The organism is Burkholderia cepacia GG4 (genome assembly GCF_000292915.1).
Taxonomy (GTDB): domain Bacteria; phylum Pseudomonadota; class Gammaproteobacteria; order Burkholderiales; family Burkholderiaceae; genus Burkholderia; species Burkholderia cepacia_D.
In genome coordinates this window covers 1,878,755-1,936,425 of the sequence record NC_018513.1, presented here as the reverse complement: position 1 = coordinate 1,936,425, position 57,671 = coordinate 1,878,755, and the positions used below count along the sequence as shown (strand labels likewise).

Annotated in this window: 41 protein-coding genes and 3 riboswitches (1 of these 44 cut by a window edge); of the genes, 28 read left to right on the top strand and 13 right to left on the bottom strand. The window is 70.6% G+C overall.

Annotated elements, in window-relative coordinates:
* Nucleotides 1-799, top strand: the 3' portion of a protein-coding gene (locus tag GEM_RS08835) for an ABC transporter substrate-binding protein (RefSeq protein WP_014897070.1). It extends 236 nt beyond the left edge of the window; only the last 799 of its 1,035 coding nucleotides appear in the window; the start codon falls outside the window, past its left edge; it ends in the stop codon at nt 797-799.
* 180 nt (nt 800-979) lie between these two features.
* On the opposite strand, the gene GEM_RS08830 is transcribed toward GEM_RS08835, so the two are convergent.
* Nucleotides 980-2,725, bottom strand: a complete 1,746-nt coding sequence (locus GEM_RS08830; RefSeq protein WP_014897069.1) for a cyclic peptide export ABC transporter — start codon at nt 2,723-2,725, stop codon at nt 980-982.
* A 273-nt stretch (nt 2,726-2,998) separates the two neighbouring features.
* On the opposite strand from GEM_RS08830, the gene GEM_RS08825 reads away from it, so the two are divergent.
* From GEM_RS08825 to GEM_RS08785, 9 genes are all read left to right on the top strand, one after another.
* A complete protein-coding gene (locus GEM_RS08825) occupies nt 2,999-12,697 on the top strand; it encodes a non-ribosomal peptide synthetase (RefSeq protein ID WP_014897068.1) in 9,699 nt (3,232 codons plus the stop codon).
* Nucleotides 12,698-12,706: 9 nt separating this feature from the next.
* A complete protein-coding gene (locus GEM_RS08820) occupies nt 12,707-17,692 on the top strand; it encodes a non-ribosomal peptide synthetase (RefSeq protein ID WP_014897067.1) in 4,986 nt (1,661 codons plus the stop codon).
* Nucleotides 17,682-18,707 (top strand): GNAT family N-acetyltransferase, encoded by a 1,026-nt coding sequence (locus GEM_RS08815; RefSeq protein ID WP_014897066.1) that lies wholly within the window; start codon nt 17,682-17,684, stop codon nt 18,705-18,707. Before GEM_RS08820 ends, GEM_RS08815 begins: the two co-directional genes overlap by 11 nt.
* 34 nt (nt 18,708-18,741) lie before the next feature.
* Nucleotides 18,742-20,118, top strand: a complete 1,377-nt coding sequence (locus GEM_RS08810; protein WP_014897065.1) for a lysine N(6)-hydroxylase/L-ornithine N(5)-oxygenase family protein — start codon at nt 18,742-18,744, stop codon at nt 20,116-20,118.
* Between the two features lie 22 nt (nt 20,119-20,140).
* Nucleotides 20,141-22,438 carry a TonB-dependent siderophore receptor gene (locus GEM_RS08805; protein WP_014897064.1) on the top strand — a complete coding sequence of 766 codons (2,298 nt, stop codon included), beginning with the start codon at nt 20,141-20,143 and terminating at the stop codon, nt 22,436-22,438.
* An 86-nt stretch (nt 22,439-22,524) separates the two neighbouring features.
* The gene (locus GEM_RS08800; protein ID WP_014897063.1) at nt 22,525-23,364 is read left to right on the top strand and encodes a formyltransferase family protein; all 840 of its coding nucleotides are present in this window, start codon (nt 22,525-22,527) and stop codon (nt 23,362-23,364) included.
* Entirely contained in the window at nt 23,364-24,380 is a 1,017-nt protein-coding gene (locus GEM_RS08795; protein ID WP_014897062.1) for a GNAT family N-acetyltransferase, read from the top strand. The genes GEM_RS08800 and GEM_RS08795 overlap by 1 nt, the downstream gene beginning before the upstream one ends.
* Before the next feature lie 271 nt (nt 24,381-24,651).
* Entirely contained in the window at nt 24,652-24,918 is a 267-nt protein-coding gene (gene vapB / locus GEM_RS08790) for a type II toxin-antitoxin system VapB family antitoxin (RefSeq protein WP_014897061.1), read from the top strand.
* On the top strand, nt 24,915-25,337 hold the full coding sequence (locus GEM_RS08785) for a PIN domain-containing protein (protein ID WP_014897060.1): 423 nt from the start codon (nt 24,915-24,917) through the stop codon (nt 25,335-25,337). Before vapB ends, GEM_RS08785 begins: the two co-directional genes overlap by 4 nt.
* On the opposite strand, the gene GEM_RS08780 is transcribed toward GEM_RS08785, so the two are convergent.
* The gene (locus tag GEM_RS08780; RefSeq protein ID WP_014897059.1) at nt 25,334-26,254 is read right to left on the bottom strand and encodes a nucleotidyl transferase AbiEii/AbiGii toxin family protein; all 921 of its coding nucleotides are present in this window, start codon (nt 26,252-26,254) and stop codon (nt 25,334-25,336) included. The genes GEM_RS08785 and GEM_RS08780 overlap by 4 nt on opposite strands.
* Nucleotides 26,223-27,293 (bottom strand): type IV toxin-antitoxin system AbiEi family antitoxin, encoded by a 1,071-nt coding sequence (locus GEM_RS08775; protein ID WP_014897058.1) that lies wholly within the window; start codon nt 27,291-27,293, stop codon nt 26,223-26,225. The genes GEM_RS08780 and GEM_RS08775 overlap by 32 nt, the downstream gene beginning before the upstream one ends.
* Before the next feature lie 356 nt (nt 27,294-27,649).
* On the opposite strand from GEM_RS08775, the gene GEM_RS08770 reads away from it, so the two are divergent.
* Together GEM_RS08770 and bamE are read left to right on the top strand one after the other, a co-directional pair.
* On the top strand, nt 27,650-28,813 hold the full coding sequence (locus GEM_RS08770; protein WP_014897057.1) for a M20 aminoacylase family protein: 1,164 nt from the start codon (nt 27,650-27,652) through the stop codon (nt 28,811-28,813).
* 335 nt (nt 28,814-29,148) lie between these two features.
* Nucleotides 29,149-29,688 carry an outer membrane protein assembly factor BamE domain-containing protein gene (bamE, locus tag GEM_RS08765; RefSeq protein ID WP_014897056.1) on the top strand — a complete coding sequence of 180 codons (540 nt, stop codon included), beginning with the start codon at nt 29,149-29,151 and terminating at the stop codon, nt 29,686-29,688.
* Between the two features lie 39 nt (nt 29,689-29,727).
* Here bamE and GEM_RS08760 read toward each other — a convergent pair whose 3' ends face one another.
* Genes GEM_RS08760 through cobA form a run of 4 tightly spaced genes read right to left on the bottom strand, consistent with a single transcriptional unit; the run spans nt 29,728 to nt 32,856 of the window.
* Entirely contained in the window at nt 29,728-31,032 is a 1,305-nt protein-coding gene (locus GEM_RS08760; protein WP_014897055.1) for a cobyrinate a,c-diamide synthase, read from the bottom strand.
* Between the two features lie 3 nt (nt 31,033-31,035).
* On the bottom strand, nt 31,036-31,638 hold the full coding sequence (gene cobO, locus GEM_RS08755) for a cob(I)yrinic acid a,c-diamide adenosyltransferase (RefSeq protein WP_014897054.1): 603 nt from the start codon (nt 31,636-31,638) through the stop codon (nt 31,036-31,038).
* 34 nt (nt 31,639-31,672) lie between these two features.
* Complete coding sequence (locus GEM_RS08750; protein ID WP_014897053.1) at nt 31,673-32,050, bottom strand: cobalamin biosynthesis protein; 378 nt, start codon at nt 32,048-32,050, stop codon at nt 31,673-31,675.
* A complete protein-coding gene (gene cobA / locus GEM_RS08745) occupies nt 32,047-32,856 on the bottom strand; it encodes a uroporphyrinogen-III C-methyltransferase (protein ID WP_014897052.1) in 810 nt (269 codons plus the stop codon). The genes GEM_RS08750 and cobA overlap by 4 nt, the downstream gene beginning before the upstream one ends.
* Nucleotides 32,857-32,965: 109 nt before the next feature.
* A riboswitch (cobalamin riboswitch) is annotated at nt 32,966-33,201 on the bottom strand.
* A gap of 87 nt (nt 33,202-33,288) precedes the next feature.
* Nucleotides 33,289-33,552, top strand: a riboswitch (cobalamin riboswitch).
* A gap of 187 nt (nt 33,553-33,739) precedes the next feature.
* On the opposite strand from cobA, the gene GEM_RS08740 reads away from it, so the two are divergent.
* The 8 genes from GEM_RS08740 (at nt 33,740) to GEM_RS08705 (ending at nt 43,061) form a co-directional block, all read left to right on the top strand.
* Nucleotides 33,740-34,798 (top strand): HoxN/HupN/NixA family nickel/cobalt transporter, encoded by a 1,059-nt coding sequence (locus GEM_RS08740; RefSeq protein ID WP_014897051.1) that lies wholly within the window; start codon nt 33,740-33,742, stop codon nt 34,796-34,798.
* Between the two features lie 26 nt (nt 34,799-34,824).
* The gene (gene cobW / locus GEM_RS08735; RefSeq protein ID WP_014897050.1) at nt 34,825-35,904 is read left to right on the top strand and encodes a cobalamin biosynthesis protein CobW; all 1,080 of its coding nucleotides are present in this window, start codon (nt 34,825-34,827) and stop codon (nt 35,902-35,904) included.
* Between the two features lie 6 nt (nt 35,905-35,910).
* Entirely contained in the window at nt 35,911-39,729 is a 3,819-nt protein-coding gene (gene cobN, locus GEM_RS08730; RefSeq protein ID WP_014897049.1) for a cobaltochelatase subunit CobN, read from the top strand.
* Nucleotides 39,726-40,802 carry an ATP-binding protein gene (locus tag GEM_RS08725; RefSeq protein WP_014897048.1) on the top strand — a complete coding sequence of 359 codons (1,077 nt, stop codon included), beginning with the start codon at nt 39,726-39,728 and terminating at the stop codon, nt 40,800-40,802. The genes cobN and GEM_RS08725 overlap by 4 nt, the downstream gene beginning before the upstream one ends.
* A 68-nt stretch (nt 40,803-40,870) precedes the next feature.
* Nucleotides 40,871-41,479, top strand: coding sequence for a vWA domain-containing protein (locus tag GEM_RS08720; RefSeq protein WP_041490489.1), 609 nt, complete (start codon nt 40,871-40,873; stop codon nt 41,477-41,479).
* 67 nt (nt 41,480-41,546) lie between these two features.
* Nucleotides 41,547-41,999 (top strand): YaiI/YqxD family protein, encoded by a 453-nt coding sequence (locus GEM_RS08715; RefSeq protein WP_014897046.1) that lies wholly within the window; start codon nt 41,547-41,549, stop codon nt 41,997-41,999.
* Between the two features lie 126 nt (nt 42,000-42,125).
* Nucleotides 42,126-42,698 carry a DUF1993 domain-containing protein gene (locus GEM_RS08710; protein WP_014897045.1) on the top strand — a complete coding sequence of 191 codons (573 nt, stop codon included), beginning with the start codon at nt 42,126-42,128 and terminating at the stop codon, nt 42,696-42,698.
* 36 nt (nt 42,699-42,734) lie between these two features.
* Complete coding sequence (locus GEM_RS08705; RefSeq protein ID WP_014897044.1) at nt 42,735-43,061, top strand: low molecular weight protein tyrosine phosphatase family protein; 327 nt, start codon at nt 42,735-42,737, stop codon at nt 43,059-43,061.
* Nucleotides 43,062-43,076: 15 nt separating this feature from the next.
* Here the strand turns inward: GEM_RS08705 and GEM_RS08700 are convergent, their stop codons facing one another.
* Nucleotides 43,077-43,505, bottom strand: coding sequence for an NUDIX hydrolase (locus tag GEM_RS08700; protein ID WP_014897043.1), 429 nt, complete (start codon nt 43,503-43,505; stop codon nt 43,077-43,079).
* 170 nt (nt 43,506-43,675) lie between these two features.
* Nucleotides 43,676-43,918 (bottom strand): hypothetical protein, encoded by a 243-nt coding sequence (locus GEM_RS08695; RefSeq protein WP_014897042.1) that lies wholly within the window; start codon nt 43,916-43,918, stop codon nt 43,676-43,678.
* A 273-nt stretch (nt 43,919-44,191) separates the two neighbouring features.
* Here GEM_RS08695 and GEM_RS08690 point away from each other — a divergent pair, with 273 nt between their 5' ends.
* The 4 genes from GEM_RS08690 to GEM_RS08675 all read left to right on the top strand — a co-directional run bounded on the left by GEM_RS08690 (nt 44,192) and on the right by GEM_RS08675 (nt 48,860).
* The gene (locus GEM_RS08690; protein WP_014897041.1) at nt 44,192-45,355 is read left to right on the top strand and encodes a CaiB/BaiF CoA transferase family protein; all 1,164 of its coding nucleotides are present in this window, start codon (nt 44,192-44,194) and stop codon (nt 45,353-45,355) included.
* A 130-nt stretch (nt 45,356-45,485) separates the two neighbouring features.
* Nucleotides 45,486-46,787: a CitMHS family transporter gene (locus tag GEM_RS08685; protein ID WP_014897040.1), complete on the top strand. Its 1,302-nt coding sequence runs from the start codon at nt 45,486-45,488 to the stop codon at nt 46,785-46,787.
* A 109-nt stretch (nt 46,788-46,896) separates the two neighbouring features.
* Complete coding sequence (locus tag GEM_RS08680) at nt 46,897-48,063, top strand: acyl-CoA dehydrogenase family protein (protein ID WP_014897039.1); 1,167 nt, start codon at nt 46,897-46,899, stop codon at nt 48,061-48,063.
* Between the two features lie 53 nt (nt 48,064-48,116).
* Nucleotides 48,117-48,860, top strand: a complete 744-nt coding sequence (locus tag GEM_RS08675; RefSeq protein WP_014897038.1) for an IclR family transcriptional regulator — start codon at nt 48,117-48,119, stop codon at nt 48,858-48,860.
* A gap of 43 nt (nt 48,861-48,903) precedes the next feature.
* Here the strand turns inward: GEM_RS08675 and cobJ are convergent, their stop codons facing one another.
* From cobJ to cobG, 4 genes are read right to left on the bottom strand one after another with little or no spacing between them, the layout of a single operon-like run.
* Nucleotides 48,904-50,631, bottom strand: coding sequence for a precorrin-3B C(17)-methyltransferase (gene cobJ / locus GEM_RS08670; protein WP_014897037.1), 1,728 nt, complete (start codon nt 50,629-50,631; stop codon nt 48,904-48,906).
* Nucleotides 50,628-51,362, bottom strand: coding sequence for a precorrin-2 C(20)-methyltransferase (locus tag GEM_RS08665; RefSeq protein WP_014897036.1), 735 nt, complete (start codon nt 51,360-51,362; stop codon nt 50,628-50,630). The genes cobJ and GEM_RS08665 overlap by 4 nt, the downstream gene beginning before the upstream one ends.
* Nucleotides 51,359-51,985: a precorrin-8X methylmutase gene (locus GEM_RS08660; protein ID WP_014897035.1), complete on the bottom strand. Its 627-nt coding sequence runs from the start codon at nt 51,983-51,985 to the stop codon at nt 51,359-51,361. Before GEM_RS08660 ends, GEM_RS08665 begins: the two co-directional genes overlap by 4 nt.
* On the bottom strand, nt 51,978-53,357 hold the full coding sequence (cobG, locus tag GEM_RS08655; protein ID WP_014897034.1) for a precorrin-3B synthase: 1,380 nt from the start codon (nt 53,355-53,357) through the stop codon (nt 51,978-51,980). The genes GEM_RS08660 and cobG overlap by 8 nt, the downstream gene beginning before the upstream one ends.
* A gap of 88 nt (nt 53,358-53,445) precedes the next feature.
* Nucleotides 53,446-53,636, bottom strand: a riboswitch (cobalamin riboswitch).
* Nucleotides 53,637-53,842: 206 nt separating this feature from the next.
* Here cobG and GEM_RS08650 point away from each other — a divergent pair.
* Genes GEM_RS08650 through cobM form a run of 4 tightly spaced genes read left to right on the top strand, consistent with a single transcriptional unit; the run spans nt 53,843 to nt 57,666 of the window.
* Nucleotides 53,843-55,078, top strand: a complete 1,236-nt coding sequence (locus tag GEM_RS08650; RefSeq protein WP_014897033.1) for a bifunctional cobalt-precorrin-7 (C(5))-methyltransferase/cobalt-precorrin-6B (C(15))-methyltransferase — start codon at nt 53,843-53,845, stop codon at nt 55,076-55,078.
* Nucleotides 55,078-56,166, top strand: a complete 1,089-nt coding sequence (locus GEM_RS08645; protein WP_014897032.1) for a cobalt-precorrin-5B (C(1))-methyltransferase — start codon at nt 55,078-55,080, stop codon at nt 56,164-56,166. The genes GEM_RS08650 and GEM_RS08645 overlap by 1 nt, the downstream gene beginning before the upstream one ends.
* Nucleotides 56,163-56,894 (top strand): cobalt-precorrin-6A reductase, encoded by a 732-nt coding sequence (locus tag GEM_RS08640; RefSeq protein ID WP_014897031.1) that lies wholly within the window; start codon nt 56,163-56,165, stop codon nt 56,892-56,894. Before GEM_RS08645 ends, GEM_RS08640 begins: the two co-directional genes overlap by 4 nt.
* A 43-nt stretch (nt 56,895-56,937) precedes the next feature.
* Nucleotides 56,938-57,666 (top strand): precorrin-4 C(11)-methyltransferase, encoded by a 729-nt coding sequence (gene cobM / locus GEM_RS08635; RefSeq protein WP_014897030.1) that lies wholly within the window; start codon nt 56,938-56,940, stop codon nt 57,664-57,666.
* Nucleotides 57,667-57,671: the final 5 nt, after the last annotated feature.

Here is a 57,671-nt window from a genome sequence, read left to right as displayed (position 1 = left end):
AAGCGTGATCGCGCTCGATATCGTGCCGGTCGGGATGGCCGATACCGCGTTCTACCCGGGCTGGCTCGGTTACGAGAGCGATCGGCTCGCGCACGTGACCGACGTCGGCTCGCGGCAGGAGCCGGGGCTCGAGGCGATCGCCGCGGTCAAGCCCGATCTCATCATCGGCGTCGGCTTCCGGCATGCACCGATCTTCGCCGCGCTCGACCGGATCGCGCCGACGATCCTGTTCCAGTTCAGCCCGAACGTGTCGGAAGCCGGCGAGCCCGTCACCCAGCTCGACTGGATGCGCCAGATCTTCCGGACGATCGGTTCCGTAACCGGACGCGCTGCGCGCGCGAAGACGGTCGACGCGCAACTCGACGCCGGGATCGCGCGTAATGCGTCGCGACTCAAGGCGGCCGGACGCGGCGGAGAACGCATCGCACTGCTACAGGATCTCGGGCTTCCCGACCGCTACTGGGCCTATACGGGCAACAGCACGTCGGCGGGCCTCGCGCGCGCGCTCGGGCTCGATCCGTGGCCGAAGCAGCCGACGCGGGAAGGCACGCTTTACGTGACGTCCGCCGATTTGCTCCGGCAACGCGATCTCGCCGTGCTGTTCGTCACCGCGACGGGGATGGCGCTGCCGCTGTCCGCGAAACTCGATTCGCCGGTGTGGCGCTTCGTGCCCGCGATGCGCGAGCGCCGGATCGCGCTCGTCGAGCGCAACATCTGGGGCTTCGGCGGGCCGATGTCAGCGTTGAAGCTGGCCGATGTGATGACCGACACGATGCTGAATCTGCCGGCCGTGCGCTGAACGCGCGGATGATCGTTCGCGGGCAGGGCAGCGTGGTCGGGAAAGGCGCCGTCATGCTCGTGCCGGACGGGCATCCCGCACTATTCGGTTGGCGTCGCGCGTACGCGGAACGACATTCCCTTCCGAACCGCATCCGCCTGCGCGGTGCCATCACGGCGCGCAGGCGGGCGGGGTTCACGCTTACGCGCTCAGCGCATCGACGCCATCCCGTGCACGCGATCGCGCGGGCGTCGTGTCGCTGACGATCTGCCCGTTGTCGAGCTTCAGCAGCCGGTCGGCGAGATCGAAGTAGCGGTCGTCGTGCGTGATCACGATCACGGCCTTGCCGCGCGCACGCAGCTCGGGCAGCAACTGCTCGTAGAACACGGCCTTGAACGACGGGTCCTGGTCGGCCGCCCATTCGTCGAACAGGTAGAACGGCCGGTCTTCCAGATACGCGACGACGAGCGCGAGCCGCTTGCGCTGCCCGGTCGACAGCGCGCGGTTCGAGAACGCGCCGTCGATGACCTTCACCTTGTGGTCGAGCGCGAGCTTCGCGACGAGCGCGTTCGCGCGCGCATCGGCCTGCGCACGCGCCGGATCGTCCGGATCGACGATGCCGAGCAACGCATCGAACAGGTGGAAGTCGTTGTACACCGCACTGAAGCGCTGCCGGTACGCGGCGCGCTCGCGCCAGCCGATGGTCCGGCCGTCGACCTCGATCGTGCCTTCCTCCGGCTCGTAGAGCCCCGTCAGCACCTTTGCGAGCGTCGTCTTGCCGCTGCCGTTGCCGCCGACGATGAACACGAGCTCGCCCGGCCGGATCGTCAGGTTGATCGGCCCGATCCGGAACATCCGCTCGTCACGCTCGTGGAAGTACGCGTGCGTGACGTCGCGCAGCGTGACGGCGCCGGCCGGCGGCACGTCGGGCGCGTCGCTGGCGGGCGGCACCGTGCGCAGCGCGCCGAATTCCGCCATCACGCCTTCGATGCGCGTGAGCGACACGCGCGCCGCATTGACGGTCGGCAGGTTGTTCAGCAGTCCGTCGAGCGGCACCAGCATGAACAGGAACACGACGACGTAGCCGGCTGCCGTACTTGCATCGGCATGCACGCCGAGCTGCGGCCAGAACGCGGCCGCGCCGAGGAACACGTAGAACAGGAAGATGATCCAGCCGACGCCGACCGCATACGCGCTGAACGCGCGGCGGCGGTGGTCGCGCACTTCGCCGATCGCGGTGCCGAGCTGGCCGTCGACGAACTGGCGCGCGCGCGCGTCGTGCAGCTTCAGTTCCTTCGCGCCGGAGAACAGCGAGCCGAGATAACCGAACAGGCGGTCCTGCGCCTGGCCGGCCGCTTCGAGCGACGCGATCGCTCGGCGATCGCCGGTGTGATAGCCGAGCGAGCCGGCGATGATCGCGGTAACCGCGAGCAGACACACGGGCCACGACAGCCACGCGAGATAGCCGAGGCAGCCGAACACGATCGAGCCGTGCATCACCAGGTTCGGCAGCGCGAAGAACAGCATCGACACGTTGGTCGCGTCGTCGGTCAGCACCGACTGCACGGGTGCCGCGCCGATCCGCTCGATGTCGCGCAGCTCCGCCGCGCCGACGCGCCGCGCGAGATGCACGCGCAGCCGCGCCATCGTGTCCTGCGACAGCCGGGCGAACAGCGTGCCCGACACGATCCGCGTGACGAGCGCGATCACCGCGCACAGCGCGAAGCGCCACGCGAGCGACGCATCGGCCGCGCCGGGCTGCGCGAGCGCGCGGTTCAGCGTCGCGACGAGCAGCACGCTCGCGACGCCGTTGAGCACGCAGGCGACGAGCGCCAGTGCGAGCGATGCGCGGCTTTCGCGCAGCAGCGCGAGGATCAGGCGCGCCGCGGGGCGGCCGGGGGAAGCGTCGAGGGACGGCGGGGAAGAAGGCTCGTGGGCGGCTGTCATCGGCAACGTCGGTAAATGAAGGGCAGGCGAAACATGCGGAAACCGCACAACTGACGCGAAAGCAGCGTGCGGGGCGAACCCGGTTGCGGCTTTCCTCCCTGATAGACGAACGGGCCGGACAAATATTTAGCAGCGCATGCAAAAAAATGAGCGCGCGCGCACTTTGCTCGCAAACCGGTAAAAAATCGGCCGCGCCGTTCGTCACACCAGTGAAGCCGCCCCTTGCGGCCCCGAGACTTGGCCGAAGCGGCCGGACCGAAGGACTTCACGCACATGACGAGTTTCCCGACTGCGTTGTATCACCGAATTAGCGAACAGGCGCGACGCGCACCCGATGCGCCCGCGCTCGCCGCACCCTTCCAGAACGACCTGCGCGTATCGCGCGGCGCGCTCGACGCGCGTGCGTCGCACCTTGCCCGGCAGCTGCGTGCGGCCGGCGTCGGCGCGGAAGTGCGGGTCGGCGTCTGCGTCGAACGCTCGTGCGAGCTGTTCGTCGCGCTGCTGGCCGTGCTGAAGGCGGGCGGCGTGTTCGTGCCGCTCGATCCGCGCCATCCGGCCGCACGCCTCGACTGGATCATCCAGGATGCGCAATTGCGCCACGGGATCGTCGATGCGGCCGGCCGCGCGGCGCTCGGCACGCCGTTCGAGCACGCGTTCGACGCGACTGCGTCGATGGACGACTGCGCGGATGCCGGTGCCGATGACGGAGACGTGCCGGTACATCCGCGCTCGGCCGCCTACATGATCTATACATCGGGCTCGACCGGCACGCCGAAAGCGGTGGTCGTCGAGCACGGGCCGCTCGCCGCGCACTGCGATGCGCTCGCGGCCGCGCTGCCGATCGAGGGCGGCGACCGCCTGCTGCATTTCGCGTCGGTCAATTTCGACGCCGCGCACGAATGCTGGCTGGCGCCGCTGGCAGTGGGCGCCAGCGTGACGATTGCGCCGCCGCAGCCGTTCGCGCCGGACGCCGCCCATGCGCTGATGGTGCGCGAATCGGTCAGCATCGCCGCGTTCCCGCCCGCGTACCTGCGCGAATTCGCGGCCATCGCCGCGCGCGACGGCGTGCCGCCGGCCTTGCGCGTGCTCGCGTTCGGCGGCGAAGCGCTACCGCAGCAGGCGTTCGAATTCGTGCGCCGCACGTTCCCGTCGGTACGCCTGATCAACGGCTACGGGCCGACCGAGGCCGTGATCTCGCCGATGCTGTGGCCGGTCGAGCCGGGCGCGACGCCCGTGCTGGCCGCCGACGACGCGTATGCATCGCTGCCGATCGGTCATGCGATCGGCCCGCGTGTCGCGCGCATCGACGGCGACGCCGCGGGCGAAACGGGCGAGGGCGGCGAACTGCTGCTCGGCGGCGTGTGTCTCGCGCGCGGCTATCACGGCCGCCCGGCGCTGACGGCCGAACGCTTCATTCCCGATGCGGACGGCGAGCCCGGTGCCCGCGTGTATCGCACCGGCGATCTTGCGCGCTTGCGTGACGACGGCGCGTTCGATTATCTCGGCCGCCTCGACGACCAGGTCCAGGTGCGAGGCGTGCGCGTGGAGCCCGCGGAGATTGCCGCGTGCCTGCGCACGCATCCGGCGGTGGCGGATGCGGCCGTGGTCGCCGACACCGGCAACGGGCCGACGCGGCTGATCGCATGCGTCGTGCTGCGCGCGGCGGCCGACGACGCAGCGCTGAAGGCGCACGTGGGTGCGCAGTTGCCCGCTGCGTGGCAGCCGCACCGGTTCGTGCGCTGCGATGCGCTGCCGTATACGCTGAACGGCAAGATCGACCGGGCCGCACTGCGCGAGCGCATCGCCGCCGCACGCGACACGGAACAACACGCGGGCGACGCACCGTGCACGCCGACCGAGCAGCATATCGCCGGGCTCTGGCAGAGCCTGCTCGACCTCGACGCGACGCCGTCGCGCGACGACCGCTTCTTCGCACTGGGCGCGGATTCGCTTGCCGCGATGCAACTGCAGGCCGCGCTGCGCGCCGCGTTGCGCGTGAACCTGCGCCTCGACACGCTGTTCGCCGATCCGGCACTGGCCGAGCTGGCCGCGCACGTCGATCGCGCGGAACGCGAGACGGGCGAGCCGCTGGCCGCGATTGCCGCACGCCGTGCACCGGCCGATGCCGTTGCTGCGGGCTCGCCATATGTAGACCGCGCAGCGTCACTCGCTCAGCAACGTTTCTGGGTGCTCGCGAAAACGCGCGACGCCAGCGCTGCGTATCACATCGCCGCGCACTGGACGATCGACGGCGCGCTCGACCGCGACGCGCTGCAACGCGCGCTCGATCATGTGATCGGTCGGCACGACGCATGGCGCACGACGCTCGTCGACAACGACGACGGCATCGTGATGCAGCGTATCCACGCACATCTGCCGGTGTCGATCACCACGCTCGACCTGCGCGGGCAAGCACCGGCTGCACGCGATGCGGAAACCGCGCGCATTGCCGAGCGCGACGCGGGCGCGCCGTTCGATCTGTCGGGCGGGCCACTGCTGCGCGCGACGCTCGTCGTGCTCGACGACGCTCGCCACCGGCTGCTGCTGACCGCGCACCACGCGATCACCGACGGCTGGAGCTCGCGCCGTGCATTCGACGAACTGTCCGCCGCATACCGCGCGTATGCGGAAGGCCGCGAACCGTCGTTGCCGGAACTGCCGATCCAGTACGCCGACTACGCGGACTGGCAGCGCGACATGCTTGCCGGCGGTGAAGGCGAGCGTCAGCTCGAATACTGGCGCGGCGCATTGCGTGACGTGCCGGGCCCGCTCGCGCTGCCGGTCGACCGGCAGCCGGGCGCGACGCGCACGCTGCAAGGCGCACGCGTGTCGGTGCGCCTGCCCGACGCGGTCGCGGCCGACGTGCGGCATCTCGCACGCGACGCGCAGGCCACCGTCTTCACGGTGCTGCTGGCCGCGCTCGACGCATGGCTGTCGCGCCTGACGGGCGAGACCGACGTGGTCGTCGCCGTGCCGGTCGCGCACCGCCAGCGTCCGGAAACCCGCGCGCTGCTCGGCCTGTTCCTGAACACGGTCGCACTGCGCGTGCGCGTGGCGCCGACGCTGCCGTTCGGTGCGCTGGTCGATGCGGCACGCACGGCGGCGCTCGACGCGGTCGCGCACCAGGACGTGCCGTTCGAGCGCGTCGTGGATGCAGTCAAACCGCCCGTCAAGCGCGGCGACGAATGGCTGCGCGTGAAATTCGCGCAGCAGTTCGACGCGCGGCACGACAGCGTGCTGCCGGGCGCAACCGCCGTCGCGACGCCGGGGCCCGATCTCGCCGCACGCTTCGACTTCGCACTGGATTTCACCGACGACGCGAACGGCATCGAACTGGTCGCCGCGTACGCGACCGACTGCATCGATGCCGATACCGCACGCGCATGGCTCGACAGCTATGCGGCGCTCGTCGCGTCCGCCGCACATGAACCGCAAGCCACGACGGCCACGCTGCCGTGCGATGTATCGTCGGTGTCGCGCCAGCCGCGCGACGGCCGCGCGCTGCGCGTCGAGCACGCCGATATCGTCGCCGCGTTCGCGCGGCAGGCAGCCGCGTATCCGCATCGCGTCGCACTCGCCGATGCATCGGCGTCGCTGACGTTCGCCGAACTCGACGACGCGTCGAACCGCATCGCGCACGCGCTCAAACTGCGCGGCGCGACGGGCGAAGCACCCGTCGTCGTCTGCATCGAGCGTTCGGCCCGCTTCGTGGTCGGCCTGCTCGGCACGCTGAAGGCCGGCGCGCTGGCCGTGCTGCTCGACCCGGCCCAGCCGGCCGCACGCCTCGCGGCAGCGGCCGCCGATTGCGGCGCACGCTGGGCACTCGTCGCGCAGGGTCGGGAGGTGGCCGCGTGGCCGGCCGGCAGCGATGCGCAGCCGCTCGACGTCGACGCGCTCACGCAGGACGCGACGCTCGCGCATGCAGCCGGCGTACGCGTTGCACCGCATCCCGAACAGGGCGCCTATCTGATCTATACGTCGGGTTCGACCGGCACGCCGAAGGGCGTCGTCGTATCGCACGGCGCACTGGCCGACTACGTGCAGGGGATGCTCGACGAACTCGCGTTCGCACCGGATGCGTCGTTCGCGATGGTGTCGACCGTCGCCGCCGACCTCGGCCACACGACGCTGTTCGGCGCGCTGTGCGCGGGCCGCACGCTGCACCTGCTGCCGGCCGCGTGCGCGTTCGATCCGGACCTGTTCGCGGACGAGATGCGCCGCCGCGACGTCGGCGTGCTGAAGATCGTACCGAGCCACCTGCAGGCGCTGCTCGACGCACGCGTGCCGGCCGACGTGCTGCCGCGCCACGCGCTCGTGACCGGCGGCGAAACGCTGACGTGGGCGCTCGTCGCGCGCCTGGCCGCGCTCGCGCCGGCCTGCCGCGTGATCAACCATTACGGGCCGACCGAAGCGACCGTCGGCGCGATCGCGTGCGACACCGCGTCGATCGCCGCCGATGCGCGCGATCCCGCGAGCGGCGTGCCGCTCGGCGGGCCGCTGCCGAATGCGCGCGCGCTGGTGCTCGACGCGTTCGGCGCGTGCGTGCCGGCCGGTGCAACGGGTGAGCTGTATCTGGGCGGCCCGGGCGTGGCGCGCGGCTACCTGAACCGGCCGGCGCAGACCGCGGAGCGTTTCGTGCCCGATCCGTTCACGCCCGGTGCGCGCCTGTATCGCACCGGCGACCGCGTGCGCCTGCGCGCGGACGGCCGGCTCGCGTTCCTCGGCCGTATCGACGACCAGGTGAAGATTCGCGGCTATCGCGTCGAACCGGGCGAGGTGAGCGCGGCGGTACGCGCGGCCGGCCCGATCGCGCAGGCCGAGACGCTCGCGATCGAGCACGACGGCCGCCTGCGGCTCGCGACGTTCGTCGTGATGCGCGACGGCGCGGCATTCGACGAGGCTGCCGTGCGCGCGGCGCTCGGCGCGACGCTGCCCGACTACATGGTGCCCGCGCAGTTCGTCGCGCTCGCGCGCCTGCCGGTGACCGCGAACGGCAAGATCGATCGCGCGACGCTGCGCGAAGTGGCCGCCGCGCCGGTGACGGTTGCCGCCGGCGACGCGCCGCAGGGCCCGGTCGAAACGGCACTCGCCGAAGTCTGGCAAGCGGTGCTGAAGGCGCCGCACGTCGGCCGTGACGACAACTTCTTCGAACTCGGCGGCGATTCGATCCTCGTGCTGCAGGTAATCGCACGCGCTCGCAAGCGCGGCGTGCGCTTCACGCCGAAGCAGCTGTTCGACGGCCCGACGGTCGCCGAACTCGCGCGCATCGCGAAAACCGGGGACGTGGCCGCTGAAACGTCGGCAACGACATCCGCAATGCCGGCGCCGGCTCAGTCCGCACCGGCCGCCACGGCGATCCTGACGCCCGCGCAGCAGCGCTTCTTCGCACTCGACGTGCCGCATCCGGGCCACTGGAACCAGTCGGTCGCGTTCGACGTGCGCGGTCCATTCGACGCCGATGCATTCGCCCGTGCGTTCGAGACGGTGCTGACCCATCACGACGCATTCCGCCAGCGCTTCACGCGCGGCGCGGATGGAAAGTGGCACGCGAGCGATGCGGCGAAGCCGTACGACGCGCTGCCGTTCGTCGACGTCGCCGCACGCGACGAAGCCGACGCACTGGCGCGCTTCGACGCGTTGCAGCGCCGCCTCGACCTCGGCCGCGGGCCGCTCGCCTGCGCATGCGCGGCGCGGCTGCCGGACGGCTCGACGCAGCTCTCGGTGGCGATCCACCACGCGATCGTCGACGGTGTGTCGTGGCGCATCCTGCTCGATGACCTGGACGCCGCGTATCGCTCCGCCTGCGAGAGCGCGCCGGCTCGCCTGTCGCAGCCGGGCCTGCGCGCGGATGCGTGGGCCGCACGCCTCGCGCGTGCCGCAACCGAACCGGCATCGCCGTTCGCCGCCGAAGCCGCGTACTGGGCCGGCACGGCGCAGGGCGACGACCTCGTGCCCGATCATCCGGATGCGCCGGCGACCAACGCCGACGCGGCCGTCGTCGTGCAGACGATCGACGCGGCACTGACCCGCGCCGCATTGACCGACGCGCATGCCGCGTATCGCACGCAGACGATCGAACTGCTGGGCGCGGCGCTCGCACTGGCGCTGGCCGGTCGCAACGGTGCGGCATCGTGCCGGGTCGAACTCGAAGGGCATGGCCGCGAGGCGCTGTTCGACGATGCGGACGCGAGCCGCACGATCGGCTGGCTGACGAGCCACTATCCGGTGACGCTGCCGGTCGAAGCCACGGTGCGCGACACGCTGTGCGCGGTCAAGGACACGCTGCGCGCGGTGCCGCACAAGGGGCTCGGTTTCGGCGTGCTCGCACACTACGGCGCTGCGGCGACGCGTGCGGCGCTGGCCGCCGTGCCGCGTCCGCGCGTCACGTTCAACTATCTCGGCCAGTTCGACGCACCGCGCGACGCGGCGCTCGTGCCGCGCTTCGGCGGCACCGGCGTCGAGCGCGATCCACAGGGGCCGCTCGGCAACACGCTCGCGATCCACGCTTACCTGGATACCGATCGCGACGGTGCCCGCACGCTGAAGGTGCACTGGGTATACGGCGCACCGCAGTTCGAACGCGCGACGATCGACGCATTTGCCGAGCGCTTCGCGAGCGCGCTGCGCGAACTCGCCGACGCATGCGCATCGCGGGTCGCGCAGCGCGGCGGTGGCGCGACGCCGGGCGATTTCCCGCTCGCGCAGGCCGCCGGCCTCACGCAGGCCGCGATCGAGCGCGCGCCGCTCGACTGGCGCACGATCGAGGACGTGTATCCGCTGTCGCCGATGCAGCAGGGGATCCTGTTCCATGCGCTGTTCGCGCCCGGTCATGCAAGCTATGTGAACCAGCTCGTCGCGACCGCGACGGCGCTCGACGCCGAGCGGCTCGCGGCCGCGTTCGGCGCGTCCGTCGCGCGTCACGACATTTTGCGTACCAGCGTGATGCCCGACGAGGCCGCGCCGCTGCAATGCGTGCATCGCCATGCGCAGATGCCGGTCGAGCAGCTCGACTGGCGCACGCGCGGCGCCACGCTCGACGCCGATTTCGATGCGTGGCTCGCGGCCGACCGCACACGCGGCTTCGACTGGCGCGAGCCGCCGCTGATGCGGCTCGCGCTGATCCGTGTCGCCGACGACGCATGGCGCGTCGTATGGACGCGTCACCACGTGTTGCTCGACGGCTGGAGCACCGCGCGCCTGCTCGCGGACGTGCTGCGCGACTATCGCGATCCCGATGCGGTGTCGCCGTTCGCGAGCCGCCCGGCGCTGCGCTATCGCGACTTCATCGCGTGGCTCGGCACGCGCGACCGCGACGCGGACGAACGCTTCTGGACCGACCGGCTCGCGCGCCTCGACGCGCCGACGCTGATCGCCGAGCGCGTGGCCGACCGGGCGGATGCCGAAATGGTCACGTGGCGCGCGACGCTCGATGCGGATGCGATGACGCGCGTCGCCCAAACGGCGCGGGCGCTGAAGCTGACCGTCAACACGCTGGTGCAGGGCGCCTGGGCGCTCGCGCTGCAGCGCATGACGCACCAGCCGGCCGTCGCGTTCGGCGCGACCGTCGCGGGCCGTCCCGATGCGCTCGCGGACGTCGACACGGTGCTCGGCCTCTTCATCAACACGCTGCCGGTGATCACGGCACCCGCGCCGCAGCAACGTGCGGCCGACTGGCTGCAATCGCTGCAACGCGACAACGCTGCCGCCGCCGAGCATGCGCATACGCCGCTCGCCGACATCCAGCGCTGGGCGCGCGGCGCCGGCGGCGCACTGTTCGACACGCTGGTCGTGTTCGAGAACTACCCGGTCGACGACACGGCGCCCGACGCCGATCCGCGTGCGCTCGCGCTGAGCGACGTACGCAGCATCGAAGCGACCGATTTCGCGCTGACGCTCGTGATCGAAAGCGGCGCCGGGCTGACGATCGACTACGGCTACGACACCGCGCGCGTCGATGCGCGACAGGTCGAGACCTGGCACCGTGCGTTCGCGTGCGCGCTCGATGCGCTGGCCCGCACGCCGGACGCGCTGCTCGGCACGCTGTCGATCGCCGACGATGCGACGCGCGACGCGCTGGCACTCGCGCAGGACACGGCACAGGCGTGGCCGGACGCGCAACGGCAGCCACTGCATCTGCAATTCGCGGCCGCCGCGCAGGCGACGCCCGATGCGATCGCACTCGAGTACACGGATGCCCGAGGCCACGTGCAACGCGCGACCTATCGCGAACTCGACCTGAACACGACGCGTGTCGCCGCCGCATTGCGCCGGCGCGGCGTGCGGCCCGATACGCCGGTGGCGCTGTGCGTCGAGCGTTCGTTCGACATGGTGACGGCGCTCGTCGGTGTGCTGAAGGCCGGCGCCGCGTACCTGCCGGTCGATCCAGACTATCCGGCCGAGCGCATCGCGTACCTGCTGCGCGACGCGCGGCCGGCCGTCGCGATTACGCAAGCCCATCTGCGCGAGCAGGTCGAGGCCGCGCTCGGCGACGATGCGACGACGCAACTGCTGACGGTGGCCGATTTGCTCGCCGACGAAGCGGACGAAGCCGGCCATTCCGCCGCCGGCGTCGCGACCGACCTGGACGCCGCACAGCTCGCGTACCTGATCTACACGTCCGGCTCGACCGGCAAGCCGAAGGGCGCCGGCAACTCGCACGGCGCGCTCGCGAACCGGATCGCGTGGATGCAGCACGCGTACCGGCTGACCCGCGACGACGTCGTGCTGCACAAGACGCCGTTCGGTTTCGACGTGTCGGTATGGGAATTCGTGTGGCCGCTCGCCATCGGCGCGAAGCTCGCGATCGCCGCGCCCGGCGACCACCGCGATCCGGCCCGCCTCGCGGCCGCGATCCATGCACACGGCGTGACTGTGCTGCACTTCGTGCCGCCGATGCTGGCCGCATTCGCCGCGTATCTCGACGATTTCTCGGCCGCCGCGCAATGCGACAGCGTGCGCCTGATCGTCGCGAGCGGCGAGGCGCTCGCGCCCGAGCTCGTCGCGAAGGTCGCGCGGCTGCTGCCGAACGCGACGCTCGTGAACCTGTACGGGCCGACGGAAGCCGCGATCGACGTTTCGCACTGGACCTGCGGCCCCGACGACGCGAGCGCGGTCGCGGTGCCGATCGGCCATCCGATCGCCAACCTGCAACTGCACGTGCTTGATGCGGCATGGCAGCCGGTGCCGGCCGGCGCGACCGGCGAACTGTATCTCGCGGGCGCGGGCCTCGCACGCGGCTATCTCGGCCGCCCGGGGCTGACCGCCGAGCGCTTCGTACCTGATCCATTCGTGCCCGGCGCGCGCATGTACCGCACCGGCGACCTCGCGCGGCGTCGCGCCGACGGCGCGCTTGACTACCTCGGCCGCGTCGACACGCAGGTGAAGCTGCGCGGCCAGCGGATCGAGCCCGGCGAGATCGAGGCGCTGCTGCGCACGGTGCCGGGCGTACACGACGCGGTCGTGATCGTACGCGACGAGCAACTGATCGGCTATGTCGCGCGCGGCGACGCGGGCGCGCTCGACCGCGCGGCACTGCTGGATTCACTGCGTGCGCAGTTGCCGGCGTACATGGTGCCGTCGCAGCTGATCGAGCTCGATGCGTTGCCGGTCACGCCGAACGGCAAGTGCGATCGCCATGCGTTGCCCGCGCCGGTGCGCGAGGCGGCCGCGGCCGTCGAACTCGCGACCGACACGGAGCGCGCGCTCGCGACGATCTGGCAGCGCGTGCTGCACGTGGACGCAATCGGCCGCGATGACGATTTCTTCCTGCTCGGCGGCCACTCGCTGCTCGCAACGCAGGCCCATGCGCAGGCGAACCTGCACTGGGGCCTCGCGCTGCCGCTGCGCACGCTGTTCGACACCCGCACGCTGGCCCGCTGCGCGGACGCGATCGATGCGGCCTGCGCGGCCCGCGGCGAGACCGACGCGGCGAGCGCGATCGATGCGCTGCTCGGCGAACTGGAAACCCAATAAGGACGACGGATGACGAAGGTTCAACCCGACTGGCTCGCACTCGCGACGCGTTTCGCGCAACTGCCCGACGCGCAGCGCGCCGTATTCGTCGACAAGCTCGGCGCGGCCGGCATCGACTTTCGCGTGCTGCCGATTCCGCCGCGCACGCCGCGCAGCGACCGTGTGCCGGCCTCGTTCGCGCAGACGCGGCTGTGGCTGCATGCGCGGCTGATCGACGCGCCGGACGCGTATCACATCACCGAGCGGCTCGCGCTGAGCGGCCCGCTCGACGCACACGCGCTGCGGCTCGCGTGCGACGCGCTGATCGCGCGCCATGAAGCGCTGCGCACGACCTTCGACGAAGCGGAGGACGGCGTCGCGCAGACGATCCATCCGCCGCTGCGCTGCCCGTGGCGCGAGACCGATCTCGAAGCGCTGCCCGACGGGGACCGCATCGCGCGCGCAGAAGCCATCGCGACGGCCGACGAAGCCGACGCGTTCGATCTCGATGCGGCGCCGCTCGTGCGTGTGCACCTGATCCGCTTCGACGCGACGCATCACTGGCTCGCGCTGACGGGTCACCACATCGTGTCGGACGGCTGGTCGTCGGGCGTGATGCTGGACGAGCTCGCGGCGTTCTATCGCGCGTATGCGTCGGGCGCACCGGTGCCGCTCGCGCCGCTGCCGATCCAGTACGCGGACTACGCACTGTGGCAGCGCCGCTGGCTCGATGCCGGCGAACGCGATCGGCAGCTCGCATTCTGGCGCGAACGGCTCGATCCGCAACGCGGCGTGCTGACGCTGCCCGGTGCGACCGCGCGGCCCGCACGCCGCAGTGCGCGCGGCGCACGTCACGTGTTTTCGCTCGACGCGCGCATCGCTGCGCAACTGCGAGCATTCGCGGCCGCGTCGGGCGCGACGCCGTTCGCGGTGCTGCTCGCGGCGCTCGACGCGCTGCTCGCGCGTGCGACCGGCGACGCGCGGATCTGCGTCGGCGTGCCGGCCGCGAACCGCGAGCGCGCGGAAACGGCCGGCCTGATCGGCTTCTTCGTCAACACGCTCGCGATCGACGTCGACGTGCCCGTGCACGGCGATTTCGCGTCGCTGGTCGCGCGCACGCAGCGCGCGCTCGTCGATGCGCAGATGCACCAGGACGTGCCGTTCGAGCAGGTCGTCGACGCGCTCGGCGTGCCGCGCAGCGCCAGCCACCATCCGCTGTTCCAGGTGATGGCCGCGTACGGCGAGCGCCGCGCGCTGCCGGCGCTCGGCGCGGCCTCGGCCGCACTGTTGCCGTCCGGCACGCCGTCCGCGAAATTCGACCTGACGCTCGCCGTCGAGGCCACGCCCGACGGCACGTTCGATGCCGCGTTCATTTATGCGCTCGACCTGTTCGACGCCGACGCGATCGCGCGGCTGGCCGCGCGCTTCGTCACGCTGCTCGGAGACGCGCTCGCGCGCCCCGACATGCCGATCGGCGATCTCGACTGGCTGCCGGCCCACGAGCTGGCCCAACTCTTCGCGTGGAACGCGCCGGCAGGCGCAGCCGAAGCCGCACCGTTCGTGCCGGTGCACGTGCGCATCGCCGCGCATGCGAAGGCACGGCCCGACGCACGCGGCGTCGCCGACATCGATCGCGCGCTGACACGCGGCGAGGTCGACGCGCGCGCCACTCGCATCGCGCGCAATCTCGTCGCCACCGGCGTGCGACCCGAGATGCGCGTCGGCGTCGCGCTGCAGCGCTCGGTCGACCTGCTGATCGCGCTGATCGCGGTGCTGAAGTCTGGCGCCGCGTTCGTGCCGCTCGACCCGGCCCATCCGCGCGAACGGCTCGCGCAGATCGTCGGTGACGCGGGCATCGTGCACGTGCTGACCGACGGCGCGAGCGCCGCGTCGCTGCCCAAGTTGCCGGCGCTGCGCGTCTGGCGCGCGGACGAAGTCGACGCGCTCGACGAAGCCGCCAACATCGCTCTGCCGGACGTGTTGCCCGGCCATGCGGCGTACGCGATCTACACGTCGGGCTCGACCGGCAAGCCGAAGGGCGTGATCGTCGATCACGCGGCCTTCGCGCGGCATTGCGTGGCGATCGCCGAGCGCTACGGCGCAGGCGAGCGCGACGTGTTCCTGCTGTTCCAGTCGGTCAACTTCGACGGCGCGCACGAAGGCTGGTTTTCGCAATACCTGTCGGGCGCTGCCGTGTCGGTGACGGCCGACGTGCTGTGGCCGCCCGCGCAGACCTGCGCGATGATGATCCGCGACGGCGTGACGATGACCTACGTGCCGCCCGGCTGCGCCGCGCAGCTCGCCGAATGGGCGCTCGCGCACGGCGCACCGCCGACGCTGCGCTCGCTGACCGTCGGCGGCGAGGCGACGTCGCGCGAAGCGTTCGCGATGCTGCGCCGCGCGATGCCGAACGTGCGCGTGGTCAACGGCTACGGCCCGACCGAGACCGTGATCACACCGACGCTGTGGATGTTCCGTCCCGGCGACGATCTCGCGAAGCTGGGCGATGCCGCGTATCTGCCGATCGGCACGCTGGTCGGCGCGCGCACCGCGCACGTGCTCGACGAGCGGCTGCATCCGCTGCCGGTCGGCGTGATCGGCGAGCTTTACCTGGGCGGCGAGGGGATCGGCGTCGCGCGCGGCTACCTGGATCGTCCCGCGCTGACGGCCGAGCGCTTCGTGCCCGATCCGTACGGTGCACCGGGCGCACGCCTGTACCGCACCGGCGACCTCGTGCGGCGTCGCGCGGACGGCGTGTTCGACTTCATCGGTCGCGTCGATCACCAGGTGAAGCTGCGCGGGCTGCGCATCGAACTCGGCGAGATCGAAGCGCAGCTGGCCGCGCACGACGCGGTGCGCGAGGCGTGCGCGGTCGTGCACGGGCAGGGCGCGCAGGCGCAGCTCGTCGCCTATGTCGAACTGACGGCCGACGCACAAGCCGCCGCGCAGCCGGTCGAAGCCGCAACGCTCGATGCGCATCTGCGCCGCACGCTGCCCGACTACATGGTGCCCGCGCAGCTGATCGTGCTCGACGCGCTGCCGCGCAATGCGAACAGCAAGGTCGACCGTGCGCGGTTGCCGGCGCCGGTGCGCGTCGAGCGCACATACGAGGCGCCGCACGACGGCGACGAAACCGCGCTCGCGGCGATCTGGCGCGACGTGCTGAACATCGAGCGCGTCGGCCGCGGCGATCACTTCTTCGAGCTCGGCGGCCATTCGCTCGCCGCGGTGCGCGTCGCGACGCGTGTCGCCGAGCGGCTCGGCCGCGACGTGCCGGTGCGCGCGCTGTTCGAAGCGCCGGTGCTCGCGCAGTACGCGCGGCAGGTGGCCGACGCGCCGCGCGACGCACATGCCGGCGCCGCGGCGCCGGGCGTCGCGCTGGCCAAACCCGATGCGCAAGGCGTGTGGCCGCTGTCGCCCGCGCAGCTCGGCCTGTGGTTCCTGTGGCGCGCGCAACCCGACAGCGCCGCGTACAACATCCCGGTCGCGCTGCGCGTGCGCGGCCCGCTCGACCTCGACGCACTGCGTGCCGGGTTCGCGGCTGCGGCAGCCGCGCATCCGGCACTGCGTGCCCGGCTCGTCACGCGCGACGGCATGCTGCCGGGCCAGCGGATCGACGCCGCAGCGCCCGTCGCATTGCCGGTCGTCGACCTGTCCGCGCAGCCCGACGCGCTCGCCCGCGCGGCAGCGCTGACCGGCGCCGATGCGCTCGCGCCGTTCGATCTCGCCGCCGCTGCGCCGCTGTGGCGCGCTCGCGTGCTGCGGCTCGGTGCGGACGATCACGTGCTGTCGGTGACGATCCATCACATCGTGTCGGATGGCGAATCGATCGAGCTGTGGCTCGACGCGGTACGCGCACGCTATGTCGAGCGGGTGCGTGGCGATGCGGCGCACGCATCGACGGTGACGGTGACGGAAAGCACGTCGCTCGTGCTGCCCGCGCCGTGCCACCCGGCCCGCGTCGCATACTGGCGCGACGCGCTCGCCGATCTGCCGTCGCGCGTGCTGCCGCAGCGCGCGGACGCGCCGGCCGTGCCGCAATGGCGGGCCGCGCGCATCGCGTTCGAGTTCGACGCGCCGCTGATCCGTGCCGCGCGCGACGCCGCGTCGGCCGCGCACGCGACGCTGCCGATGCTGCTGCACGCAGCGCTCAACACCGCGCTGTTCCGTGTGACCGGCGCGGCCGACCAGCCGGTCGGTGTACTCGCGTCGACGCGCGAGTTGACGGGCGATGCGGCGCGCGATGCGCTTGGCCTCTTCATCAATTCCGTGGTCGTGCGCACGCGCATCGACCCGTCAGCCCGGCGCGCGGACCTGCTCGCGCAGGTGCGCGACACCGCACTCGCCGCGTATGCGCATGCCGACGTGCCGTTCGCCGACGTCGTCGCCGCACTGCGCACGCCGCGTGCCGTGCAGGCCAATCCGCTGTTCCAGGTGATGTTCAACTACCTGCGCCCGACCGGTGCGGCCACACGCGACTGGGCCGGCCTGACACTCGCCGAATTCGACGACGTGCGGCATCGCGTGGTGTTCACGCTGGAGCTCGACGTCGTCGAGCATCCGGACGGTCGCGTGAGCGCTGCGTTCTCGTATGCAGACGAGTTGCTCGACGGCGGCTTCGTCGACGCGCTTGTCGACCTCTATCACGACGAAGTCGCGCGTTTCGCCGGTGCGCCGGAGGCGGCGCTCGGCGCGCCCGATGCGCTGTTCACGGGTCACGCGCTCGCGCCGGCTGGCACGGACGTGCCCGTCGCCGCGGCAGGCGCCCCGAACATGGCGGCCGCGCTCGCGGTGTTGTGGTCGGACACGTTCGCGACGGCCGCGCCCGCGCGCGACACCGACCTGTTCGAAGCCGGCGCGACCTCGTTCGACGTGGTGCGCTTCGTCGACGCGGCTAGCCGCGCCGGTCACGCGTTGACGGTGGGCGACGTGTTCGCGGCACCGACGCTCGCGGCGCTCGGCGCGCGAATCGATGCATCGGCAGAAACGGAGCAGGAGGTGCGCGATGCTGGCTGAAGTGCGTCCGGACGGAGTCACGATGCTCGATACGTACCGCCTCGCGTTCGCGGACGGCCTGTTCGCCGTGCGCGACGGCACGGAGATCCGCGTCGCGCAGGGCGACGGCATCGGCGCGCAGTTGTTGCGCGTGCAACTCGGCGACGATGGCGCGCTGCGCCTCGTCGCATACAACCATCGCGCGGCGCCGGCCGATCAGCGCCGGGCGCTGCTGGCCGCGCTGGCCGCGGCGTTTTCGGACGGCGCGCGCTATGCGGCGATCCGGCTCGATCCGGCCGCATGGCCGGCGGTCGTGCTCGATGCGCTGCGCGCGAGCGGCGTGCTGGCCGACGGCGGACTGTGCATGCGCGAAGGCTGGGCGCAGCAGCCCGACCTGTGGCGCGTCGGCGCCCATCTGCCGTGCGCGACGCTGCCGATGCTGACTGACGGCCGGCGCCATCCGCGCCGGCCGCCCGCACCGCGCGGCGACGTGTATGCGCGCGACCTGCCGACGCTCGGCGTGCGCTTCACGCTGCGCGGCTGGCAGCCGGCCGAGGACGCCACGCGCGTCGCGCACTGGTTCGACGAACCGCGCGTGCGCGACGGCTGGCCGGGCGCGCAGCCCGGCGTGGACGGCACGGCGCCCGCGGCGGACCCGCACGTCACACCGCTCGTCGGCTGCTTCGACGGCGAACCGTTCGCGTATGTCGAGGCGTACTGGCTGAAGGAAGACCCGCTCGCGCCGCACGTCGGCGCACGCGACTACGACCGCGGGCTGCGGATGCTGGTCGGCGCCTCGCGCTGGCGCGGTCCGCATTGCGTGGCGGGCTGGCTGCCGTCCGTCGTTCATTACCTGTTTCTCGACGACCCGCGCACCGAAGCGGTCGGCTGCGCGGTCCCGGCCGGCCGCGCGCGGGTCGTCGACACCCTCGCGCGGCATGGCTTCGCGCGGCAGCGCCGTCTGGCGCTGGCCGACACGCGGCCGCTGTGGATGTGCACGCAGCGCGAGACGTTCTTCTCCGGCCGTCACGTCTGACGCGCCGGTTTCACCGACAAGGGAGCTGAGAGACATGCAGAGAGAAACCGTATTCGACCTGATCGGCGTCGGCTTCGGGCCGTCGAATCTGGCGTTGGCCGTGCGCCTCGCGGAACGCAGCGGCGCGCGTCCGTTCGCGCATTGCTTCGTCGAACGCCAGCCGGAGTTCGGCTGGCATCGCGGCATGCTGCTGGACGATTGCCGGATGCAGATCTCGTTTCTGAAGGATCTCGTTACGATGCGCGATCCGACGAGCCGCTATACGTTCATCAACTACCTGTTCGAGCGCGGCCGGCTGAATGAATTCGTCAACCTGAAGAACTTCTATCCGACCCGCGTCGAATTCCACGACTACCTGAGCTGGGTCGCGGAAGGGTTCGACGAGCACGTTCACTACAGCGAGACCGTCACCGCGATCGAGCCGGTGCGCGGCGACGGCGCGCGGATCGACGCGCTGCGCGTGCTGTCGCGCGACGCAGCCGGCCACGAGCGCCAGCGCGTGACGCGCTCGCTGTCGGTCGGCGTCGGCGGCACGCCGGCGGTGCCGGACGCATTCGCCGCGCTCGGCCGCGACCGCGTGATCCACTCGTCGTCCTACCTGACCGACATCGACCGGCTGGTCGCGTCGCCGGACGGCGAACGCCGCCGCGTCGCGGTGATCGGCGCGGGGCAGAGCGCAGCCGAGGTGTTCATCGATCTCGCGCGCCGCTTCCCGCACGTCGACGCGAGCCTCGTGATGCGCGCGGGCGCACTGAAACCGGCCGACGACAGCCCGTTCGTCAACGAGATCTTCAGCCCCGAGTTCACCGACGTCGTCTACGCACAGCCGCACGACGCGCGCCGCGCACTGCTCGAGCGCTATCGCGACACCAACTACGCGGTGGTCGACCGGCCGCTGATCGAGCAGATCTACGAAATGCTGTACCTGCAGCGCATCGACGGCACGCCGCGCCATGCGCTGCTCGCGAACAGCGCGATCGAAGCCGCGGTGCGCACCGCCGACGGCCGTATCGAGCTGACGCTGCGCGACCGGATGAACGGCGCCACGCGCGTCGAACGCTTCGACGCGCTCGTGCTCGCGACCGGCTACCGGCGCGACACGCATTCGGCGCTGCTCGAAGGGCTCGCGCCGCACCTGGGCGACGCGCTCACGCGCGGCGACGTCACGCGCGACTACCTGCTCGCGACGCCCGAGCAGTTCGCGCCGCGTATCTACCTGCAAGGCTGCTGCGAAGACAGCCACGGCCTGTCCGACACGCTGCTGTCGGTCCTGGCGCGCCGCGCGGACGAAATCTGCGCGTCGCTCGAAGACGGGATCGCGCCCGCCCATGACGAAGGCGCGGCCCGGGCACTGAATGAACAACGACATCAAAACGGGGCGAGCGCGGGCCGCATGGCTTTCGCTCTTTGACAAAGGCGCGGTCGGAGACCGCATGAAAAAAGTGGAGCAGAGAAAGATGGAGTGGGCAACAGGCACGCGTGTGCGTGCGATCGCAGCCGCGGCGAGCGTGGCGTTCGGGATGGCGGCAGGGCACGCATTCGCCCAGACGGCGCCCGCCGTGAACGCAGGCGCCGCAGCGTCGGCCAGCAGTGCGCAGAACGGTGCGGCGGCCAGTGCAGCGGCCAGTGCGGCGGCAAGCACGTCGACCAGCGCACCGAATGGCTCGACGACCGGCACGCTGCCGGCGATCAACGTCAACGCGGGCTCGGAAGGCGACGGCACGGTCGGGCTCGTCGCGAAGCGCAGCCGCAGCGGCACGAAGACCGACACCGCGATCAACGAAATCCCGCAGACGGTCAACGTCGTCACCGCGCAGCAGATCGAGATGACCGGCGCGACCGACGTGAACGCGGCGCTGCGCTACGTGCCGGGCTTCTCGTCGTACGGCTCGGACAACCGTTCCGACTGGTACGCGGCGCTGCGCGGCTTCACGCCGACCGCGTACGTGAACGGGCTGCAGGTGCCGAACACGATCAACCTGGCGAGCTGGCGCGTCGATCCGTACATGATCGACAGCATCACCGTGCTGCGCGGCCCGACCTCGGTGCTGTACGGCGCGGGCGACCCGGGTGCGATCATCGACGTGCAGACCAAGCTCGCCGACGGCGAGCGCGTGCGCGAAGCGGGCGTGCAGATCGGCAACTACGCGCGCAAGCAGTTCATGATCGACGTCGGCGACAAGCTCGATCCGGACGGCAAGTATGCGTACCGGTTCGTCGGCGTCGCGCGCGACGGCAACGCGCTGACCGGACCGAACAACGACCAGCGCGTGTCGCTCGCGCCGTCGTTCCGCTGGCGGCCGAACGCGGATACGTCGCTGACGCTGTCCGCCACGTACCTGCAGGACTGGGGCGACATCTCGTCGAACTTCCTGCCCGCACAGGGCACCGTGTTACCGAACCCGAACGGGCAGATCAACAAGGACGTGTACGAAGGCGACGGCGACTTCAACTACTACCGCAAGAAGCAGTGGTCGCTCGGCTATCAGTTCGAGCACAACCTGAACTCGATGTGGACGTTCCGGCAGAACGTGCGCTGGATGCACCTGTCGCTCGACAACGGGTCGGTGTTCGGCAACGGCTTCGTCGACGGCAGCCTGACCGACGTGTCGCGCTGGGCTGGCGTGTTCCAGATGAACTACAGCCGCTTCGACATCGACAACAACGTGCAGGGCCGCTTCGGCACGGGCCCGCTCGAGCACACGCTGCTGCTCGGCTTCCAGTACAACCGGCAGACCGCGACCGACAGCGAATGGCTCGCCGCCGCGCCGGCGCTGAACATCTACAACCCGGTTTACCTGCCGGTGACGACGTCGGTGTTCAATCCGGACTCGACGTTCCGCACCAACACGTACACGACGCTGAACACCTTCGGCCTGTACGCGCAGGACCAGATCAAGTGGAACCGCTGGACGCTGACGCTCGGCGGCCGCGAGGACTGGGTCAACATGCGGATGGACGACCGCGCGGGCGGCACGCAGTCGAAGGCCGACGTCACGGCGTTTACCGGCCGTGTCGGCCTGACGTACCAGGGCGACTACGGGCTGTCGCCGTACGTCAGCTACGCGACGTCGTTCAATCCGCTGATCGGCGTGAACCTGCTCGGCGGCGGCTTGCCGCAGCCGACGCGCGGCAAGCAGATTGAGGCCGGCCTGCGCTGGCAGCCGCCCGGCAAGAACCTGATGCTGAACGCGGCGATCTACCAGATCAACCAGACCAACGTGCTCACGCCGGCGCCGACCGATCTCGACGAGACCGGCACGAAGTCCGTGCAGACGGGTGAAGTGCGTTCGCGCGGGATCGAGCTGAGCGCGACCGGCAAGCTCACGCGGAACCTGTCGCTGATCGCGTCGTACGTCTACCAGGACGTGAAGAACGTGAAGGCCAACGACGCATCGCTGAACAACTGGCCGGTCGACATTCCGCGGCCGCGCCAGATGGCGTCGCTGTGGACCGACTGGACGTGGCACACGGGGCCGCTCGCGGGCCTCGGCCTCGGCGGCGGCATTCGCTACCAAAGCGCGTCGGCCGGTGCGGCCGACAACTCACTGACGGTATCGAGCGTCACGCTGTTCGACGCGGGCGTGCACTACGACACGCGTAACTGGCGCTTTGCCGTGAATGGGACGAACCTGTTCAACCGCCACTACATCAGCGGTTGCCAGTCGATGAACGTCTGCATTTTCGGCACTGACCGCACGGTGATCGCGACCGCGAAATACAACTGGTGACGCCGCGCGCCGCGGCGCACCGGCCGGCCTTCGGGCCGGCGCGGGCGGGCCGCGGCGCCGTCGTCCGCTTTTTCCACGACGCATCCATGCCGAAGAAAAATCTCGTCTACATCCAGTCGCTGCGCAACGGCGCGGCCGATCGCGCCGGCCAGCCGGTCGCTTACCAGGGCGGCACGCGCTACATGAAGGCGCCGCTCGAATTCCTCGTCGAGTGCCTGAACGACTCGCCGCTCGGCGAACGCTACACGCTCAAGGGCGTGATCGTCGACGACGACGAAGGCTCGCCGGCCGACCGCGCGAAGGTCGCCGACTACGGGTTCGCGCGCACGCCGGGCCGCCCGTGGATCCTGCCCGACGGGCTGACCGTGCAGGGCCGGCCGGTCGACGCGCTGTTCTGCTCGATTCCGTCGACCTACCGCCGGCTGCCGCGCGCCGCGCGCGAGCGCGTGACGGGCAAGCAGGCCTTCGAGCACCGCCTGCTCGAACGCCTGCTCGAACTCGACGCCGACGTGGTCGTGCTCGACGGACTGCTCGTGATCCTCGACGAACTCGTGCGCCCCGGCGCGCGCTTTCACCGCCGCATCGCGAACATCCACCCCGGCATCACGGCCGACGATTCGCCGTACCAGCGGCGCGGCGCGTGGGCGACGCTCGACGCGCTGCACGGCGCGCGCGGCGAACGGGTCGACTGGGCGAGCGGTACCACGTCTCGCGTCGAACCCGTGACGATGACGGGCGCGTCGTTCCACTACGTCGACAACGGCATCGATTCCGGCGAGGTGATCTGCGACGTGCTCGACACGCCGATCGCGCCGGACGACACGATTCTCGAACTGCGCTGGAACAACTTCCAGCGCAGCCTGTTTCCGGCGCTCGAGCGGGGGCTGCACGTCCTCGCCGACCGCCACGACGCGGGAGCACCGTGATGGAAGACACGCAGACGAAACCGGCCGGCGCGGCAGACGCCGTCGAAGGCGAGGTGGCCGCGGCACTTGACGGCGCCGCGCACGGGCAGGCGACGCCGGCCGTCGAGCGCACGCTCGACGCGTGGCGGTCCGACGACGCGCCGGCCGCGCTGCTCGCGGAATTCGTCGCACTGTTCAACACGGACACCCGGCACGACGCGGCGACGGTGTCGGTGCCGCTCGGCGGCGCCGATCCGGCGGCCGTCGCGGCATATGTCGCCCGCGCGGTGCGCGACGGCGTGATCGACGGCGCGCAGGCCGCGGGCGACCGGCTGCGCCTCACCGCGTCGCGTGCGACGTTCTGGCAGAACCCGCAGCCGTGGTTGAAAGCGCCCGCATCGGGCGGGATGCCGCTGCGCTACGCGATCACGAACGGCCACCGGCATCCGGTGCGGCCGCCGTCGCCGCCCGGTGAAATCTATGCGCGCTACATGCCGCAGGTCGGGATGACGTTCAGCCTGCGCACCGTCGACGTCGATGCACATGCGCAACGGTTCAGCGACTGGATGAACCTCGATCGCGTCGCGCAGTTCTGGGATCAGCGCGGCACGCGCGACGAGCACGCCGCGTATCTCGCGGAGCGGCTCGCCGATCCGCACATGCATCCGATGATCGGCTATTTCGACGACACGCCGTTCGGCTATTTCGAGTTCTACTGGGCGAAGGAAGACCGCCTCGCGCCGTTCTACGACGCACACGACTACGATCGCGGGCTGCACCTGCTGATCGGCGACTCGCGCTTCCAGAGCGCGGGCAAGCTGCATGCGTGGTGGAGCGGGGTGCTGCACTACATGTTCGTCGACGAACCGCGCACGCAACGGCTCGTCGGCGAGCCGCGCATCGATCACGTGCGGCATATCGCGTACATGCACCGGCTCGGGTTCTACACGCTGAAGGAGTTCGACTTCCCGCACAAGCGCGCGGCGCTTACCGTGATGGAGCGCGAGACATTCTTCGACACTTTCCGGTTGCCGTGACGGGACGGGTGCGCGAAGTGTCGACGCGTCGATTCGACAGCGGCGACGGTTCGCACGGCCTGACGGACGGGCAGGCATCGGCCGTTCGGGATATGGATCAGGCGGCCGGCATGCGGAAGAATGGATCCCACTCTCATCGCAGACAGGTCGTGACAACATGGCAAGCACACCCGCGACAGCATCGGGCGCGATCCCGGATCCGCGCCCCTTAACATTGACATATGCTGGCATATGCCTAGAATGGGCGCATCGTACTCCCGTGGAGTGGCTCATGCGCACCGTTTCCATTTTCAAGAACGCCCGTAACCAGGCAATCCGCATCCCGAAGGACATGGAATTCGAGGGTGTGACGGAACTCGAGATCCGACGCGAGGGCGACACGCTGCTGCTGCGTCCGGTGCGGCCGACGTGGCTGTCGTTCGCGAGCGAACCGCTCGCCGATGCCGACTTCCTCGCCGAGCGCCCGGCCGTCATCGAATCCGGTCGTTTCGACCTGTCCGGCGCCGATGGCGATGCCCCGACGGAGTCGGGGCGGTGACCACGCTCTACATGCTCGATACGAACATCTGTTCGTTCATCATGCGCGAGCGGCCGCCCGTCGTGTTGTCCCGGTTGCAGTCGTGCGTCAATGCGCAGCACCGGATCGTCGTGTCGGCGATTACCTATGCCGAAATGCGGTTCGGTGCAGTCGGCAGAAAGGCGTCGCCGAAGCATGCGGAACTCGTGACGGCCTTTGTCGCGCGGCTGGACGGTGTGCTGTCGTGGGATACGGCCGCGGTCGATGCAACGGCCGCGATTCGTGCCGATCTCGCCGCACGCGGCACGCCGATCGGTGCCAACGATGCGTCGATCGCCGGTCACGCGATCGCGGCCGGCGCCGTGCTCGTGACGAACAACAATCGTGAATTCAGCCGTGTTGCGGGCTTGTCGCTCGAAGACTGGGCGGCCTCGGCCTAGGGCCCGTGAATGCGCGATGGCGCTGTGGGCGGATCCGCGAGGAAAGCACTGCGGAATGCGTCGAGATACCGGTCGGCGTCATCGCTGAATTCACCCGGCAGCAGTGCAAACGCGCGGGCCTGCAGATCCTGTCCGAGCGTCGCGTAAATCGCTTCGTCGGATAACAGCGTGCGAATCGCATCGTGCGTGTGCGGCGAAGCAATCCGCTTCGCATCGCGTGCCAGCAGCGCCGCGGCCGCCAGCTCCGGCTGGAAATCATGCTGTTCGAGCAGATCGGGCGCCACCTCCCAGATGCGCTCGCGATTGCCCGCGTCGTGAAAATGCGTGAGCAGGAACAGCAGGTCGTACGCGTCGCTGTTCTGGCGCGCGCGCCGATCCTGCCACGCGAGCAATTTCAGCAGCGCAAGCGCCGGCAGGCTCGCCACCGGCACCGCGATGCCGGCCCCGATCGACACGGCCAGCGCCGTATCGACCGCCTCCTGAAAGCCCAGCACGTTCAGCACGAAATCGCCGCCCGGCGGCCACGCGATTTCGCCGGGCGGCGTTTCGAGCGGCCCGAACGGCACGAGATCGAGCTCCGTGCGAAACCCCCGCGTCCCGCTGTCGAACAGCAGTTTCTGCTGATGCTTCGGCGCGCGCGCAAATTGCCCGGTCGCGACGAGCGCATCGACGAGCTGCTCGTGAAACGGCCAGCTCACCGCGCACACCGCGACGTCAACGTCCCGGGTTGCGCGCACCGGCCGGATGCCGTACACGTGCCACATCAGGATGTCGCGCGCGGTTGCGCCGGCGACGACGAACGCCGCATCGAGCTGCGCACAGGCCGTCCGAACCGCCAGCAGCAGCGCGACCGCCGCCGGCTCGAGCGGCCGGCGCGGGTCGACGTCAAGCGGGCGGGTGGGCGAGGTATCGGTCATGGATGTGTTGGGCGGCGGCGAGATTGCGGCTGTCTCCGGACGAGACGAGATCCGCGTAGATCAGCAGCGGTGGCACGAGCGGCACGTCGTGCTCGCGCCAGTCGAGCGCCGGCGACGGTGGCCAGAAGGCTTCGAGCAGCTCGACGTCGCCGCGCTCGTCCGGGCGCAGGCGCGCCTGGAGCAGCAGGCGGTTCGACACGGCGCCGTGCGTATAGACGGTGATCGCGGCCGGCTTCAGGTCGTGCGTCAGCAGGTCGGCCGCGGGCTCGCCGCCGAGCCGCGCGTCGAATGCCGCGAAATCGAAGCCGCGCCACCAGTCGGGCGCGAGCGCGGCGAACCGCCGGCTCGGCAGCTTCGCGCGCAGGCGGCTCGGATACAGCGCGACCCATTCCTGCACGAAGCGCGGCCAGTCGGGAAACACGCGCTCGCCGTTGCGCCGCTGCGCGACGAGGCCGCGTGCGATCAGGTCGTCAATCGCGAGATTGACCGTGCCAAGCGCGACACCCGACGCGGCGGCGATCGCCCGGAGCGGTTGCGCGACGAGGCCCGGCTGTGTCGCGAGCGCGAACATCACGGCGAGCCCCTTGGGCGTCGTCGCGCGCGATGCCTGCCGGCGCGGCGTGCGTGCAGGTTTCGGCCGGCCGGAGATCATCACGGTCGCCTCCGGCTGGATCAGGCACGCGTTGCCGGCGGTATCGAGGTACGAGATGTCGTGCTCGATCAGGCGGGCGGCCAGTTCGGCCGAAAAATACGGCGCGACCAGCATCAGCGGCCGCTCGCCAGCCACCGGGGTGGCGCGGCGGCGGCGTAACACGGCAAGCGCGCCCTGCAGCGATTCGACACCGATGCTCACAACCGCCGGCATCTCGAAGGTCTGCCCGGCCATGCCGAAGCGGATCATCGCGTCAGCATGCGCGCTGTAGGCGGCCGGCACGCGCACGCGCCGGGCCTTGAAGCGCCGGGTCGCGCGTTCGAACGCGGCGCAGGCTTCGTCGAGCACGTGCTGTTCCGCTATCGGCAGGGTGGCGTTCTCGGGCATCAGGGCAGATCGCTTGTTCACTTTTATGACAGCGTACACAAAAAATGTACAACCGTCAAAAAATGAACAAATGCGCTCAACCCATTGATGTGACGGGATTATTACGGCATGGCGAACGGCAATCAACGCGCACACCCACCTGAAAAATCGAGACTGAACACGCAGTGTCGTGCATCCCGATCGTGCGGGGCAGTCGCCCGGATGGCCGATTGCCTCCCGCCGTGCGATTCGTCGTGTGCCACCCTGATCGACCGGCAACTCCAGGTTGTCTCCACGACGACTTTCTGTCTGTCAGGTTGCCTCTCAACCGACTATCCTTGCCTGCACATTCCCCACGGAACCTAGGAGACGACACCGTGACGCACAGCGTGATCCCCGCAGGCCTCGCCGACGAAATGATCCAGATCCGGCACCGCATTCATGCCCACCCCGAACTGGGTTTCGAGGAATTCGCGACGAGCGACCTCGTCGCCGAGCAGTTGCAGGCGTGGGGCTACACGGTGCATCGCGGGCTCGGCGGCACGGGCGTCGTCGCGCAGCTGAAGGTCGGCACCGGCACGCAGCGCCTCGGCCTGCGCGCCGACATGGACGCGCTGCCGATCCACGAATCGACCGGCCTGCCTTACCAGAGCACGATCCCCGGCAAGATGCACGCGTGCGGCCACGACGGCCATACGGCGATGCTGCTCGCGGCCGCGAAGCATCTGGCGCGCGAGCGTCGCTTTTCCGGCACGCTGAACCTGATTTTCCAGCCGGCCGAGGAAGGGCTCGGCGGCGCGAAGAAAATGCTCGACGACGGGCTGTTCGAGCAGTTCCCGTGCGACGCGATCTTCGCGATGCACAACATGCCGGGCTTCCCGACCGGCAAGTTCGGCTTCCTGCCGGGGCCGTTCATGGCGTCGTCGGATACCGTGATCGTCGACGTGCAGGGGCGCGGCGGCCACGGCGCGGTGCCGCACAAGGCGATCGATCCGGTCGTCGTCTGCGCGCAGATCGTCATCGCGCTGCAGACGATCGTGTCGCGCAACGTGTCGCCGCTCGACATGGCGATCGTCACGGTCGGCGCGATCCACGCGGGCGAGGCGCCGAACGTGATTCCCGACCGCGCGCAGATGCGCCTGTCCGTACGCGCGCTGAAGCCCGAGGTGCGCGACCTGCTCGAGACGCGCATCAAGGAAGTCGTCCATGCGCAGGCGGCCGTGTTCGGCGCGACCGCGACGATCGACTACCAGCGCCGCTACCCGGTGCTCGTCAACGATGCGGAGATGACCGCGTTCGCACGCGGCGTCGCGCGAGAGTGGGTCGGCGAAACGAACCTGATCGACGGGATGGTGCCGCTCACCGGCAGCGAGGATTTCGCATTCCTGCTCGAGAAGCGGCCGGGCTGCTACCTGATCATCGGCAACGGCGACGGGGAGGGCGGCTGCATGGTGCACAACCCCGGCTACGACTTCAACGACGCGGCACTGCCGACCGGCGCGTCGTACTGGGTCAAGTTGGCGGAGACGTTTCTGGTGTGACGGTTGCGGCCCGCGCGCGGCGCCCGCCTGGTCCGTCGGCATCGCATCGCCCCTGCGGGATCAGGATTTGACGGTCCTTGACATGTCGTCGCAAGGCCGCGTGCTACGCTCCATTTCGCATCGGACCGGTCGTCGGCACAAGCGCACTGTCCGCACGTCGCGATCCGATCCGGCCGCCGGCAGCAACGAGAATTCGGCCGCGCAGCTCGCTGAACGAACGGTGTTCTCCGGCCTGCACGGCCGGGCACGCGTCGCTCGACCGCTCACACCCGGGCCCGCACTGCCTCGTTTGGCCGTGGGCGCCGGCCCCGCTCAATCGATACCGCCCCTACGACATGCGAAAACCTTTCTTCATCGCGCTGACGGCCTGCGCGTTCGGCTTCTTGCTGACCGGATGCGACGATCAGAAGATGGCCGACGCGGTCAACGCGATCAAGCCGGACAACGTGGCGTTCGGCCGTCTGCAGCGCGGCGTGTCGACGGTCGACGACGTGCTCCGCGACGCGGGCAAACCCGAGATGGTCAGGCAGAACGAAGACGGCTCGCAGCGGTACGAGTATCCGCGCGGCCCGTTCGGGACGAGCACGTACATGCTCGACTTCGGGCCGGACGGCAGGCTCATGTCGATCACGCAGGCGCTGAGCGCGGAAAACATCGCGAAGGTCGTGCCGGGGATGACGAAGGACGACGTGCGGCAACTGCTCGGCAAGCCGACGTCGGTCTCGCAATACGCGTTGAGCCACGAAGAAGTCTGGAGCTGGCACTGGGCCGAAGGCGGCGTATCGGGCGATGCGATGTTCAATGCGCATTTTTCGCCGGACGGGACCGTGATCCGGACCTCGAGATCGGAAGCGCCCGGACGGGAGAAGCCGTGACGGCGAGCTTGCCCGGCCGCGTCATTGCGGCGTCGCCCGTCACCACGCCGCGCCGCTGAACAGCGCCGCCGCCGCCGGCGGATTCGACGGCCAGTACATGTGCATGTACGTCGCGACGATCGAACCCGCGCGATACACGGCTTCGCCGCTGCCGGGCGCCCCATCGGGCCGGGCGGCGGTCGCAGCCGGCGCCAGCGGCGTCTCGAGCCGCGAATAATGAAACGTATGACCGCGCATCGGCCCGGTGCGGGTGTCGAGCTGCTGCATCCCGAGCGCGGCGAACCGGCGCTGCATCGTCGCATGGCCCGACAGCAGCCCGAGCATCGGTGTCGTCACGCCCTCCACGTCGGTCAGCGACTCGCACAGATACACCATCCCGCCGCATTCCGCGACGATCGGCCGGCCGGCAGCCGCATGCGCGCGGATCGTCTGCGCGGTCGCGGCATTCGCCGCGAGCGTCGCCGCATGCAGCTCCGGATATCCGCCCGGCAGGAACAGCGCGTCGCAATCGTCGGGCACGGGTTCGTCGGCAAGCGGCGAGAAGAACCGCAGCTGCGCACCGAGCGCATCGAGCAGCGCGAGATTCGCCGGGTAAACGAACGAGAACGCCGCATCGCGCGCGATCGCGATCCGCTTGCCGGCGAGCGCGCGCGGCAGCGGGGCGGCAACGTCCGGTTCCGCGAACGTGACGGCGGGCGGCAATTCGGCGAGCGCCGTCTGTGCGAGCACGTCGGCCGCGCGATCGAGCCGCGCGTCGAGATCGTCGATGTCGGACGGCTGGTGCAGGCCGAGATGCCGTTCCGGCAGCGCGATGCCTGCATCGACCGGCACGTGCCCGAGCCAGCGCAAGTCGTCGGGCAGCGCTTGGCGCAGCAGTTCAGCATGCCGCGGCGACCCGACGCGGTTCGCCAGCACGCCGTGAAACGGCAACCCCGGCCGGAACCGCGCGAGGCCGAACGCGATCGCCGCGAACGTCTGCGCCATCGCCTTCGCGGAAATCACCGCGACGACCGGCACGCCGAACGCGGTCGCGAGATCGGCGCTGCTCGGCGTGCCGTCGTACAGCCCCATCACGCCTTCGATCAGGATCAGGTCCGCCTCGCGCGCGGCATCGGCGAGCAGCGTGCGGCAGCCGGCCTCACCGACCATCCCGAGGTCGAGCGCATGCGCGGGCGCGCCGCTCGCGCGTTCGAGCAGCATCGGATCGAGAAAATCGGGCCCGGTCTTGAACACGCGCACGCGGCGGCCGAGCCGCCGGTGTAGCCGCGCGAGGCCGGCCGTCACCGACGTCTTGCCCTGGCCGGACGCGGGCGCGCTGACGAACAGCGCGGGGCAGGCCGGCATCGGTCAGAACTCCACGCCGCGCTGCGCCTTCACGCCTTGCTCCTTGTACGGATGCTTGACGAGCCGCATTTCGGTGACGAGGTCGGCGGCATCGATCAGTGCGTCGGGTGCGTGCCGCCCGGTGACGACGACATGCACCGAATCCGGTCGCGCGCCGAGCGTCGCGAGCACTTCGTCGAGCGGCAGGTATTCGTACTTCAGCACGGTGTTCAGTTCGTCGAGGATCACCATCCGGTAATCGCCGCTTTCGATCATCCGGCGCGCCTCGTCCCAGCCCTTGCGGGCGGTCGCGATGTCGGCGTCGCGGTTCTGCGTATTCCACGTATAGCCGTCGCCCATCGTCACGAAGTCGCATTCCGCGACCGCGCCGAGGAAGTCGCGCTCGGAGGTGTGCAGCGCGCCCTTGATAAACTGCACGACACCGAGCCGCATCCCGTGGCCGAGCACGCGCACGGCCATGCCGAACGCGGCCGTGCTCTTGCCCTTGCCGTTGCCGGTATTGACGATCAGCAGGCCCTTTTCCTGAGTGGCGGCGGCCTGCTTCTTCTCGTGGCCGGCGCGGCGGCGTTCGGTCATCCGTTGATGGGATTCGGCATCGGTCTTCATCGGGAGTCGTCCTGTCGAAAGCGAAACAAAGGGTTCAGAGCGGGCCGGCGAGTGCAACCGTCACGCCGTCCCGGATGGATTTGGGGCCGAGCAGCCGGCCGTGTGGCGCAGCAAGCTGCGCGCACGGCTCGGCCACGCCGGCGACGCCGAACCGCGCGAGCGCGGCAGCCGACGGGCCGCTCAACGCCGGTTGGGGGCAATTCGCGAGCTGCGCCGCGTCGAACGTGACGAGCGGCCAGCCACGTCGCGCGCACAGCGTGCGCAGCGCGCGTGCGTGCGACTTGTCGGCGAGCGTCGCGACGACGGCCGGCTCGGCGCCCGGGTAGTGCGCGAGCGTCGCGCGGATCGCGGCATCGAGTTGCGTGGCGCTCGCGCCCGCGCGGAAACCGACGCCGAGCGCGACGCGCATCATCCACGGCCGCCGAGTGCCGCGCGCACCGCGGGATCGCCGGCGAGCGCGGCGACGCGGCCGATCACGACGATCGCGGGCGAACCGATACCGGTCGCGCCGACGCGTTCGACGACCGTGTCGAGCGTCGCCAGCGCGTGCCGCTGGCCGGCGCGCGTCGCGTTCTCGATCGCCGCGCACGGCGTGTCGCCGGACAGGCCGCCGTCGCGCAGCGCGGCCACGATCGCATCGAGCCGGCGAATGCCCATGTAGATCACGATCGTCATCCGCGTCGCGGCCAGCGCGCGCCAGTCGGGCTCGTCGGCGCCCGCGCCGTGGCCCGTGACGAAGATCACGCCTTGTGCGTCACCGCGATGCGTGACCGGAATGCCGAGCGCGGCGGGGGCGGCGATACCGGCCGTGATGCCGTTGACGACCTCGACCGGAAAACCGGCCGCGCCAAGCGCGAGCAGCTCCTCGCCGCCACGGCCGAACACGAACGGATCGCCGCCCTTGAGGCGAGCGACGCTGCGGCCCGCGCGCAGGTGCGCGAGCATCGCGGCGACGATCGCTTCCTGCGGGGTCGATGCATGGCCGCCGCGCTTGCCGACCTGCTCGATGCGCGCATCGGCGCGCGCATGGCACAGCACGTCAGGGTTCACGAGATCGTCGACGAGCAGCACGTCCGCAGCGGCGATCGCGCGCACGGCCTTGAGCGTCAGCAGGTCGGCGTCGCCGGGGCCTGCGCCGACGAGCCACGCGCGGCTCATCGGGCGCGGCACGGCGCGCACCGTGTCATGACAGTGGAAAGGGGAAAGCGAGCGGCACATCGACGGCCGGCGGACAGACAACGCATGACGGATCGGGCGAAGCCCGCGCGAACGCGGGCGGAATGCGCACCCCATCCGTCCCCCGCGGATCGGGCGTTCGGCGAGCATCGGGCTCGCCCCTTGCGTCGGCCGGTATCCGGGCTGGCCGCTTGCCAGGCCACAGCCTTCCCGCCCGCTGAAGGGCAGTGGCATCGCGGGCGGCCTGGACGCGGGCGCGCAAAGCGCGTCGCGCGGGCGGCGTACCGTTGCGGGGACAGCACAGGCCGGGCGGACATCCGCCTCCTGCTTCCCGTTTAACTGCATGCGCGGAATCCGCATGCGAGCACCGAACGCGGCGCATACGATAGCACAGCGACCGGCCGCCGCGAACCCGCCGCACGGGCGCCGCGGCGCTGCCGAATGTGCCGCCTTGACGCTCCCGGCACCGCCGCCTACACTCGCACGCGTTTTGGTGCTCGCGCGCGCTGCTCCGGCGTGCGCAGTTAAACGGGAAACAGGGAGCCTGCCTGCGCCGCAGTCGAGCCAACCTGTGCTGCCCCCGCAACGGTAAGCGAACGCGTCGCGCCCAGCGCGATGCAACGCCGCTTCGCCGCATGCCTGCCGCATGCGGACGACCGCCACTGGATGCCACGCATCCGGGAAGGCGAAGCGGCGTGTTCGTCAGCCCGGATACCGGCCAGAACGTTGGGGTTCAGCGCCGCGGGGAGGCGGCGCATCGTCCACGGCCGCAGCACGCCCGACGCCCGAACGTTGCCCGCTTCCTCCGCCGATCCGCCCGTCGCGTCCACGCCGCGGGCCGGGGCGACGAACGGCAGGCGGCGCGGGCAGGGCCGACGACGGCCGTGTTGGCATTCATCATGTCGACCGTTCGCAAAGGAGCATCATGCTCGACTCGTTCTTCCGTCTGTTCAACGACAGCCCGTCCGGGCTGCGCGGCAAAATCGTCGCCATCTACTCGCTGCTCGCCGCGTTCAACGTCGGCGCGTGGATCTGGGCATTCGTCGCGTTTCGCGACCAGCCCGTGCTGCTGGGTACCGCGCTGCTCGCCTACGTGTTCGGGCTGCGCCACGCGGTCGACGCCGACCATATCGCCGCGATCGACAACGTCACGCGCAAGCTGATGCAGGAAGGCCGCAGCCCGCTCGGCGCGGGCCTGTTCTTCTCGCTCGGCCATTCGACGGTGGTGATCGTGATGTCGGTGGCGGTCGCACTGACCGCGGCGTCGCTCGCGCGCTTCGAGAGCATGAAGACCTGGGGCGGCGTGATCAGCACGAGCGTGTCGGCGTTCTTCCTGCTGGTGCTCGCGGCCGCCAACCTGCTGATCCTGATTTCCGTGTACCGGACGTTTCGCGCGGCCCGCCGCGGCGAGCCGATCGTCGACGCCGATCTCGACATGCTGATGAACCAGCGCGGCGTGCTGGCCCGCCTGTTCAGGCCGTTGTTCCGCCTCGTGTCGCGCAGCTGGCACCTGTATCCGGTCGGCTTCCTGTTCGGCTTCGGCTTCGACACCGCGACCGAGATCGCTCTGTTCGGCATTTCGGCCACGCAGGTGCAGGGCGGCCTGTCGTTCTGGTCGGTGATGGTGCTGCCGGTGCTGTTCACCGCGGGCATGACGCTCGTCGACACGACCGACGGCATCCTGATGATGGGCGCGTACCGCTGGGCGTACGTGCGGCCGATCCGCAAGATCTACTACAACATGACGATCACGTTCGTGTCGGTGCTGGTCGCCGCGCTGATCGGCGGCATCGAGGTGCTCGCGCTGCTCGCGGACAAGCTGTCGCTGCAGGGTCCCGTATGGGATTTCGCGACGATGGTCGCATCGCATTTCGGGATGCTCGGCTACGTCGTGATCGGCCTGTTCCTCGCGTGCTGGATCGTGTCGGCCGCGATCTACCGCCTCAAACGCTACGACGAGATCGACGTGACGCTCTCGGCCTGACTCCCTTTTTCGACACAGGACCTACCATGACCATGCGCAAGCTTCCCGTCACGATCGTCACGGGCTTTCTCGGCAGCGGCAAGACCACGCTGATGCGCCACATCCTGCAGCGTGCCGAAGGCCGCCGCATCGCGGTGATCGTCAACGAGTTCGGCGAACTCGGCATCGACGGCGAAATCCTCAAGGGCTGCGGCATCGGCTGCGAGGACGCAGCGGGCGAAGCGTCGGGCCAGCTCTATGAACTCGCGAACGGCTGCCTGTGCTGCACCGTGCAGGAGGAGTTCTATCCGGTGATGGAAGCGCTCGTCGAGCGCCGCGCCGACATCGATCACGTGCTGATCGAGACCTCGGGCCTCGCGCTGCCGAAGCCGCTCGTGCAGGCCTTCAACTGGCCGACCATCCGCAACAGCTTCACGGTCGACGCGGTCGTGACCGTCGTCGACGGGCCGGCCGCCGCGAGCGGCCAGTTCGCGGAAAATCCGCAGGCCGTCGACGCGCAGCGCCGCGCCGATCCGAACCTCGACCACGAATCGCCGCTGCACGAACTGTTCGCCGACCAGCTGTCGTCCGCCGATCTCGTGATCGTGAACAAGGCCGATCTCGTCGCCGACGCGCAGTTCGCTGAGGTCGAAGCGGCGATCCGCGAGGAAATCCCGCCGCAGGTGAAGATCGTGCGCGCGACGCGCGGCGAACTCGACCTCGCGATGCTGCTCGGGCTCGAATCGGCCTCGGAGGAAACGATCCACCTGCGTCACGACCATCACGGCTCGGCCGACGACGGCGATCACGATCACCATCACGACGATTTCGACTCGGTGGTCGTGTCCGGCGACGCCGGCACGCGCGAAGCGACGATCGCCGCGCTGCAGCGCGTCGTCGAGACGCACACGATCTACCGCGCGAAAGGCTTCGCGGCGTTGCCCGATGCGCCGATGCGGCTCGTGATCCAGGGCGTCGGCCGCCGTTTCGACAGCTATTTCGACCGTCGCTGGCAGGACGGCGAAACGCGCGCGAGCCGCTTCGTGCTGATCGGCGAGGATCTCGACGCGGCTACGCTGCAACGCGCGTTCGACGCCGCGTGCGCGGCCGAGCTGCAACAGGCGTAACGCACGATGCATTTGCTGCGCACCACGCCGGGCGGCTTCGTCGACGATACGCAGGGTGTCGTCCGGATCGACCAGCAGCCGGCCGACATCGTGATCCTGAGTTCGGCCGACACGACGCTGTCGCTGCTCGCGAGCATCGTGCCGCAGTTGCCGGCCGGGTTCCCGAGCGTGCGGCTCGCGAACGTCACGTTCCTGCGCCAGCCGGCGTCGGTCGATTTCTATGTCGACGACGTGCTGCGCCACGCGAAGACGGTCGTGATCGATCATCTCGGCGGCGAGGCGTACTGGCCGTACGGGATCGAGCAGGCCGTGTCGCTCGCGTCGAAACGCGGGCAACGGCTCGCGATGTTCTCGGGCGACCTGCAGGAAGACCCGAACCTCGTCGCAAAGAGCACGGTCGCGCCCGACCTGTGCCGGCTGTGGTGGCGCTACCTGCGCGAAGGCGGGAGGCACAACGCCGACGCGCTGCTGCGCAGCATCGCGTTCCACACGCTCGGCTTCGGCGACGAACCCGAGCTGCCGCGCCCGCTGCCGGCCGCCGCGCTGTATCACCCCGCGCGCGACCCGGCGAGCGTCGACGACTGGCGGGCGCGCTGGACGCCCGGCGCGCCCGTCGTCGCGATCCTGTTCTATCGCGCGCACTGGCAGGCCGCGAACACGGCCGTGTTCGACGCACTGGCCGATGCGCTCGTTCACGAAGGGCTCAATCCGCTGCCGATCGCGGTCACGTCGTTGAAGGACGCGGTGAGCCGCGAGGTCATCGCGCGGCTCTGCGATGCGCACGACGTCGCGCTCGTGCTGAACACCACGGCGTTCGCGGCCGGTGCGATCGACAGTCCCGAGCCCGATGTGCTCGCCGGCGACGCGCCCGTGCTGCAGGTCATCCTGTCCGGCGGCAACCGCGACGCGTGGGTCGCCGACAACCAGGGGCTGCACGCGCGCGACATCGCGATGCACATCGCGCTGCCCGAGGTCGACGGGCGCATCGTCACGCGCGCGGTGAGCTTCAAGGGGCTCGCGTATCGTTGCCCGCACACCGAAGTCGACGTCGTGCGCTACCAGCCGGACGCCGAACGGATCGCGTTCGTCGCGGCGCTCGCGCGCGGCTGGTGCCGGCTGCGCACGCTCGACCAAGCCGACAAGCGCATTGCACTGATCCTCGCGAACTATCCGCAAAGCGAAGGGCGGATCGGCAACGGCGTCGGGCTCGACACGCCGGCGTCCGCACTGCGCGTGCTCGCGGCATTGCGCGACGCGGGCTATGCCGTGGCCGACCTGCCGGCCGATGGCGACGCGCTGATCGCGCGGCTCACCGAAGGCGTGACCAACGACCCGGCCGTGCGCGCACTGCGCCCGGCGTTCCAGAGCTTCGCGCTGGCCGACTACCTCGCGCATTTCGCGCGGCTGCCGGCCGCGGTGCGCGACGCGCTGAACGAACGCTGGGGGCCGCCTGAAGCGGACCCGACGCTGCGGCAGGGGCGCTTCACGATCGCGGGCTGGCGCGCGGGCAACGTGTTCGTCGGCATCCAGCCGTCGCGTTCGCGCGGCGAGAACGACTATGCGAGCTACCATGATGCGGATCTGGTGCCGCCGCACGCGTATCTCGCGTTCTATTTCTGGCTGCGCGATGCGTTCTGCATCGACGCGGTGATCCATCTCGGCAAGCACGGCAACCTCGAATGGCTGCCGGGCAAGAGCGTCGCGCTGTCCGACGCGTGCTGGCCCGACCTGACGCTCGGGCCGCTGCCGCACCTGTATCCGTTCATCGTCAACGATCCGGGCGAGGGCAGCCAGGCGAAGCGCCGCGCGCAGGCGGTGATCATCGACCACCTGATGCCGCCGCTCACGCGCGCGGAAAACTACGGCCCGCTGCAGGATCTCGAACGGCAGGTCGACGAATACTACGAAGCGCTGATGGTCGATGCGCGGCGCGCGAAGCTGCTGCGCAAGACGATCCTCGCGACGATCGCCGAACACCGGCTGCATGACGAACTGAGCGTGTCGCCGCCGCGCGACGCGGGCGCCGAGGACGCGCTGCTGACGCGTGTCGACGCCTGGCTGTGCGAATTGAAGGAAGCGCAGATTCGCGACGGGCTGCACGTATTTGGCATGTCGCCGGCCGATCGCCAGCGTCGCGACACGCTGCTCGCGCTCGCGCGCTTTCCGGTCGGCGATGGCAAGGGCGAACGCGCGGGACTGATCGGTGCGCTCGCGCGCGATCTCGCGCTCGGTGACGATTTCGACCCGCTCGCGGCCGACTGGGCCGCGCCGTGGACCGGCCCGCGGCCGGCCGTCCTGCAGGCACTCGACGCATCGCCGTGGCGCCATGCAGGCGATACGCGCGAGCGGCTCGAACGGCTCGCGCAGCAATGGCTCGACGGCCTGTGTACGGCCGCATCAAGTCATTCGGGCGACACCGGTATCGACTCCCCGCCGCCCGGCGACTGGCCGCATACGCTCGCGGTGATCGAACGCGTGCGCGCGACGCTGATGCCCGCGCTCGACGCATGCGGCGGCGAGGAAATGCGCCAGCTGCTGCGCGGGCTCGACGGCCGCTTCGTGCCGCCGGGGCCGAGCGGCTCGCCGTCGCGCGGTCGCCCCGACGTGCTGCCCACGGGCCGCAACTTCTACTCGGTCGACACGCGCGCGGTGCCGACGCAGGCCGCCTGGTCGCTCGGCCTGAAATCCGCGCAGCAGCTGATCGAACGCCATCTGCAGGATCATGGCGACTATCCGCGCGCGATCGGCCTGTCGGTGTGGGGGACGGCAACGATGCGCACCGGCGGCGACGATATCGCGCAGGCGTTCGCGCTGCTCGGCGTGCGGCCGAAGTGGGCGCACGGCAGCCATCGCGTGACCGACTTCGAGATTCTGCCGATCGAGATCTTCGACCGGCCGCGCATCGACGTGACGCTGCGCGTGTCGGGCTTCTTCCGCGACGCGTTCCCGAACCTGATGCACCTGTTCGACGCGGCCGTACAGGCCGTCGCCGCGCTCGACGAGCCCGAAGAACTGAATCCGGTCCGCGCCCGCATCGAGCGCGAACGCGCGCAATGGATCGAGCGCGGCGTGGCGCCCGACGAAGCGCGGCGGCGTGCCGGCTGGCGCGTGTTCGGCGCGCGGCCGGGCAGCTACGGCGCGGGCCTGCAGGACCTGATCGACCAGCGCCGCTGGCAGAGCGACGCCGATCTGGCCGAAGCCTACCGCCAGTGGGGCGGCCATGCGTACGCGCAGAACAGCGCGGGCGACGCCGCGCCGGACGTGTTCGGCGAGCGGCTCGCCGCGATCGACGTCGTCGTGCAGAACCAGGACAGCCGCGAACACGACATCCTCGATTCGAATGACTACTACCAGTTCCAGGGCGGGATGACGGCGGCCGTGCGACACCTGTCGGGGCAACAGCCGAGCCTCTACCACGGTGACCATGCCAACCCTGCCGCGCCGAAGATGCGGACGCTGCGCGAGGAGATCGCGCGCGTGATCCGCTCGCGCGTCGTCAACCCGAAATGGCTCGACGGCGTGAAGCGCCACGGCTACAAGGGCGCGGCCGAGATGGCCGCGACCGTCGACTACCTGTACGGCTATGACGCGACCGCGCGCGTGCTGTCCGACCACCAGTACGCGCTCGTCGCCGACGCGTACCTGTTCGACGACGACACGCGCGCGTTCCTCGAACGACACAACCCGAAGGCGCTGCACGGCATCTGCGAACGCTTCGTCGAAGCGATGCAGCGCGGGCTGTGGCAGCAGCCGGGCGACTATCGCGAGCGGATCGAATCGGTCTGGCTCGCGAGCGAACAACTCCAGGAAGGGGGACGGCGATGACCGATCCGACGATGCACCGCACCCGCGCGGTATTCCCGTTCGCGGCGCTGGTCGCGCAGCAGCCGCTGCAGCAGGCGCTGCTGCTCGCGGCGATCGACCCGTCGCTCGGCGGCGTGCTCGTCAGCGGGCCGCGCGGCACTGCGAAATCGACGGCCGCACGCGCGCTCGCGGAACTGCTGCCCGAAGGGGAATTCGTCACGCTGCCGCTGTCGGCGAGTGACGAACAGGTCACGGGCACGCTCGACCTCGCGCATGCACTCGCCGAAAACGGCGTGCGGTTCCGGCCAGGCCTGCTGGCCCGCGCGCATCGCGGCGTGCTGTACGTCGACGAGGTGAACCTGCTCGCCGACGGGCTCGTCGATACGCTGCTCGACGTCGCCGCGAGCGGCGTGAACGTGGTCGAGCGCGATGGCGTGTCGCATGCGCACGACGCGCGCTTCGTGCTGGTCGGCACGATGAACCCCGAGGAAGGCGAACTGCGCCCGCAACTGCTCGACCGCTTCGGGCTGATGGTCGAGCTCGAGAACTGCTTCGACGCCGCACAGCGCGAACAGATCGTGAAGGCGCGGCTCGCGTTCGACCTCGATCCGGCGGCGTTTCGCGCGCGTCATGCCGCCGCGCAGCGCGCGCTCGGCGAGCGGATTCACGCGGCGCGGGCACTGCTGTCGGCGCTCGATTTCGACGATGCCGTCCACGCGCGCGTCAGCGCGCTGTGCATCGACGCGGCCGTCGACGGGCTGCGCGCCGACCTCGTGATGCTGCGCGCCGCGCGCGCGCTCGCCGCGCTGGAACAGGCCGATGCGGTAACGGTGTCGCACGTGGAATGCGTGGCCGACGCGGTGCTGCGGCACCGGCGTCATGCGGGTACGCCACCGTCGTCGAGCGCGTCGCGCGCGAGCGGCGAGCGCGACGAGCGTTCGCCGCCGGACCCGCGCCGATCGCCCGACGGCGAGCCTGGCGCGGCAACGAACGATGCCACGGCATCGCAGGGCGACTGGGGCTACCTGCCGCCCGAACCGGCCGGGCTGCGCGACGTGAAAAGCGTGGTGCCGCTGCCGCTAAAAAAACGCTGAGCCATCGAGCCGACGCCGCCGCGAACCTCGTTCGCGGTCCTCGATGGCAGCCAGGCGCAGTCGCGCGCGTGCCGGGTACGGCACGCGCCGGCACGGCCGTCGCATGGCCGGCGACGCTTGCCGCAAAGCGCGGCGGCCCGCTGCACGCCGGTCATCTGCGGTTCCGCCAACACGCCGGCGCGCCGCGTGCGCTGCATTGCTTCGTGCTCGACTGTTCGGCGTCGATGCTGTCGCACGAACGGCTCGCGCTTGCGAAAGGGTTGATCGTCGCGTACTTCGATCAGGCCGCGCGCGACCGCGTCGAAACCGCGCTGATCTGCTTCGGCGGCAACGGCGCGGCGCGGCGCTTCGGTCCGGCCGTGCCGCGCTGGTGGAATGCGCGCTGGCTCGAACCGGTGGACGGCGGCGGCGGCACGCCGCTCGCGGACGGCATCGCGGCCGCCGCGCAGCTGCTCGCGCGCGATGTCCGGCGCACGCCGGACCAGCAGCGCTGGTTGTGGGTGCTGTCCGACGGGCGCACGCGCGAACTTCCGCCGCGACCGGCCCACGCCGATCACGTCGTGTTCGTCGATTTCGACGATGCGGCCGTGCGGATCGGGCAGGGCCTGCGGCTCGCCGATGCATGGGGCGCGCAATGGATGACGGCCGCGTCGCTGTGCCCCGGGCTGGCCGGCTGAGCGACCGCGCGAGCAGATCGTCGGCGCTGCGCTATGATCGCCGTTTCTGCTCACTGGAAGGTTCGTCATGCAAGTACTCGTCGATGCCGACGCGTGTCCCGCCGTCGTCAAGGACATGCTGTTTCGCGCCGCGCGTCGTGCCGAGATCTGCGTGACGCTGGTCGCGAACCAGTTCCTGCGCACGCCGCCGTCGCCGTTCATCAAGGCGCTGCAGGTGCCGGCCGGCTTCGACGTGGCCGATGCGCGGATCGTCGAGCTGGTGGAGGCGGGCGATCTCGTGATCACCGCCGATATCCCGCTGGCCGCGGCCGTGCTCGACAAGGGCGCGCATGCGCTCGACCCGCGCGGCAACTGGTTCAGCCGCGAGAACATCGAGGAACGCCTGTCGACCCGCGCGATGATGGATCAGCTGCGCAGCGCCGGCATCGATACCGGCGGCCCGGCGCCGTTCAGCGCGCGCGACGGCAAGGCGTTCGCGTCGCAGCTCGACCGGTTTCTGGCCCGCCACGGCAAGCCGTAACGCCCGGGCGTCGGCCCCCCGCCGGGCGCTACGCCACCGGTTGCGCGCCGCATCGGCGGGCACGGCAGGATGCGGTTTTGCGTCGACGCTGCTATCGTGGCGCGAACGACCCACCGGAGGGCATGGATGTCACCGACCCAACTTCTCGTTCCGACGTTGACCCAGATGCTGCGCGCGCAATCCGCGTGGCTCGACAAGGCCGTGGCGCACCGGCAGGCCGCCGGCGCCGCGCCCGACACGGTGCTGACGCTCAAGCTCGCGCCGGACATGTATCCGCTTGCCGCGCAGGTGCGGTTCTCGTGCTTCCAGGCGATGGAACCCGTGTACCGGCTGCGCGGCGAGCCGCTACCGGACGCGCTGCTGGCGTTGCGGGAAGCCGGCTGGCATGCGGATGCACAGCCCGGCACGCTGAGCGACGCGCAGGGCATCCTCGCCGGCACGGTCGAATTTCTCGGCGAGCTCGCGCCCGACGCGCTCGATGGCAGCGCCGCGCTGCCGATCGCCCTCGAGCTGCCGAACGGCATCGCGTTCGACATGACGGGCGAGCAGTACGTGCGCGACTGGGCGCTGCCGCAGTTCTACTTTCATTCGATCGCCGCGTACGCGATCCTGCGCCATCACGGCGTCGAGCTCGGCAAGGCCGACTACGTGCCGCACATGCTGGCGTACGTGCGGCCCGGGACGATTCCGCAAGGTTGAACGGATGCGCGCACGATCCAGCCGCGGCGCACCGGCATGACGCGGGCGCTCTTCATCTGCAGCCGCAACCGGCTGCGCAGCCCGACCGCCGAGGCCGTGTTCGCCGCGTGGCCGGGCGTCGAAACCGACTCCGCGGGCCTCGCGCCCGACGCGGACACGCTGCTGTGCGCGGAGCAGCTGGAATGGGCCGAGATCGTGTTCGTGATGGAACGCGCGCACAAGGCGAGGCTGTCCACCCGATTCGGCGCGCATCTGAAGCACAAGAAAATCGTCTGCCTCGACATTCCCGACCGCTACGCATACCTGCAGCCCGAACTGGTCGCGCTGCTCGAACGCAAGGCCGGCCCGTTTCTGCGCGCGTGACCGGCGCGGGCGCGTTCAGCGCGAACGAGACGCCCCGCCCGGGAGCGCCGAAAAGCGATCGAGGTGCAGCAGTTCGATGATCTTGCGCGTCGGCACGCTCGCGCGCAGCGTCTCGAGCCGCTCGACGTCGAACCACTTGCAGCGGGCAATCTCGTTGCTCGCGCGCGCCGACAGGTGTTTCGGCACGTCGGCGACGAACACGTGATGGAGCTTCGTGAGCCCGCCGAACTGCACCGCATAGTCGAGCGCGAGCCCCTCCAGCCGGGTTTCCTCCGCAAGCTCCCGCTGCGCCGCCTCGAGCGGCGTCTCGCCGCGCCGGATCGTGCCGCCCGGCAGCGACCAGCGCGACGCCGTACGGGCGACCAGCAGCACGCTGCTGCGCTGGCGGCAAACGATCGTGGCGCGTTCCTTGATGACGGCGAGGGTGTGCGGCCCAGTGCTCATGTTCGGCAAAACAGGTGCTGAATCGTGGAGAAATCGCGCGTTGGCCAGCGTTACCGGCCTGTCGCCCGACGCTCAGGCGTGACGGCATGCAAGCCGCCGCGCCGATGTTACCGGGCGTTCGTGACAGTTCCGTGCGCTGCGCCGCACTGCACCGCACAACGGACATCACCTCACGCGTGCGTGTAGATCCCCGTGCGGGCAGGCTTCCCGTGCCGCCCGGTGTGCTGCTTGTGGACGGCACGCCGGTGACGCGGCGGCGCCGTCACATGCGGACGCGCGGGCGCCGGCCGGACCGCCGGCGCGGCGGTCCGTGACTGTGATTGTCCTTCGCCAAAATGGAAGGTCTGGGTTTGCGCGTGGGCGACGCCCAGCGTCGACGCCAGCATGATGGCCGCGAGCAGCATGCGTTTCATGAAATGTCCGTTTTTCGTCAGATGAGCAAGGTCCGCCAGCTTAGCGAACGGCGGCCCGGCACCGCAACCGGCCCGCGTTCCGTGTCGGCCCCGCTTGCGGGCGACCGCATGATCCGCCCGGCGTCCGGGGCATTTCCGGCTTGACAAGAAAATTCCCGAGTGTGAATATAAATTCACATACAAGAATTATTCTTCCAGTCCGGAAAATCGGGCCGCGCAGATGCCGGCCGACGAAACCGGCGGTCCGATCAACCGGAAGCAGGAGCGAGACGCATGGCGGAGCAAGAGCAGCAGGGCGCGTTGGCGGGGTTGCGCATCATCGATCTGTCGCGGGTGCTGGGCGGCCCGTACGCGACGCAGATCCTCGCCGACCACGGCGCGGAGGTGATCAAGGTCGAGCCGCCGTCGGGCGACGAGACGCGCACCTGGGGGCCGCCGTTCGACGGCGACACGGCGTCGTATTTCCTCGGCGTGAACCGCAACAAGCTCGGCATCGCGCTCGACCTGACGAAGCCGGAGGATCGCGAGCGGCTGCTCGGCCTGCTCGAGCACGCGGACGCGCTGGTCGAGAACTTCAAGATCGGCACGATGGAGCGCTGGGGGCTCGGCTTCGACGCGCTGCACGCGCGCTTTCCGCGGCTCGTCCATTGCCGCGTGTCGGGCTTCGGCGCGGACGGCCCGCTCGGCGGGCTGCCTGGCTACGACGCGGCCGTTCAGGCGCTGGCCGGGCTGATGAGTGTGAACGGCGAGGCGGGCGGCGCGCCGCTGCGCGTCGGCGTGCCGATCGTCGATCTCGTCACCGGTCTGAATGCGGCGCTCGGCGTGCTGATGGCGCTGCGCGAACGCGATGCGAGCGGCCTCGGCCAGTTCGTCGAATCGACGCTGTTCGACTGCGCGCTGTCGATCCTGCATCCGCACACACCGAACTACTTCCATTCGGGCAACGCGCCCGTGCGCACCGGCAACGCGCATCCGAACATCACGCCGTACGACAGCTTTCCAACGGCGGGCGTCGACATCTTCCTGGCAGTCGGCAACAACGGGCAGTTCGCGGCGCTGTGCGACGTGCTCGGCACGCGCGGCTGGCTCGACGATCCGCGTTTCGCCGACAACCGTGCACGCAGCGCGAACCGTCCCGCATTGCGTGCACTGCTCGAAACCGCACTCGCCGCACACGACGGTGCCGCGCTCGCCGAGCAGCTGATGCGCCGTGGCGTGCCGTGTGCGCCGGTGCTCGGGCTCGATGCGGCGCTCGATCATCCGCACGTCGCGCATCGGGACATGAAGGTCGAGCTGGGCCGGCATCGCGGCATCGCGTCACCGATCAAGCTCGGCCGTACGCCGGCGACGTACCGTCGGGCGCCGCCTGCACTGAACGAACACGCGGCGCAGGTGTTTGCGAACGACGATCACCGCAACGACGATCGCCGGGACTGACCGACATCGCGGCCGCCGGCCGCGCCGCGCTGCGCTGCGGCGCTCGGACATGCGGTCCGGCACACCATCATTCGGACATCACGCCGGCTTGCGCACGGAAGACGCATGCCGGCTGAAGAGGAGACGCATCATGCTCGCATGGATCGGCGCGATCGCCATCGTCGCGCTGTTCGGCCTGATCATCACGAAGCGGCTGTCGCCGCTCGTCGCCCTGATCGTCGTGCCGGTGGTCGCGTCGCTCGCGGCCGGCTTCGGGCTGCAGACCGGCAAGTTCATCGTGCACGGCGTGCAGAACATCGGCCCGATCGCCGGCATGTTCGTTTTTGCGATTTTATTTTTCGGAATCCTCACTGATGCGGGGATGCTCGACCCGATCATCGCGGGCGTATTGCGCGTGATCGGCTGCCATCCGCCGCGCATCGTAATGGGCTCGGCGCTGCTCGCGCTGCTGATCCACCTCGACGGCTCGGGCGCGGTCACGTTCCTCGTCACGCTGCCGGCGATGATGCCGCTCTATACGCGGCTCGGCATGGACCGGCGGATTCTCGCGTGCGTCGCGTCGATGGCGGCCGGCGTCAATTTCCTGCCATGGGTCGGGCCGATGCTGCGCGCGTCGGCGGCGCTGCACATTCCCGGCTCGGCGATCTTCACGCCGATGATTCCGGTACAGATCGTCGGGCTCGTGTTCGTGTTCGGCACGGCGTACGTGCTCGGCGTGCGCGAGGCGAAGCGGCTCGGGCTCGACCGTGCCGGCGCGGCGTCGCTGGCGATCGCGCCGCGCGAGCTGACCGACGCCGAACGCGCGTTGCGCCGGCCGGGCCGCTTCGGAATCAACGTCGTGCTGACACTCGTCGTGCTCGTCACGCTAGTGTCGGGCATCGTCGACCCGATGGTGATGTTCATGCTCGGTACGGTCGCCGCGCTCGTGATCAATTACCCGGACGTGCAGGCGCAGCGCGAGCGGATCGACGCGCATGCGAAGGCCGCGCTGATGATGGCGAGCGTGCTGCTCGCGGCCGGCGCGTTCACCGGCATCATGTCCGGCACCGGGATGCTGAAGGCGATGGCGGAAGTCGTCGTCGCGCACGTGCCGGTCGAGCATGCGCGCCACATGCCGTTCGTGCTCGGGCTGCTGTCGATGCCGCTCAGCCTGCTGTTCGATCCCGATTCGTTCTACTTCGGCGTGCTGCCGGTGCTCGCGGAGAGCGGCAAGCTGCTCGGCGTGCCGCCGATCCAGATGGCGCAGGCCGCGCTGCTCGGCCAGATGACGACGGGATTTCCGGTGAGCCCGCTGACGCCCGCGACGTTCCTGATCGTCGGCCTGACCGGCGTCGAGCTCGCCGAGCATCAGAAATTCACGATTCCGTTCCTGTTCGCCGCCACCGTGCTGATGGTGTTCGCCGCGGTTGCGACGGGCGTGTTTCCGTTGTGAGCGCCCGCGTATCCGTCGCGCCGCACCGGCCTCCACGCAGGAGACCGCCCCAGGCCCGGTGCTGTATCGGCGACCGCGCGGCCGTTCACATTTTCCTGGAGAGCCATCCATGCAGTTCGACCTGACCGACGACCAGCGCGCGATCGAAAGCGCGATCGAGAAAATCTGCGAACGCTTCGGCGACGACTACTGGCTCGAACGCGATCGCGCGGGCGGGTTTCCATCCGACTTTCACGCGGCGCTCGCCGAGGCCGGCTGGCTCGGCATCGCGATGGACCCGGCGCACGGCGGCGCCGGGCTCGGGATGACCGAGGCCGCGCTGATGATGCGCACGATCAGCGCGTCGGGCGCCGGCCTGTCGGGCGCCTCGGCCGTCCACATGAACATCTTCGGGCTGAATCCGGTGCAGGTATTCGGCAGCGACGCGCAGAAGGCGCGCTTCCTGCCGCCGCTGATCGCCGGGCGCGACAAGGCGTGCTTTGCGGTGACGGAACCCGACGCGGGCCTCGACACCACGCACCTGACCACACAGGCGCGCCGCGACGGCGATCACTACGTGCTGAGCGGGCGCAAGATCTGGATTTCGACCGCGCAGGTCGCGAACAAGATGCTGATCATCGCGCGCACGACGCCGCTCGACCAGGTCGCGAAGCCGACCGACGGCCTGAGCCTGTTCTACACCGACCTCGACCGTTCGCACGTCGAGGTGCGCGAAATCGAGAAAATGGGCCGCAAGGCCGTCGATTCGAACATGCTGTTCATCGACAACCTGCGCGTGCCGCGCGACGACCTGATCGGCAACGAAGGCGACGGCTTCCGCTATCTGCTGCATGGCCTGAACCCCGAGCGGATCCTGATCGCGGCGGAGGCGATCGGGCTCGGGCAGGCCGCGTTGCGCCGCGCGACGCAGTATGCGTGCGAGCGCGTCGTGTTCGGCCGGCCGATCGGGCAGAACCAGTCGATCCAGCATCCGCTCGCGCAGGCGTGGATGCAGCTCGAGGCCGCGTGGCTGATGGTGATGAAGGCCGCGACGCGCTACGACGCGGGACGGTCGTGCGGCGCGGAGGCGAACGCCGCGAAGTACCTCGGTGCGGAAGCCGCGTTCCAGGCGTGCCAGACGGCGATCGCGACGCTCGGCGGGATGGGCTACGCGAAGGAATACCACGTCGAGCGCTACCTGCGCGAGTGTATGATTCCGAGGCTCGCGCCCGTGAGTCCGCAACTGATCCTGTGCTACATCGCGGAGAAGGTGCTCGGGCTGCCGAAGTCGTACTGACGCGCGGCGGCTCGCCCGGCGCGCGGTTTCCCGTTCCGAATCAAGCGCTCGTCATGGACGTCAAACTCGTTGCCCGCACGCTCGACCTGTTCGAGCTGTTCGCCGCCGAACGGCGGCCGCTGCCGCTCACCGAACTCGCGCGCCTGCTCGATGTGCCGCCGTCGAGCTGCCTGGCGATGGCGCGCACGCTCGTGAGCCGCGGCTATCTGTACGAGGTGCGCAAGCGCGGCGGTTACTATCCGACGCGGCGCCTGCAGACGATCGCCGCCGCGATCGACGCGACCGATCCCGTCGTCGACATCGTGCATCCGCATCTCGTCGCGCTGCGCGACGCGAGCCGCGAGACGGCCGTGCTCGGCAAGATCCAGGGCGGGTCGGTCACTTACCTCGACGTCGTCGAGTCCGAGCAGGCGATCCGCTATACGCGCCAGCCGGGCGAGCTGCGTCCGCTGCATGCGAACTCGATCGGCAAGGCGATCTTCGCGGAACTCGCGAGCGATGCGCAGCAGGCGCTCGGCGCGCAGCTGTCGTTCGAACGCTTCACCGACGCGAGCATCGCGGACCTGCCGGCGCTCGTCGCGCAAACCGCGCGGTTTCGCGCGCTCGGCTGGGCCGAGAATTTCGGCGAGAGCGCGCCCGAGCTGTCGGCGATCGCGGTCGCGCTGACGCTAGACGGCGACTGGTACGGGCTGTCGGTCGTCGGGCCGACCGAGCGGATCCGCCAGCATCGCGACCGGCATGCGGCGCTGCTGGTCGACGCGAAGGCGCGGCTGCTGGCCGAGCAGGGGCGCGGGTAGCGCCACCTGCCGCACCGCGCGGGGCACGCCGGTACGCCGGCCGTCAGCGATACCAGCGCGGCGTATAGACCCACTCGCGGCCGCCACCGATCGCGAAGCGCCGCGTCGTCGACGAACCGACGATCACCATCGTGCGCATGTCCACCTGGTCGCTGCGCAACGCACCGAGCGTCGTCGTTGCCAGCGTCGCGCCGGGCCGGCCGATGTCGCGGCCAAGCACGACGACCGTGTCGGCCGCGCGGTGCGCGCGCACGACATCGAGCGCGCGATCGAGCTGCCACGGCCGTGCACGCGAGATCGGGTTATAAAACGCCATCACGAGATCGGCTTGCGCCGCATGGCGCAGGCGCGTCTCGATCACGTCCCACGGCTTCAGGTTGTCCGACAGCGAGATCGCGCAGAAATCGTGGCCGAGCGGTGCGCCGGCCTGCGCGGCGGTGGCGAGCGACGCCGATACGCCGGGCTCCACGCGCAGCTCGACCGCCACCCAGTGCGGGTCGCGCGCTTCGTCGAGCGCCTCCAGCACGGCCGCGGCCATCGCGAACACGCCCGGGTCGCCCGACGACACCACCGCGACGCGCCGGCCCGCGGCCGCCAGTTCGAACGCATGGCGCGCGCGCTGCATTTCCTCGCGATTGTCGGTGCCGTGCACGCGCTGGTCCGCGCGGAACGGGCCGGCCATCGTCACGTAGGTCGTGTAGCCGAGGATGTCGGTCGCGTCCGCGAGCGCGGCGCGCGCGGCGGGCGTGAGCCACGCGGCATCGCCCGGGCCGAGGCCCAATACCGTCAGGCGGCCGCGAGCACGGCCGAGCGCGGCGGGATCGACCGGATGCGAAGCGACCGCGCAGGCAAGCCCGTCCGCGGCCGCACGCAGTGTGTGTGCGACGCGTAATGTGCGGCCGAGCAGCGCGGCGGCATCGGTATCGCCGGCGTCATCTTCAGCGTCACCGACATCGGTGAAGCGCAACGGCACGCCGAGCGTTTGCGCCGCCTCTTCCAGCTGCGCATCGCCGAGCAACGTCGCCGGCGCGACCAGCGCGGCCAGCGCCAGCCGCGCGAGGCCCTGTGCATCGAGCAGCGCTTCGATGCGCGCAGCCAGCGACGGCGCCGCGTCGGCCCGCACGCCACGCGCGTCGATGCCGACCACCACGCTGCGCGGATGGATCACGAGTTCATCGCGCGCACCGCGCCACGCCTCGGGCGTCACGCGAATCGCATGCGCTGCCGCGGCGTCGCGCGGCAGCGCGACGTCGTCGAGCCACGGCGCCGCGCCGTCGATGCGCGTGGCCGCGCCCGCAAGCAGGTCGGACACGAAGCGCTTGCCTTGCGCAAGATCGGCGAGCGCATAGCCTTCGGGCGGATTGAGCACGCAGGCGCCGAAGCGCAGCTCGCCGCTCGTCGTGAGCGCCGGCGCGACGCCGAGGCATGCGGCGATTTCGCGCGCAATCGCGTTGACGCCCGTCAGTCCGCCGAGCAGCGGCACGACGGCCGAACCGTCTTCCGCGACCGCGAGCACGGGCGGCTCGACACCCTTGTCGGCCAGCGCCGGCGCGACGCAACGGATCACGATGCCGGCCGCGCACAGCGCGACGATCGGCAGGCCGCGCGCGTAGAGCTCGCGCAGGTGCGTGCCGAGATCGTCGAACGGCACGTCGGCGTCGACGCGCGACGCGAGCCCGTGCACGCGGGCGCCCGGATAGCGCGCCTGGATGCGCCGCGCGGTGTCGAGCGCGCCCGCGCCGAGAATCACGATCGAGGGCGGAGTCGTCATCCTTGCCATTTTTCCCCCGGCACGACGAGCAGCGAGAAATACGGCGACGCCATCGGATCGACCTGGTCGAGCGGCACGATGCGCTGGGCCGCCATCGTCGCGCGCTCGACGTACAGCGCGCGCTTCGCAAGCCCCAGTTCGTCGAGCACGCGCCGTACCTTGTCGAAGTTGCGGCCGAGCTTCATCACGACGGCCGCGTCGGCCTGTGCGAGTCGCGTGCGCAGTTCGTCCTCCGGCAGCACGCCGGACAGCACCGACAGGCTCTGGTTGCGGTAGACGAGCGGCTGGCCCAGCACGGCCGTGCCGCCGAGCATCGCGCACACGCCCGGAATGACTTCGGTGTCGTAGCGCGGCGCGAGGCGATCGTGCAGGTACATGTACGACCCGTAGAAGAACGGGTCGCCTTCGCAGATCACCGCGACGTCGCGCCCCGCGTCGAGATGCGCCGCGACGATCTCGGCCGCCGTGTCGTAGAAATCCGCGATCACGGTCTCGTAGCAGAGCGGCGGCGGCAGTGCCTCGGTTGTCACCGGGTAGACGAGCGGCAGTTGCGTCTGCGCATCGAGCAGGTGCGCCTCGACGATCCCGTACGCATTGCCTTTTTTGCCCTTCGCGACGAAATACGCGACCACCGGCGCGGCCTGCAGCACGCGCAGCGCCTTGATCGTCATCAGTTCAGGGTCGCCGGGGCCGACGCCGACCCCGAACAGGCGTCCGCGCGGGGCCGTCATTCGGCCTCCGTCGCGAGCGCGTTGACCGCGGCGGCCGCCATCGCGCTGCCACCGCGCCGGCCGAGCAGCGCGACGTACGGCACGCCGCGGCTGTCGGCGTCGAGCATCGCCTTCGATTCGGCCGCGCCGATGAAGCCGACCGGGAAGCCGAGGATCAGCGCGGGGCGCGGCGCGCCGGCGTCGATCATGTCGAGCAGGTGGAACAGCGCGGTCGGCGCATTGCCGATCACGACGACGCTGCCCGCCAGATGCGGGCGCCACAGTTCGAGCGCCGCGGCCGAGCGCGTGTTGCCGAGCTGCCGCGCGAGGTCGGGCACCGCCGGCTCGCCGAGCGTGCAGATCACGCGATTGCCGGCCGGCAGCCGCGCGCGCGTAATGCCTTCGGCGACCATCCTCGCGTCGCACAGGATCGGCGCGCCGGCCGCGAGCGCCGTGCGGCCCGCCGTGCCGGCACCCGCCGAAAACCGCAGGTCGTAGACGACATCGACCATCCCGCACGCGTGGATCACGCGCACCGCGAGTTTCTCGAGATCGGGCGGAACCTGCGACAGGTCGGCCTCGGCGCGGATCGTCGCGAACGACTGGCGGTAGATTTCCTGCCCGTCGCGAATGTAGTCAAGCATCGGTGGTGTCCTGGCTGTGCCGCGCGCCCGTCAGTCGGGCCGCGGCCTGGTCAATCGTCAGATGGCGCGCGAGCGGGGCGCCGAGGCCCGCGGCGGCGTCGCGCCGGTAAAGGTCGTAATGGGCGGGTGCCACCGCGACGAGCGTGTGCGTCGCGGCGTGCGGCAGCGCGCAATGGCGCTCGCAGCCGGTCAGGTGCACGTCGACCGGATGGCCGATGCGCGCGGCAAGCGCGAGCGCATCGCGTTTCGTATCGGCGCGCGACTTCGCGCAGCCCGCGCTGCCGGTGCAGGCGACCAGCGCCGCAAGCGGGTCGGACAGCGCGCACACGAGACCGAGCGCCGCGAGCGCGTCGAGCACGGCCGGCGCGCGTTCGTGCGGCACGCCGTGCAGGAACACGCCTTGCCACGGGGTCATCGACAGCGTGCCGTCACCGTCGGCTTCGGCCAGCGCCGCGAGTCGTTCGAGTTGCGTCGCGTCGAGCCGGCCGAGCGCGAATTGCGCGCCGACGCTGCAGCGGGCCGCGTCGAGCGACGGCCGCGCGCCGAAGCGCAGTGCGGCATCGGCGTGCGTGCGCCGCCAGCCGGCCAGCGCCGGATCGGCGCCGAGCGGGAACGGCAAGTAGTGCTGCGCGCGCTCGAGCAATGCGCGTTCGCCGCCGCTCGCGAGCAACGTCCGCATCCGCGCGACGTCGGCCGGTGCGAGATCGAGGAACGCGAGCAGCAACGCGCGCACGAGCGCGATCGTCTGCTGCGGCGCGACGTCGATCGCAGCGGGCGGGTCGTCGGGCGCGACCGGCGGGCAGCCGGCGAGGCCCGCGGCGATGCGCACCGCGCCGTCACCGCGCCGCCACGCGGCAAGCCAGATGTCGTGCGGATGATCGAGCGCCGCGACCGATTCGCCGCCGTCGAGCTGGATCGAGAATTTCGGCGACAGCTCGCCGCGGCGCGGCTCACGCGCGAGCATGTCGAGCAACGGGCTGGCGAGTGCGCGGCTGTCGAGCAGCGCGGCGGGATCGAGCCCGGCGAGCGGGCTGAGCATCAGGTTGCGGACGTCGTCGCTCGCGGCGAGCGCGGCCCGGTCGTCATCGGCATCGTCGCGGGACGTGCGCGGGCCGAGGCCCGCATCGAGCAACGCGCTTGCCAGCGTATCGGCCGCGCCGTCGCGGATGCCGCGCAGCTGGAGGTTCGCGCGATTGGTCGCGTCGATCGCGCCGGAGCCGTAGGCACGCGCGGCGGCGGCGATCGCGCGTGCCTGCCGTGCGTCGAACCGGCCGCCCGGCAGCTTGATCCGGCACAGTCCGCCGTCGGCGGCCGCGACGACGCGCACGAGCCCCGGGCAAGCCGACGGGCGCACGGCGGGCGACGCAGTCATCGAAACGGGGGCGGAACTCAACGGGATACCAGGGCAGTGTCGCGCAGCGGCCAACGCATCGGTACACCCCGCCCGACGCCGACTGGCACGCACGCACTTTCAGGCCGGCAGGTCTCCTGGCTGACAGGTCGACGCCGCTCCCGGCCTTCCCGGTGAAACCAGTGGCATGAGGGGGAGATCGGCTCGCTGTCTACAGTTGCGGGGGCAGCCACAGCGGCGCGAGGCGCGCCCTGTGTTCCCTCTTCGGCCCCGAGGGGCACCGGCGAACGAACGGCCGTAGGATACCCGATTTCGACGGCGCTTCGCGACCGTCGAGCCGCGCGCCGCAACCGAAACGCACCGTGGTCCGGCATCGGCGGGCCGGCAGATGAAACGCGCGGTGGAACACGGTACCATGCCGACTTTCGCAGTGCGGACGGCCGCACCGGCGCCTTCACCGGCCGCCGCGCGGCGACTCGATGGAATCGGACGATGGGGAAGGGTGCATGACGGCGTGGCTGACGGTAGTGGGCATCGGCGACGACGGCTACGCGGGGCTCGGACGCAGCGCGCGACGCGCGCTGCTCGACGCGACGCGGGTCGTCGGCGCGAAGCGGCACCTCGACATGCTGCCCGCGCGGCTGGCGGCCGCACGCGAAGCGTGGCCGTCGCCGTTCGACCTGTCGGGCCTGCTGGCGCGCCGCGGCTCGGCCGTGTGCGTGCTCGCCAGCGGCGACCCGATGCTGTTCGGCGTCGGCGCGACGCTCGCACGCGAACTGTCCCCCGAAGAATGGCGCGTGCTGCCCGCGCCGTCGTCGCTGTCGCTGGCGGCCGCGCGGCTCGGCTGGGCGCTGCAGGACGTCGGCGCGGTGTCGCTGGTCGGCCGCCCGCTCGCGACGCTGGCGCGTCACCTGCTGCCGGGCCGCCGCCTGTTCGTGCTGAGCGCCGACGGCCGCACGCCGGCCGCGGTGGCCGCCGAACTCACCGCACGCGGCTTCGGCCCAACGCGCATCAGCGTGTTCGAACATCTCGGCGGCCCGCTCGAGCGGCGCATCGACGGCCTCGCACAAGACTGGCACATCGAAGCCGCCGCCGCGCTCAATCTCGTCGCGCTCGACTGCCAGGCCGGCCCCGACGCGCCGCGCCGCGCGCTCACGCCCGGCCTGCCCGACGACGCGTACCGCCACGACGGCCAGCTCACCAAGCGCGACATGCGCGCGCTGACGCTCGGGCGTCTTGCCCCCGCGCCCGGCGAACTGCTGTGGGACGTCGGCGCGGGCAGCGGCTCGATCGGCATCGAATGGATGCGCGCGCATCCGTCGTGCCAGGCAATCGCGATTGAGTCGCATGCGGAGCGGCAGCGCTTCATCGAACACAACCGCGACGCGCTCGGCGTGCCGGGCCTGCAACTCGTCGCGGGGCGCGCGCCCGATGCGCTCGCGGGGCTCGCCGCCCCCGACGCAATCTTCATCGGCGGCGGCGCGACGGCGCCCGGCGTGCTCGACGCGTGCTGGTCGGCACTGAAGCCCGGCGGCCGGCTCGTCGCGAACGCGGTCACGCTGCAAGGCGAACTGGCGCTCGCCGCGTGGCGCGACGCGCATGGCGGCACGCTCACGCGCGTATCGCTCGCGCACGCCGAACCGCTCGGCCGCTTCGACACGTGGCGGCAGCCGCTGCCCGTCACGCTGTACGACGTGCGCAAGCCGGACCCCGCCGCCACGGGCATCGCGGACCTCGCGTGATGCGCGACGAAACCCCCGAACAACCGGCACCGCTGCGGTTCGGCTATACGACCGGCAGCTGCGCGACCGCGACGTCGCTCGCCGCCGCGCGCCTGCTGCTCGCCGGCCACGCAGACGATGCGGTCGAGATCGTGCTGCCGAAGGGGCAGCGCGTGATGATGCGGCTCGAGTTCTGCCGGATCACGGCGGACGGCGCCGAGGCCGGCACCATCAAGGACGCCGGCGACGATCCGGACGTCACGCACGGCGCGCTGATCTTTGCGCGCGTCGCGCTCGCCGCCACGCCCGGCGTGCGCTTTCATGCGGGGCCGGGCGTCGGCACGGTCACGCGCGCGGGGCTCACGCTGCCGGTCGGCGAACCCGCGATCAATCCGGTGCCGCGCCAGATGATGACCACCCACCTCGACGCGCTCGCAGCCGAATACGGCTATGCAGGCGGCTTCGACGTGACGATCGGCGTGGAGGGCGGCGAGGCGCTCGCGCTGAAGACGATGAACCCGCGCCTCGGCATCGTCGGCGGGTTGTCGATCCTCGGCACGACCGGCATCGTGCGGCCGTTCTCGTGCTCCGCGTATATCGCGTCGATCCATCAGGGCATCGACGTCGCACGCGCGAACGGCATCGCGCACATCGCCGCGTGCACCGGCAACGCGAGCGAGGATGCGATGCGCGCGCACTACGGCCTGCCCGACATGGCGCTGATCGAGATGGGCGATTTCGCCGGTGCGGTGCTCAAGCACCTGCGTCGCGCGCCGATCGCACGCCTGTCGATGTGCGGCGGTTTCGGCAAGCTCAGCAAGCTCGCGGCCGGCCATCTCGACCTGCACAGCCGCCATTCGAGCATCGACCTGCCGCTGCTCGCGCAGTGGGCGGCCGAGGCCGGCGCGAGCGAGGCGCTGCAGGCCGCGATGCGCGCGGCGAACACCAGCCAGGAAGCGCTGAAGCTCGCGCAGGCCGACGGCGTGCCGCTCGGCGATCTCGTCTGCGCGCAGGCGCTGCGGGTCGCGCGCGACATCGTGCCGGCGTCGGTCGCCGTCGAGATGTTCGCGATCGACCGGCAGGGCCGTTTCGTCGGGCGCGCACGATGAGCGCGCGTATCCTGCTGCTCGGCGGTACCGGCGACGCGCTGAAGATCGCTCGCGTGCTCGGCCCGGGGCACGTCTATAGCCTCGCGGGCCTCGGCAAGGTGCCCGACGACTTGCACTGCGACGTGCGCGTCGGCGGTTTCGGCGGTGCGGCCGGGCTCGCCGCGTATCTGCGCAGTGCCGACATCGGCCTCGTGATCGACGCGACGCATCCGTACGCCGCGCAAATCAGCGCGAACGCGGCGGCGGCCGCGCGCGACGCGGGCGTGCCACTGTGGGCGCTGCGCCGCGCGGCGTGGACACCGGGCTCCGGCGACGACTGGCGAATGGTCGACGACTGGGCCGGCATTGCAGCCGCGCTCGCGCCGTTCCGGCGGCCGCTGTTCACACTCGGCCGCGAACCGCTCGCACACCTCGACGAGATCCCGCCGCACCAGTTCTGGCTGGTGCGCTGTCTCGATCCGCACCCTGGCAACGCGCGCGCGCAGATCGTCGCCGCGCGCGGGCCGTTCACGCTCGACGGCGAACGCGCGCTATTCGCGCTCGCGGGCATCGACGTCGTCGTCAGCAAGAACAGCGGCGGCGCCGCGACCGAGGCCAAGCTCGACGTCGCGCGCGAACGCAGGCTGCCGGTCGTGATGCTGCGCCGGCCGCCGCTGCCCGACGCCGATCGCCGGTTCGACTCGGCCGCCGCGCTGCTAGACGCGCTCGATCCGGCCGCGCGCGCATGATGCCGCGCGAGCGGCTGCACAATGAATTGACGGAGATTTTTCGATGACGGTGTATTTCATCGGCGCGGGCCCCGGCGACCCGGAGCTGATCACGGTGAAGGGCCAGCGCCTCGTGCGCACGTGCCCGGTGATCCTGTATGCAGGCTCGCTCGTGCCGACGGCCGTGCTCGACGGCCATCGCGCGGAGCAGGTCGTCAATACCGCCGAGCTCGACCTCGACGCGATCGTCGCGCTGCTCGCCGATGCGGATGCGAAAGGGCAGGACGTCGCGCGCGTGCACTCGGGCGATCCGTCGCTGTACGGGGCGATCGGCGAGCAGATCCGGCGGCTGAAAGCGCTCGGGATTCCGTATGAAATCGTGCCGGGCGTGACGGCCACCGCCGCGTGCGCGGCGACGCTCGGCGTCGAGCTGACGCTGCCCGGCGTCGCGCAGACGGTGATCCTCACGCGCTTCGCGGGCAAGACGACGATGCCGGAAGGCGAAGCGCTCGGCTCGCTCGCCGCGCATCGCGCGACGCTCGCGATTCATCTCGGCGTGCGCCATCTCGCGCGGATCGTCGACGAAGTGCTGCCGCATTACGGGCCCGACTGCCCGGTCGCCGTGATCTATCGCGCGAGCTGGCCCGACGAGGAACGCGTGACCGGCACGCTGGCCGACATCGTCGGCAAGGTGCAGGGCACGCGGATCGAGCGCACCGCGCTGATCCTGATCGGACGCGTGCTCGATGCGGAAGGGTTCGCGGATTCGACGCTGTACGCGGGGGCGGGCTGATCACG

What these genes read in the sequence shown, in the direction of transcription:
- GEM_RS08700 (WP_014897043.1), bottom strand. Translation starts at nt 43,505, where the DNA reads ATGAGCACTGGGCCGCACACCCTCGCCGTCATCAAGGAACGCGCCACG.
- GEM_RS08680 (WP_014897039.1), top strand. Translation starts at nt 46,897, where the DNA reads ATGCAGTTCGACCTGACCGACGACCAGCGCGCGATCGAAAGCGCGATC.
- GEM_RS08780 (WP_014897059.1), bottom strand. Translation starts at nt 26,254, where the DNA reads ATGACCGATACCTCGCCCACCCGCCCGCTTGACGTCGACCCGCGCCGG.
- GEM_RS08690 (WP_014897041.1), top strand. Translation starts at nt 44,192, where the DNA reads ATGGCGGAGCAAGAGCAGCAGGGCGCGTTGGCGGGGTTGCGCATCATC.
- GEM_RS08820 (WP_014897067.1), top strand. Translation starts at nt 12,707, where the DNA reads ATGACGAAGGTTCAACCCGACTGGCTCGCACTCGCGACGCGTTTCGCG.
- GEM_RS08795 (WP_014897062.1), top strand. Translation starts at nt 23,364, where the DNA reads ATGGAAGACACGCAGACGAAACCGGCCGGCGCGGCAGACGCCGTCGAA.
- GEM_RS08830 (WP_014897069.1), bottom strand. Translation starts at nt 2,725, where the DNA reads ATGACAGCCGCCCACGAGCCTTCTTCCCCGCCGTCCCTCGACGCTTCC.
- GEM_RS08715 (WP_014897046.1), top strand. Translation starts at nt 41,547, where the DNA reads ATGCAAGTACTCGTCGATGCCGACGCGTGTCCCGCCGTCGTCAAGGAC.
- GEM_RS08665 (WP_014897036.1), bottom strand. Translation starts at nt 51,362, where the DNA reads ATGACGGCCCCGCGCGGACGCCTGTTCGGGGTCGGCGTCGGCCCCGGC.
- GEM_RS08810 (WP_014897065.1), top strand. Translation starts at nt 18,742, where the DNA reads ATGCAGAGAGAAACCGTATTCGACCTGATCGGCGTCGGCTTCGGGCCG.
- GEM_RS08815 (WP_014897066.1), top strand. Translation starts at nt 17,682, where the DNA reads ATGCTGGCTGAAGTGCGTCCGGACGGAGTCACGATGCTCGATACGTAC.
- GEM_RS08740 (WP_014897051.1), top strand. Translation starts at nt 33,740, where the DNA reads ATGCTCGACTCGTTCTTCCGTCTGTTCAACGACAGCCCGTCCGGGCTG.
- GEM_RS08705 (WP_014897044.1), top strand. Translation starts at nt 42,735, where the DNA reads ATGACGCGGGCGCTCTTCATCTGCAGCCGCAACCGGCTGCGCAGCCCG.
- bamE (WP_014897056.1), top strand. Translation starts at nt 29,149, where the DNA reads ATGCGAAAACCTTTCTTCATCGCGCTGACGGCCTGCGCGTTCGGCTTC.
- cobJ (WP_014897037.1), bottom strand. Translation starts at nt 50,631, where the DNA reads ATGACGACTCCGCCCTCGATCGTGATTCTCGGCGCGGGCGCGCTCGAC.
- cobN (WP_014897049.1), top strand. Translation starts at nt 35,911, where the DNA reads ATGCATTTGCTGCGCACCACGCCGGGCGGCTTCGTCGACGATACGCAG.
- GEM_RS08725 (WP_014897048.1), top strand. Translation starts at nt 39,726, where the DNA reads ATGACCGATCCGACGATGCACCGCACCCGCGCGGTATTCCCGTTCGCG.
- GEM_RS08675 (WP_014897038.1), top strand. Translation starts at nt 48,117, where the DNA reads ATGGACGTCAAACTCGTTGCCCGCACGCTCGACCTGTTCGAGCTGTTC.
- GEM_RS08805 (WP_014897064.1), top strand. Translation starts at nt 20,141, where the DNA reads ATGAAAAAAGTGGAGCAGAGAAAGATGGAGTGGGCAACAGGCACGCGT.
- GEM_RS08645 (WP_014897032.1), top strand. Translation starts at nt 55,078, where the DNA reads ATGCGCGACGAAACCCCCGAACAACCGGCACCGCTGCGGTTCGGCTAT.
- cobO (WP_014897054.1), bottom strand. Translation starts at nt 31,638, where the DNA reads ATGAAGACCGATGCCGAATCCCATCAACGGATGACCGAACGCCGCCGC.
- GEM_RS08750 (WP_014897053.1), bottom strand. Translation starts at nt 32,050, where the DNA reads ATGATGCGCGTCGCGCTCGGCGTCGGTTTCCGCGCGGGCGCGAGCGCC.
- GEM_RS08685 (WP_014897040.1), top strand. Translation starts at nt 45,486, where the DNA reads ATGCTCGCATGGATCGGCGCGATCGCCATCGTCGCGCTGTTCGGCCTG.
- cobA (WP_014897052.1), bottom strand. Translation starts at nt 32,856, where the DNA reads ATGTGCCGCTCGCTTTCCCCTTTCCACTGTCATGACACGGTGCGCGCC.
- cobM (WP_014897030.1), top strand. Translation starts at nt 56,938, where the DNA reads ATGACGGTGTATTTCATCGGCGCGGGCCCCGGCGACCCGGAGCTGATC.
- GEM_RS08775 (WP_014897058.1), bottom strand. Translation starts at nt 27,293, where the DNA reads ATGCCCGAGAACGCCACCCTGCCGATAGCGGAACAGCACGTGCTCGAC.
- GEM_RS08825 (WP_014897068.1), top strand. Translation starts at nt 2,999, where the DNA reads ATGACGAGTTTCCCGACTGCGTTGTATCACCGAATTAGCGAACAGGCG.
- GEM_RS08710 (WP_014897045.1), top strand. Translation starts at nt 42,126, where the DNA reads ATGTCACCGACCCAACTTCTCGTTCCGACGTTGACCCAGATGCTGCGC.
- GEM_RS08650 (WP_014897033.1), top strand. Translation starts at nt 53,843, where the DNA reads ATGACGGCGTGGCTGACGGTAGTGGGCATCGGCGACGACGGCTACGCG.
- GEM_RS08800 (WP_014897063.1), top strand. Translation starts at nt 22,525, where the DNA reads ATGCCGAAGAAAAATCTCGTCTACATCCAGTCGCTGCGCAACGGCGCG.
- cobW (WP_014897050.1), top strand. Translation starts at nt 34,825, where the DNA reads ATGACCATGCGCAAGCTTCCCGTCACGATCGTCACGGGCTTTCTCGGC.
- GEM_RS08695 (WP_014897042.1), bottom strand. Translation starts at nt 43,918, where the DNA reads ATGAAACGCATGCTGCTCGCGGCCATCATGCTGGCGTCGACGCTGGGC.
- GEM_RS08660 (WP_014897035.1), bottom strand. Translation starts at nt 51,985, where the DNA reads ATGCTTGACTACATTCGCGACGGGCAGGAAATCTACCGCCAGTCGTTC.
- cobG (WP_014897034.1), bottom strand. Translation starts at nt 53,357, where the DNA reads ATGACTGCGTCGCCCGCCGTGCGCCCGTCGGCTTGCCCGGGGCTCGTG.
- vapB (WP_014897061.1), top strand. Translation starts at nt 24,652, where the DNA reads ATGCGCACCGTTTCCATTTTCAAGAACGCCCGTAACCAGGCAATCCGC.
- GEM_RS08640 (WP_014897031.1), top strand. Translation starts at nt 56,163, where the DNA reads ATGAGCGCGCGTATCCTGCTGCTCGGCGGTACCGGCGACGCGCTGAAG.
- GEM_RS08760 (WP_014897055.1), bottom strand. Translation starts at nt 31,032, where the DNA reads ATGCCGGCCTGCCCCGCGCTGTTCGTCAGCGCGCCCGCGTCCGGCCAG.